The 52930-nt window shown below is 63.8% G+C and carries 64 protein-coding genes and 1 pseudogene (2 of these 65 running past the window's edge); 20 read left to right on the top strand and 45 right to left on the bottom strand.

From position 1 onward, the window contains the following. A protein-coding gene (locus MQW79_RS14440; protein WP_476585167.1) for an SDR family NAD(P)-dependent oxidoreductase crosses the window boundary here: on the bottom strand, positions 1–226 show its 5' end (the start). It extends 506 nt beyond the left edge of the window; only the first 226 of its 732 coding nucleotides appear in the window; its start codon is at positions 224–226; its stop codon lies off the left edge, out of view. A gap of 469 nt (positions 227–695) precedes the next feature. Beyond that, positions 696–1337, bottom strand: coding sequence for a hypothetical protein (locus tag MQW79_RS14435; protein WP_476585166.1), 642 nt, complete (start codon positions 1335–1337; stop codon positions 696–698). A gap of 144 nt (positions 1338–1481) precedes the next feature. Here MQW79_RS14435 and MQW79_RS14430 point away from each other — a divergent pair, with 144 nt between their 5' ends. Next, on the top strand, positions 1482–2084 hold the full coding sequence (locus MQW79_RS14430) for a TIR domain-containing protein (protein WP_476585165.1): 603 nt from the start codon (positions 1482–1484) through the stop codon (positions 2082–2084). A gap of 11 nt (positions 2085–2095) precedes the next feature. Beyond that, positions 2096–2689: a hypothetical protein gene (locus tag MQW79_RS14425; RefSeq protein WP_476585164.1), complete on the top strand. Its 594-nt coding sequence runs from the start codon at positions 2096–2098 to the stop codon at positions 2687–2689. Positions 2690–2694: 5 nt separating this feature from the next. On the opposite strand, the gene MQW79_RS14420 is transcribed toward MQW79_RS14425, so the two are convergent. The 3 genes from MQW79_RS14420 to lepA all read right to left on the bottom strand — a co-directional run bounded on the left by MQW79_RS14420 (position 2695) and on the right by lepA (position 6330). Next, positions 2695–3267 carry an SLOG domain-containing protein gene (locus MQW79_RS14420; RefSeq protein WP_476585163.1) on the bottom strand — a complete coding sequence of 191 codons (573 nt, stop codon included), beginning with the start codon at positions 3265–3267 and terminating at the stop codon, positions 2695–2697. Next, entirely contained in the window at positions 3264–4442 is a 1179-nt protein-coding gene (locus tag MQW79_RS14415; protein WP_476585162.1) for a toll/interleukin-1 receptor domain-containing protein, read from the bottom strand. Before MQW79_RS14415 ends, MQW79_RS14420 begins: the two co-directional genes overlap by 4 nt. 82 nt (positions 4443–4524) lie before the next feature. Next, positions 4525–6330 carry a translation elongation factor 4 gene (lepA, locus tag MQW79_RS14410; protein WP_476585161.1) on the bottom strand — a complete coding sequence of 602 codons (1806 nt, stop codon included), beginning with the start codon at positions 6328–6330 and terminating at the stop codon, positions 4525–4527. Between the two features lie 102 nt (positions 6331–6432). Between lepA and MQW79_RS14405 the strand changes: the two genes are divergently transcribed. Continuing rightward, complete coding sequence (locus MQW79_RS14405; protein ID WP_476585160.1) at positions 6433–7398, top strand: extensin-like domain-containing protein; 966 nt, start codon at positions 6433–6435, stop codon at positions 7396–7398. 60 nt (positions 7399–7458) lie between these two features. On the opposite strand, the gene MQW79_RS14400 is transcribed toward MQW79_RS14405, so the two are convergent. Beyond that, positions 7459–7584, bottom strand: coding sequence for a hypothetical protein (locus MQW79_RS14400; protein ID WP_476585159.1), 126 nt, complete (start codon positions 7582–7584; stop codon positions 7459–7461). A 105-nt stretch (positions 7585–7689) separates the two neighbouring features. On the opposite strand from MQW79_RS14400, the gene MQW79_RS14395 reads away from it, so the two are divergent. The 3 genes from MQW79_RS14395 to MQW79_RS14385 all read left to right on the top strand — a co-directional run bounded on the left by MQW79_RS14395 (position 7690) and on the right by MQW79_RS14385 (position 10587). After that, positions 7690–8616: a LysR substrate-binding domain-containing protein gene (locus MQW79_RS14395; protein ID WP_476585158.1), complete on the top strand. Its 927-nt coding sequence runs from the start codon at positions 7690–7692 to the stop codon at positions 8614–8616. A gap of 155 nt (positions 8617–8771) precedes the next feature. Then, complete coding sequence (locus MQW79_RS14390; protein ID WP_476585157.1) at positions 8772–10025, top strand: NAD(P)/FAD-dependent oxidoreductase; 1254 nt, start codon at positions 8772–8774, stop codon at positions 10023–10025. Positions 10026–10161: 136 nt separating this feature from the next. Beyond that, entirely contained in the window at positions 10162–10587 is a 426-nt protein-coding gene (locus MQW79_RS14385) for a DUF1905 domain-containing protein (protein ID WP_476585156.1), read from the top strand. A 189-nt stretch (positions 10588–10776) separates the two neighbouring features. On the opposite strand, the gene MQW79_RS14380 is transcribed toward MQW79_RS14385, so the two are convergent. Genes MQW79_RS14380 through MQW79_RS14360 form a run of 5 tightly spaced genes read right to left on the bottom strand, consistent with a single transcriptional unit; the run spans position 10777 to position 14580 of the window. Then, positions 10777–11367: an SCO family protein gene (locus tag MQW79_RS14380; protein WP_476585155.1), complete on the bottom strand. Its 591-nt coding sequence runs from the start codon at positions 11365–11367 to the stop codon at positions 10777–10779. Between the two features lie 3 nt (positions 11368–11370). Next, a complete protein-coding gene (locus MQW79_RS14375; RefSeq protein WP_476585154.1) occupies positions 11371–11883 on the bottom strand; it encodes a copper chaperone PCu(A)C in 513 nt (170 codons plus the stop codon). A gap of 14 nt (positions 11884–11897) precedes the next feature. Beyond that, entirely contained in the window at positions 11898–13499 is a 1602-nt protein-coding gene (locus MQW79_RS14370) for a copper resistance CopC/CopD family protein (RefSeq protein ID WP_476585153.1), read from the bottom strand. Positions 13500–13553: 54 nt separating this feature from the next. Further along, complete coding sequence (locus MQW79_RS14365; RefSeq protein WP_476585152.1) at positions 13554–14075, bottom strand: YcnI family copper-binding membrane protein; 522 nt, start codon at positions 14073–14075, stop codon at positions 13554–13556. 58 nt (positions 14076–14133) lie between these two features. Then, complete coding sequence (locus MQW79_RS14360) at positions 14134–14580, bottom strand: hypothetical protein (RefSeq protein ID WP_476585151.1); 447 nt, start codon at positions 14578–14580, stop codon at positions 14134–14136. A 100-nt stretch (positions 14581–14680) separates the two neighbouring features. Here MQW79_RS14360 and mbfA point away from each other — a divergent pair, with 100 nt between their 5' ends. After that, positions 14681–15661, top strand: coding sequence for an iron exporter MbfA (gene mbfA, locus MQW79_RS14355; protein ID WP_476585150.1), 981 nt, complete (start codon positions 14681–14683; stop codon positions 15659–15661). Between the two features lie 40 nt (positions 15662–15701). After that, the gene (locus MQW79_RS14350; protein ID WP_476585149.1) at positions 15702–16511 is read left to right on the top strand and encodes an alpha/beta fold hydrolase; all 810 of its coding nucleotides are present in this window, start codon (positions 15702–15704) and stop codon (positions 16509–16511) included. Here MQW79_RS14350 and MQW79_RS14345 read toward each other — a convergent pair. After that, positions 16477–16998, bottom strand: a complete 522-nt coding sequence (locus MQW79_RS14345) for a DUF2306 domain-containing protein (protein ID WP_476585148.1) — start codon at positions 16996–16998, stop codon at positions 16477–16479. The two genes, MQW79_RS14350 and MQW79_RS14345, sit on opposite strands and share 35 nt — an antisense overlap. Before the next feature lie 92 nt (positions 16999–17090). On the opposite strand from MQW79_RS14345, the gene MQW79_RS14340 reads away from it, so the two are divergent. Further along, positions 17091–17867, top strand: coding sequence for a LytTR family DNA-binding domain-containing protein (locus tag MQW79_RS14340; protein WP_476585147.1), 777 nt, complete (start codon positions 17091–17093; stop codon positions 17865–17867). On the opposite strand, the gene MQW79_RS14335 is transcribed toward MQW79_RS14340, so the two are convergent. From MQW79_RS14335 to trhO, 4 genes are all read right to left on the bottom strand, one after another. Beyond that, positions 17825–18778, bottom strand: coding sequence for a LysR family transcriptional regulator (locus MQW79_RS14335; protein ID WP_476585146.1), 954 nt, complete (start codon positions 18776–18778; stop codon positions 17825–17827). The two genes, MQW79_RS14340 and MQW79_RS14335, sit on opposite strands and share 43 nt — an antisense overlap. 88 nt (positions 18779–18866) lie before the next feature. Further along, positions 18867–19130, bottom strand: a complete 264-nt coding sequence (locus tag MQW79_RS14330; RefSeq protein ID WP_476585145.1) for a BrnA antitoxin family protein — start codon at positions 19128–19130, stop codon at positions 18867–18869. Continuing rightward, the gene (locus tag MQW79_RS14325; protein WP_476585144.1) at positions 19114–19386 is read right to left on the bottom strand and encodes a BrnT family toxin; all 273 of its coding nucleotides are present in this window, start codon (positions 19384–19386) and stop codon (positions 19114–19116) included. The genes MQW79_RS14330 and MQW79_RS14325 overlap by 17 nt, the downstream gene beginning before the upstream one ends. Before the next feature lie 30 nt (positions 19387–19416). After that, positions 19417–20457: an oxygen-dependent tRNA uridine(34) hydroxylase TrhO gene (gene trhO / locus MQW79_RS14320; RefSeq protein WP_476585143.1), complete on the bottom strand. Its 1041-nt coding sequence runs from the start codon at positions 20455–20457 to the stop codon at positions 19417–19419. A gap of 72 nt (positions 20458–20529) precedes the next feature. Here trhO and MQW79_RS14315 point away from each other — a divergent pair, with 72 nt between their 5' ends. Together MQW79_RS14315 and MQW79_RS14310 are read left to right on the top strand one after the other, a co-directional pair. After that, on the top strand, positions 20530–21567 hold the full coding sequence (locus tag MQW79_RS14315) for an aldo/keto reductase (RefSeq protein WP_476585142.1): 1038 nt from the start codon (positions 20530–20532) through the stop codon (positions 21565–21567). A 138-nt stretch (positions 21568–21705) separates the two neighbouring features. Further along, positions 21706–22028 (top strand): annotated as a pseudogene (locus tag MQW79_RS14310) (endonuclease domain-containing protein). A 48-nt stretch (positions 22029–22076) separates the two neighbouring features. Here MQW79_RS14310 and MQW79_RS14305 read toward each other — a convergent pair. Continuing rightward, positions 22077–22967, bottom strand: coding sequence for an NAD(P)/FAD-dependent oxidoreductase (locus MQW79_RS14305; RefSeq protein ID WP_476585141.1), 891 nt, complete (start codon positions 22965–22967; stop codon positions 22077–22079). 80 nt (positions 22968–23047) lie between these two features. After that, on the bottom strand, positions 23048–23485 hold the full coding sequence (locus MQW79_RS14300) for an RrF2 family transcriptional regulator (RefSeq protein WP_476585140.1): 438 nt from the start codon (positions 23483–23485) through the stop codon (positions 23048–23050). A 99-nt stretch (positions 23486–23584) separates the two neighbouring features. Here MQW79_RS14300 and MQW79_RS14295 point away from each other — a divergent pair, with 99 nt between their 5' ends. Beyond that, positions 23585–24190 (top strand): hypothetical protein, encoded by a 606-nt coding sequence (locus MQW79_RS14295; RefSeq protein ID WP_476585139.1) that lies wholly within the window; start codon positions 23585–23587, stop codon positions 24188–24190. A 560-nt stretch (positions 24191–24750) separates the two neighbouring features. Here MQW79_RS14295 and MQW79_RS14290 read toward each other — a convergent pair. The 3 genes from MQW79_RS14290 to MQW79_RS14280 all read right to left on the bottom strand — a co-directional run bounded on the left by MQW79_RS14290 (position 24751) and on the right by MQW79_RS14280 (position 28037). Beyond that, on the bottom strand, positions 24751–25878 hold the full coding sequence (locus MQW79_RS14290) for a Gfo/Idh/MocA family protein (RefSeq protein ID WP_476585138.1): 1128 nt from the start codon (positions 25876–25878) through the stop codon (positions 24751–24753). A 90-nt stretch (positions 25879–25968) separates the two neighbouring features. Next, positions 25969–27612, bottom strand: a complete 1644-nt coding sequence (locus MQW79_RS14285; RefSeq protein ID WP_476585137.1) for a TadG family pilus assembly protein — start codon at positions 27610–27612, stop codon at positions 25969–25971. Further along, complete coding sequence (locus tag MQW79_RS14280; protein ID WP_476585136.1) at positions 27609–28037, bottom strand: TadE/TadG family type IV pilus assembly protein; 429 nt, start codon at positions 28035–28037, stop codon at positions 27609–27611. Before MQW79_RS14280 ends, MQW79_RS14285 begins: the two co-directional genes overlap by 4 nt. Before the next feature lie 167 nt (positions 28038–28204). On the opposite strand from MQW79_RS14280, the gene MQW79_RS14275 reads away from it, so the two are divergent. Continuing rightward, positions 28205–29002, top strand: a complete 798-nt coding sequence (locus MQW79_RS14275) for a siderophore ferric iron reductase (RefSeq protein WP_476585135.1) — start codon at positions 28205–28207, stop codon at positions 29000–29002. Positions 29003–29005: 3 nt separating this feature from the next. On the opposite strand, the gene MQW79_RS14270 is transcribed toward MQW79_RS14275, so the two are convergent. Beyond that, positions 29006–29548 (bottom strand): SH3 domain-containing protein, encoded by a 543-nt coding sequence (locus tag MQW79_RS14270; protein WP_476585134.1) that lies wholly within the window; start codon positions 29546–29548, stop codon positions 29006–29008. Between the two features lie 113 nt (positions 29549–29661). Between MQW79_RS14270 and MQW79_RS14265 the strand changes: the two genes are divergently transcribed. The 4 genes from MQW79_RS14265 to truB all read left to right on the top strand — a co-directional run bounded on the left by MQW79_RS14265 (position 29662) and on the right by truB (position 32859). Then, complete coding sequence (locus MQW79_RS14265) at positions 29662–30681, top strand: 2-hydroxyacid dehydrogenase (protein WP_476585133.1); 1020 nt, start codon at positions 29662–29664, stop codon at positions 30679–30681. A gap of 165 nt (positions 30682–30846) precedes the next feature. Then, positions 30847–31506, top strand: a complete 660-nt coding sequence (locus tag MQW79_RS14260) for a hypothetical protein (protein WP_476585132.1) — start codon at positions 30847–30849, stop codon at positions 31504–31506. A 31-nt stretch (positions 31507–31537) separates the two neighbouring features. Then, positions 31538–31951 carry a 30S ribosome-binding factor RbfA gene (gene rbfA / locus MQW79_RS14255; protein WP_476585131.1) on the top strand — a complete coding sequence of 138 codons (414 nt, stop codon included), beginning with the start codon at positions 31538–31540 and terminating at the stop codon, positions 31949–31951. A 2-nt stretch (positions 31952–31953) separates the two neighbouring features. Next, entirely contained in the window at positions 31954–32859 is a 906-nt protein-coding gene (truB, locus tag MQW79_RS14250; RefSeq protein WP_476585130.1) for a tRNA pseudouridine(55) synthase TruB, read from the top strand. Positions 32860–32985: 126 nt separating this feature from the next. Here the strand turns inward: truB and MQW79_RS14245 are convergent, their stop codons facing one another. The 6 genes from MQW79_RS14245 to MQW79_RS14220 all read right to left on the bottom strand — a co-directional run bounded on the left by MQW79_RS14245 (position 32986) and on the right by MQW79_RS14220 (position 38637). Next, a complete protein-coding gene (locus MQW79_RS14245; RefSeq protein ID WP_476585129.1) occupies positions 32986–34134 on the bottom strand; it encodes an MFS transporter in 1149 nt (382 codons plus the stop codon). Between the two features lie 52 nt (positions 34135–34186). Then, positions 34187–34651 (bottom strand): MmcB family DNA repair protein, encoded by a 465-nt coding sequence (locus MQW79_RS14240; RefSeq protein ID WP_476585128.1) that lies wholly within the window; start codon positions 34649–34651, stop codon positions 34187–34189. Next, positions 34644–35837, bottom strand: coding sequence for an MFS transporter (locus MQW79_RS14235; protein ID WP_476585127.1), 1194 nt, complete (start codon positions 35835–35837; stop codon positions 34644–34646). Before MQW79_RS14235 ends, MQW79_RS14240 begins: the two co-directional genes overlap by 8 nt. After that, entirely contained in the window at positions 35834–37006 is a 1173-nt protein-coding gene (locus MQW79_RS14230) for an MFS transporter (protein WP_476585126.1), read from the bottom strand. The genes MQW79_RS14235 and MQW79_RS14230 overlap by 4 nt, the downstream gene beginning before the upstream one ends. A gap of 113 nt (positions 37007–37119) precedes the next feature. Continuing rightward, the gene (locus tag MQW79_RS14225; protein WP_476585125.1) at positions 37120–37677 is read right to left on the bottom strand and encodes a hypothetical protein; all 558 of its coding nucleotides are present in this window, start codon (positions 37675–37677) and stop codon (positions 37120–37122) included. 81 nt (positions 37678–37758) lie between these two features. Then, positions 37759–38637, bottom strand: a complete 879-nt coding sequence (locus tag MQW79_RS14220) for a LysR family transcriptional regulator (RefSeq protein WP_476585124.1) — start codon at positions 38635–38637, stop codon at positions 37759–37761. 182 nt (positions 38638–38819) lie between these two features. Between MQW79_RS14220 and MQW79_RS14215 the strand changes: the two genes are divergently transcribed. Continuing rightward, positions 38820–38990, top strand: a complete 171-nt coding sequence (locus tag MQW79_RS14215) for a DUF1127 domain-containing protein (protein ID WP_476585123.1) — start codon at positions 38820–38822, stop codon at positions 38988–38990. 78 nt (positions 38991–39068) lie between these two features. Further along, positions 39069–40034 carry an aldo/keto reductase gene (locus MQW79_RS14210; RefSeq protein WP_476585122.1) on the top strand — a complete coding sequence of 322 codons (966 nt, stop codon included), beginning with the start codon at positions 39069–39071 and terminating at the stop codon, positions 40032–40034. A 60-nt stretch (positions 40035–40094) separates the two neighbouring features. Here MQW79_RS14210 and MQW79_RS14205 read toward each other — a convergent pair whose 3' ends face one another. From MQW79_RS14205 to MQW79_RS14145, 13 genes are all read right to left on the bottom strand, one after another. Then, entirely contained in the window at positions 40095–40448 is a 354-nt protein-coding gene (locus MQW79_RS14205; RefSeq protein ID WP_476585121.1) for a septal ring lytic transglycosylase RlpA family protein, read from the bottom strand. A gap of 457 nt (positions 40449–40905) precedes the next feature. Then, positions 40906–41541, bottom strand: coding sequence for a peroxiredoxin (locus tag MQW79_RS14200; RefSeq protein ID WP_476585120.1), 636 nt, complete (start codon positions 41539–41541; stop codon positions 40906–40908). Between the two features lie 168 nt (positions 41542–41709). Further along, positions 41710–41913, bottom strand: a complete 204-nt coding sequence (locus MQW79_RS14195; RefSeq protein ID WP_476585119.1) for a hypothetical protein — start codon at positions 41911–41913, stop codon at positions 41710–41712. 98 nt (positions 41914–42011) lie between these two features. Beyond that, positions 42012–42536 (bottom strand): CreA family protein, encoded by a 525-nt coding sequence (locus MQW79_RS14190; protein ID WP_476585118.1) that lies wholly within the window; start codon positions 42534–42536, stop codon positions 42012–42014. Positions 42537–42620: 84 nt separating this feature from the next. Then, positions 42621–43439, bottom strand: a complete 819-nt coding sequence (locus MQW79_RS14185; protein WP_476585117.1) for an amino acid ABC transporter permease — start codon at positions 43437–43439, stop codon at positions 42621–42623. A 182-nt stretch (positions 43440–43621) separates the two neighbouring features. Continuing rightward, positions 43622–44410 (bottom strand): substrate-binding periplasmic protein, encoded by a 789-nt coding sequence (locus tag MQW79_RS14180; protein ID WP_476585116.1) that lies wholly within the window; start codon positions 44408–44410, stop codon positions 43622–43624. A 76-nt stretch (positions 44411–44486) separates the two neighbouring features. Continuing rightward, positions 44487–44852 carry a YegP family protein gene (locus MQW79_RS14175; RefSeq protein ID WP_476585115.1) on the bottom strand — a complete coding sequence of 122 codons (366 nt, stop codon included), beginning with the start codon at positions 44850–44852 and terminating at the stop codon, positions 44487–44489. Between the two features lie 65 nt (positions 44853–44917). Beyond that, a complete protein-coding gene (locus MQW79_RS14170; protein ID WP_476585114.1) occupies positions 44918–45211 on the bottom strand; it encodes an Rdx family protein in 294 nt (97 codons plus the stop codon). Beyond that, the gene (locus MQW79_RS14165) at positions 45208–45696 is read right to left on the bottom strand and encodes a Crp/Fnr family transcriptional regulator (protein WP_476585113.1); all 489 of its coding nucleotides are present in this window, start codon (positions 45694–45696) and stop codon (positions 45208–45210) included. The genes MQW79_RS14170 and MQW79_RS14165 overlap by 4 nt, the downstream gene beginning before the upstream one ends. 97 nt (positions 45697–45793) lie before the next feature. After that, positions 45794–46438: a DUF1236 domain-containing protein gene (locus MQW79_RS14160; RefSeq protein WP_476585112.1), complete on the bottom strand. Its 645-nt coding sequence runs from the start codon at positions 46436–46438 to the stop codon at positions 45794–45796. 219 nt (positions 46439–46657) lie between these two features. Beyond that, positions 46658–47278 carry a DUF1236 domain-containing protein gene (locus tag MQW79_RS14155; protein WP_476585111.1) on the bottom strand — a complete coding sequence of 207 codons (621 nt, stop codon included), beginning with the start codon at positions 47276–47278 and terminating at the stop codon, positions 46658–46660. Positions 47279–47435: 157 nt separating this feature from the next. After that, on the bottom strand, positions 47436–47918 hold the full coding sequence (locus MQW79_RS14150) for a glutathione peroxidase (RefSeq protein ID WP_476585110.1): 483 nt from the start codon (positions 47916–47918) through the stop codon (positions 47436–47438). A gap of 254 nt (positions 47919–48172) precedes the next feature. Then, entirely contained in the window at positions 48173–48583 is a 411-nt protein-coding gene (locus tag MQW79_RS14145; RefSeq protein ID WP_476585109.1) for a VOC family protein, read from the bottom strand. Between the two features lie 76 nt (positions 48584–48659). Here MQW79_RS14145 and MQW79_RS14140 point away from each other — a divergent pair, with 76 nt between their 5' ends. Next, a complete protein-coding gene (locus tag MQW79_RS14140) occupies positions 48660–49247 on the top strand; it encodes a TetR family transcriptional regulator (RefSeq protein ID WP_476585108.1) in 588 nt (195 codons plus the stop codon). A 319-nt stretch (positions 49248–49566) separates the two neighbouring features. On the opposite strand, the gene MQW79_RS14135 is transcribed toward MQW79_RS14140, so the two are convergent. The 4 genes from MQW79_RS14135 to MQW79_RS14120 all read right to left on the bottom strand — a co-directional run. After that, positions 49567–50463 carry a tellurite resistance TerB family protein gene (locus tag MQW79_RS14135; protein WP_476585107.1) on the bottom strand — a complete coding sequence of 299 codons (897 nt, stop codon included), beginning with the start codon at positions 50461–50463 and terminating at the stop codon, positions 49567–49569. A gap of 241 nt (positions 50464–50704) precedes the next feature. Then, complete coding sequence (locus MQW79_RS14130) at positions 50705–51685, bottom strand: ABC transporter substrate-binding protein (RefSeq protein ID WP_476585106.1); 981 nt, start codon at positions 51683–51685, stop codon at positions 50705–50707. Between the two features lie 19 nt (positions 51686–51704). Next, complete coding sequence (locus tag MQW79_RS14125) at positions 51705–52814, bottom strand: ABC transporter permease (RefSeq protein WP_476585105.1); 1110 nt, start codon at positions 52812–52814, stop codon at positions 51705–51707. Next, positions 52811–52930 carry the 3' end of an ABC transporter permease gene (locus MQW79_RS14120; RefSeq protein WP_476585104.1) on the bottom strand. 747 nt of this gene lie beyond the right edge of the window, so 120 of the gene's 867 nt are visible here — the last part of the coding sequence; its start codon lies beyond the right edge, outside the window; the stop codon is at positions 52811–52813. The genes MQW79_RS14125 and MQW79_RS14120 overlap by 4 nt, the downstream gene beginning before the upstream one ends.

Raw genomic sequence — 52930 nt, 5'->3', positions numbered from 1 at the left:
AGGGACCATGCAGCCTTGCCACCCTTTCAAGGCTTGCCGGATCGGTGACGTCGGCCGGTTCGGCAAACTGGCCGGTGCCGATGCGGGCGAGCGCCGCCTCGAGCGCCTTTTCATTTCGGCCCGAAATGACGACGAGGGTCTTGTGGTCCGCATAGGCCTTTGCCAGCGCCTCGCCGATGCCGCTCGATCCACCAATGATCCAGATCTTCTCACCCGAGGCCATCATGCAGTCTTTCCTGTTGTCCTGACGCTAACATAGGGAAACCGGTGCCGGTTTCCGCCTGGGCGTTTGGGATTCTCTCGCCCTTGCGAGAGCAGGTACGTCTGGGAGCGGAAAATGGACGCAGGGCTGACCCAAATTTTTTCGTCAGGCGTGCGAAAGCGCCGGTCGGCGGGGGGCCTCCGGGTGTGCCACTCGACCATAGGTCTCGTGGCCTTCTCATTTCCAGTCGTTCCACCGGAACGATCGGCCCTTCGGGACAATTCGAAGGGCAGGACCGGAGACAGATTGCGTCTCTGGGTAGTTTTAGTGAGACGAAACCTGTCTCCGGCGCCGGTTTTTGGAACTGACCGGCGGCGGGGGATCGCTCGTCCCGTCGCCGCCGACCTGGAACCTGTGGGAGAGGCAAAGCCCCCACCCGGCCTGCCCCGCCACTGTTCGCCTGCAGGCCGCCGCGCGGGGCAATGGGGCCAGTCTAATCGAGCTGGCGCAGCCGGGGATAAGTGACCGCCGCGGTCTCGGGCACCGCTTCGCTCGCCGGGGCGCCCTGCCGCGCGGCGCGACCGGCCGCAAAGCCCTCCTCATAGGCATGGCGCTCGCGGCTCTCCATCATGCGACCGATCTTGTTGCGGATGGCCTCGGGATCGTCGCGCTGGAATTTCAGCGCCGCGGCGGGCGGATGGAGGCGCATGATGGGCAGGTAGCCGGTGTGAAGCGTCCAGATGCGGCAGTTAAAGCGCGTGTCCCAGGTGGTGTGGCGCGCCTCCCAACCCTCGAGCGCCGCCAACGCCTGGCCGAGCTGGACAGCAAGGCCGGCAAGATCGGGCGCGGCGACCGGCAGGCGCTCGCCGCGCTTGCGGGTAAAGACGGCGCAATCGCTGAGGAGGCCTTCGGCGCTGATGCGCATTGCCTCGGAAACCGGCGCATTGGGCCTTTTGGCGCCGAGGGCAATCGTGTCCTTGTGCAGGGCAGCAAGGCTCAGCCACAGGGCTTCGTGGCGCTCGGCCTGGGTCCTGGTGGTGGTGCCTTCGCGGAGCGGTGGGTGGGGCGCAGCCTGCGGCGCAGGCTGGTCCTGAGGCGTTTGGCCGAAGGACGCGGGAGTGGTGTGTGTGGGCATGGTTTTTCCTGTTCGGCGGGATGCCGGACAGGAGAGGGTGCACACTGGTGGAGGGGGTGGGGATTAGCTTTGGACGCGAAGTCTCTGATTCGTAGAATCAGTTGTATTTGGCTAAAGAATCCCAATTCAGCTGGGTGGGGATAGATGACGAGGCGCACTTTTTTCTCTTTTCATTACGAGCAAGACGTCTGGCGTGCCTGGAATGTCCGCAATAGTTGGGTTGTGAATGATAATGAGCAGCAGGAAGAGGGTTTCTACGACAGCAGCGTGGTGGAAGCTTCGAAAAAGGTAAGTGACGAAGCGCTTAAGTCCTTCTTGAGTAAGGGGCTTATGAACACGTCAGTTACCTGTGTGCTCGCGGGCTACGCTACTTGGACACGGCGTTGGGTCAGGTTTGAGATCGCCCGCAGTTTAGTTAAGGGCAACGGGCTGCTCACCGTCTTCATCGACGGTGTAAAAGATAACTCAGGTGCGCTCGCTACGAGGGGGGCCGACCCGCTAGCGCAAATGGGTGTCTATAAAGTGGAAGCCGGAATTTTCTTGGCGGAGTGGAAAAATGGCAAATGGGTCAAGTACGAAGATTATCCAAGTGCCATTCCAGAAGCGGATCTCTGGTTCGCAGCGCCAACTAGTTCTTCTGTTACGCAGTTGTCTTCACACTGCTTGAGCTACGATTTTGCTCAGCAGAACGGGCGGCAAAACATTGGTGGTTGGATTGAGACAGCCGCTGGTCTAGCGGGTCGATAGTTGGTGGCAAAATGGCCTATTTCACGGAGAATTCCGTTCGCTCAGCAGCGCGGGCACAGGTTGCGAAGCGGTACGTAGATGCGGCAACTATATTGAAGGAGTCCACTGAGACAGCGTCGCTCACCGCTAGATTCGATGTCTTTTTGTGCCACTCAATCAGAGATGCCGAAATAGTTTTGGGGGCAAAAAATATACTAGAGCAGCAAGGCTTGATTGTATACGTAGATTGGATAATTGATCCGAAAATGGATAGATCGCAAGTTTCAGCAGGGACGGCTGCAATTTTGCGCAACCGAATGAAGCAAAGTCGGAGTTTGCTGTACCTTTATTCCGAAAACTCCACTCGTTCTCGCTGGATGCCATGGGAGTTGGGCTTCTTCGATGGACACAACGGTGCTGTTGCCATTATGCCTGTTGAGCCAGATGGCAGAACCCTAGACTTCACCAAGGAGGAGTATCTAGGTCTTTATCCCAAAATCGAGCTTGCGGGCACAACACTCTTTGTAAATCGCACAGCTGGTCGGCCGGTCCCTAGCTCTGACAGCAGCAATTATCGCTCATTTGAGAGCTGGCTAGCTAATCCGAGCGCGCTGCAAATGAGGTGACAGCGCTATTGCTCTTTTGGCAACAGATAACGGCGAAACAAGGTGGAGTAAGTCAAATTGGTCGCGAAGTGAGTTGGGAACCTGCCCGCATCGAACACTACGCGTGCGGCTGCACCAGTTGACGCGACAGGTATCATTTCGACGCCGGCCCATATGTCGCGAAATAGTTTAGCCTCTGCTTCTACACCTTCCATTCCGCCGATAAAAACAGCTGCGTCAAATCTTCGACTTCTGATCATTTTTTCGCGCATTAATTGGAGGCTGGCTTCCTCGTCCCCCACTATTTCGTCGACTGTTATTACGTTGTGGAAGAGCTTATTCTGCCTTGGGAACATCGGTTCGAAGTATCGGCTCTGAAAAATAGTAAGCCTGTCACGGTCCAGCCCGGCCTGCTCTACAAAGAGCGCCAGCAGAGGCGTGATAGCTGGGTGCCCTCCGCAGGTAATCCGGCCTACAGGTAGAACAATCTCAACTAAAGACTTTATTGCTTCTCGGATCGAGAGAACGTCTGCCGTCTCGAAGTACCTGCGATTGCGGTGAGGAAGCGGCACGCTGGCTGATAGAAAGACATCTATCATTTCTTGATCCTCGTCAGCGCCTCGTAGGATGAGATAAGGCTGACAGAACGTGCGGGCAGATAATCATCTAGCCACGCCAGATGTCTCTGCCAAGAAGTGAGCATCCCACGATTGTCGTATAGAATCCAAGTCTGAACCGTGGTGGTGTTGTTGTTTGCGATTGAGTCGAAAACGTAATTTATGCGATCGGAAGTTGGAACCCCTATGGTCGGGACTACCGCAAGCGTTTTGCCCGCAGATACTTCTACTGATATCCAGCGTTCCGGCTGGACGTTAGGCGTCAATCCATGGTCGCGCGCGGTATCGCAAAAACTGTCGACTAAATATCTGTGTCTTGCTGCGATGGCTCTAGAGCGCAACTCTTCTGCGAGATTGCAAATCGCATCCACGGCGCCAACTCGTAGCTCTTTAGCGGCATTTTTCACGTCCCAGTCTTGGAAATCGCCTACTGTCAACTCGTGAAAATGGCTGAAGCTCGATGAACTATCCTCGCTCTGGCCTGGCCAAAGAACGTGTAGAATCTGGATGTTAGTCGCATTCGCCCGCGTAAGTTCCTCTGTAGTCCACCTGCTTTCTCGGAACTTCGGGGTGTCGATAAGAACGACTACGTCGCTGTCGGAAAGTCTGTGCCACAACTCATTTTGGAAGTCAGCTGCTGGGGGCACCGAGCGAGTATCGATGAATACATCAAAACCTTTAGAGTCTAGGGCGTCGTATAGCTGATTGGCCACTGCCTGAGAGTCATCTCGCTTATAGCTGATGAAGAGCTTGCGCTCTCGCCGCAACAGCCTGAAATTCTCAAGTACCAAAGATACAAGTCTAGTAGTTTTGCCGCTGGCGGCAATTTCAATCGCGTTTATATGGCGCAGGGTCTCTGGGATCTCCAAAGATACCCTCGTCAACGCGCTCACTGCAGTAACGACTAGAGATGAGTTATCCAACAGACTGGTAATGATGGGGTGAGTAGCGTCTGCCGCGCCGTCGTAACCAAAGAATATTGCTATTAACGGGCGTCGGGGGTCGCGCGCCGAGTAGGATTTTTCGTTAAGGTAGGCGACCGTTTCTGATGCAAGGCCAAGGTCCCGCAATCGCGCAGCGAGGTTCCGCTTAAAAGAGGAGGCCCTCTTATCGATGCTTCCTAGCAAAACTATCTGATAGTGCGCGTTTTTCTTCATGCCCAATTCATAGACCCGACAGACAAGTAGTAAAAGACCTACCTGCTATTCGTGGACCATTCTATAAGCCGACGGCCGCCTATTAATCATCACCCATCTTCAGCGCCTTGATGAACGCTTCCTGCGGAATGTTCACATTGCCATACTGCCGCATCTTGGCTTTGCCCTTTTTCTGCTTATCAAGCAGCTTGCGCTTGCGGGTGGCGTCGCCGCCGTAGCACTTGGCGGTGACGTCCTTGCGCATGGCGCGGACGGTTTCGCGGGCGATGATCTTGCCGCCGATGGCGGCCTGGATCGGGATCACAAACAGATGCGGCGGGATCAGTTCCTTGAGCTTTTCGCACATCTGGCGGCCGCGTGACTCGGCAACACTGCGGTGGACCAGCATGGCCAGCGCATCGACCGGCTCGGCATTGACCAGCACGGTCAGCTTGACCAGATCGCCGGTGCGGTGGGTGTCGAGCTTGTAGTCAAAGCTGGCATAGCCCTTCGAAATCGACTTGAGGCGATCGTAAAAGTCAAAAACCACTTCGTTGAGCGGCAGGTCGTATTCGACCATGGCGCGATTACCGACATAGGAGAGGTTGTTCTGGATGCCGCGGCGATCCTGGCAGAGCTTCAGGATGGCGCCGAGATATTCGTCGGGCGTGAGGATGGTCGCCTTGATCCAGGGCTCGCGGATTTCCTCGATCTTCATGACATCGGGGAGATCCGCGGGATTATGCAGATGCATGGTCTCGCCATTGGTCATGACGACCTCGTAGACCACCGAAGGCGCGGTGGCGATGAGATCGAGATCGAACTCGCGGGACAAACGCTCCTGGATGATTTCGAGATGCAGGAGCCCCAGGAACCCGCAGCGGAAGCCGAAACCGAGGGCGGCGCTGGTTTCCATTTCGAAGGAGAAGCTGGCGTCGTTCAAACGCAGCTTGCCCATGGCGGCGCGGAGTTCATCGAAGTCCGAGGCGTCCACAGGAAAAAGACCGCAGAACACCACGGGCTGGGCCGGGCGGAAGTCGGGCAGCGGGGTGCTGGTGGGCTTGCGATCATCAGTGATGGTGTCGCCGACATTGGTATCGGCCACTTCCTTGATCGAGGCGGTGAAGACGCCCAGCTCGCCGGGGGTGAGCTCGCCCACTTCCACCAGCTTGGGGGTCTGCACGGCGACGCGATCGAGCTCGTAGACGGCGCCCGAGGCCATCATGCGGATCTTCTGGCCCTTCTTCATGACGCCATCGATGATGCGGACCAGAACCACGACGCCGAGATAGGTGTCGTACCAGCTATCGACCAGCAGCGCCTTCAAGGGCGCGTTGATGTCGCCCTTGGGCGCGGGCAGGCGGGTGACGATGGCTTCGAGCACGGTGTCGATGCCGACGCCCGTCTTGGCCGAGATTTCGAGCGCGTCGGAGGCGTCGATGCCGATGACATCCTCGATCTGCGCTTTTACGCGCGGAATGTCGGCGGCGGGGAGATCGACCTTGTTGAGGACGGGGACGATCTCGTGATTGGCGTCGAGCGCGTGATAGACATTGGCGAGGGTCTGCGCCTCGACGCCCTGGGAGGCGTCGACGACCAGCAGCGAGCCCTCGACGGCCGACATGGAGCGGCTGACTTCATAGGCGAAGTCGACATGGCCGGGCGTGTCGATGAGGTTGAGCACATAGTCCTGCCCGTCCCTGGCCTTGTAGTTCAGCCGGACGGTCTGCGCCTTGATGGTGATGCCGCGCTCGCGCTCGATTTCCATCGAGTCGAGGACCTGCTCTTTCATTTCGCGCGCATCCAGACCGCCTGTCATCTGGATGAGGCGATCGGCGAGGGTCGATTTGCCATGGTCGATATGCGCGACGATGGAGAAATTGCGGATATTGGCGAGGGGCGTTGTCATGGCCGCGCTGATAGCAGAAGCATGAGGCCCAAGAAAGATGGTTTCCGCCGTGTTAACCCGGCGTTTTTGCAACATTCGGGGCGCGGCGGGCGTTGGAGGCGCATGCGGCTTTCTCAACTGACCCTCATTGCCTTCTGCGCCCTGGCCTTGCCGGCCAATGCGCAGGATTTTTTTGAAAGTTTCGGGCGCTTGGTCGAGAACGCGCTGCCCGAACGTGGCGCGGCGCCAGGAGGCGCTGTCGCAACGCCCGCGCGACCGACCCCGCCCAGCGTGGCGCGCCCCGTGGCGCCAAGCGTACCGACGCCGGTCGTGGAGCGTCCCGCGGGAGAAGCGGAGCCGGAAACGCCGGACGATGGGCCACCCCTGCCCCGGCCGCGACCGGAGGCAGCCGATGCCGAAGCCGACCCGGCAGCGACGGAGGAGTCGGGCGAAACCGAGCCTGCCGAGCCTGATCCTGCTCCCGAGGCGGATCCTGCTCCCGAGGCGGAGGCGCAACCAGAACCGGACCGCATCTACCAGACGGCCTGCCCGGCCCTGCTTGAAGGCGTGGTGGTGGGGGAAATGCTCGACCCCATCGCGGAGGGCCTGTGCGGGGAGAAGTCACCGCTGTCCGTGACGGCGCTGCGGATCAATGGGCGCGAAATAGCCCTTTCAAGCCCGGTCACCACCAATTGCGAAATGGCCGGGGCGCTGGCCGACTGGGTGGGCGAAGTGGATGCCTATGCCAAGGCGGCGCTGGAAAGCCCGGTTGCGACGCTGGCGACAGGCACGTCGATGATGTGCCGCAACCGCTACAGCGCGGAAAACGGCTTCGTTTCGGAGCACGGCTTTGCCAATGCGGTCGATGTGACCGGTTTCAAGCTCGAAAACGGGCAGAGCATCGACGTCGAGGCCGACTGGATGCCAGCCACGAGCCTGGCGGGCAAACTGCTGCGGCAGGCGCATGGCGCCGCCTGCGGGCGGTTCACCACCGTGCTGGGCCCGGAAGCCAATGCGGACCACGAGGACCATTTCCACCTCGACCTGGGGTGTCACGGGCAGAGCTGCATGGCGCAGATCTGCGAGTGAGGGCACCCCTCATCCGGCGCTACGCGCCACCTTCTCCCACAAGGGGAGAAGGGAAGAGGGTCAGCCGCAGCGGGGGTGATGCGGCGGCAGGTCGGCCCAGTCGTGCAGGGACAGGCAATCGGGATTGGCAGCGGGGCGCGGCACAGGACGGCCGAGCCACGCCAGGAGGCGGGCCAGGATGGACATTTTCTGTCTCCGGTAGGGAGGTATGGTGTTGCTATGACCCCATAATGGTCCGCAACACTGCTGACTACAATGGACAAGCTTTGCGGACGAGTTTAGAAAAACTATATGAGCAAGAGCTTTCCCATTCCTCTCAATGCGCTACGCGCCATCGAAATCGTGGCGCGGCGCGGGGCGCTGGCTCCGGCCGCCGAGGAGCTGGGCGTGACCGTGGGCGCGGTCAGCCAGCATCTGCGGCGGGCCGAGGAACGGCTGGGCATGGAGCTGTTTGCGCGCACGCCACAGGGTCTCAAACCGCTGCCCGACCTGGCGCAGGTGCTGCCGCAGCTGAGCGCCGGCTTCACGCAGTTGCAGGACGGGCTGGCGAGCCTGACCGGCGCCCATGACGGCGTGCTCAATGTCACCGTGGGCAGCGTCTTTGCGTCGCGCTGGCTGATCTGGCGGGTGCACAAATTCTCGTCCCTGCATCCCGGCATCGAAGTCCGGCTGACGGTGACCGGGGCCATGCTGGACCTGGGCCGTCCCGATATCGACTGCGGCATCCGCTATGGCGATGGCGTCTGGCCGGGCGTCGAGACCAGCCTGATCGGCGGCCAGGATTACCAGCCGGTCTGCTCGCCGCTGCTGCTCGACCGGCTCAAGGCGCTGGACGACCTGCGGCATGTGCCTGTCATTGCCGACCAGACCAGCATGCTTGATTGGCCCGCCTGGCTGGACCATGCCGGGCTCGACCCGGCCCTGGCGCTGGCTGGCCCCGTCTATTCGGACGCGTCGCTGGCGTTCGACGCTGCCATTTCTGGACAGGGCGTGCTGCTGGCGGCCGACATGATGACCGCCGATGCCGTGAGCGACGGGCGGCTGGTGCGCCCCTTCGAGTTGCCGGTCAAAGGCGCCCGCGGCTATTTCCTGGCCACGGCAAAGGGCCGAAGGGAGCCCAAAAAGCTCAAACAGTTCCGCGACTGGCTGGCGGCGGAAGTGCCCGCCAGCACCAGGGGTTATGTGTACCAGACGACCGGACCCACGCCAGGCAGCTGACGATTTCGCCAATCCTTTCGGCATTTCATGCGCATTTTGCCCCATTCTGTCGAATAGTGTTGCGCATGACCCGGTTGCAGCCGTCAAAATGGACGGAACCTTGCAATGCTGCTCTGATAGGCTGACGCCAGGAATATGCCTTTGGGGATTCGTGCATGAGCGACGTTTTGGTTCTGGGCGCCGGCATTGTCGGCATTGCCACCGGCATTCACCTGCTGCGCCGGGGCCGCAGCGTGACGCTGGTCGACAGAAACGCGCCGGGGCTCGAAACCAGCTTTGGCAATGCCGGCATCATCCAGCGCGAGGGCGTGCGCCCGCATGCCTTTCCGCGCGACCTGCAGACATTGCTGCAGGTGGGGCTGCACCTGTCCACGGCCGCGCGCTATGAACCGCTGGCCCTGCCCAAGCTGGCGCCGCCGCTGCTCAGATACTGGTGGGAGAGCTCGCCGGAACACTATCGCAAGGTGGTGCAGAGCTATGCGCCGCTGATCGGCCGCTCGATCATTACCCATTCGGACCTGGTCGAGGCTGCCGGGCCGGACGCGGAAAAGCTGATCTCGCGCTATGGCTGGCACCTGGCCTTTCGCAGCCCGGGCAAGCTCGAGGCGGAAATCCTCAAGGCCGAGGGCGACCGCGACCAGTTCGGCATCGGCTTTGAAGTGCTCGACTGGGCGGGCCTCAAGGCCGTCGAGCCCGACCTCAAGGGCGGGCTGGCCGGCGCCATTCACTGGACCGACCCCTGGACGGTTCGGGACCCGGGCGCGCTGGTCACCGAATATTTCAAACTGTTTGAAAAGCTTGGCGGCACCTTCATTCGCGGCGGCGCCAAGAATCTTCGGGACGATAGCCAAGGCTGGAGCGCCGAGATCGACGGCAAGCTGGTGCGCGCCAAGCAGGCAGTGATCGCGCTGGGGCCATGGGCGCCCGACATGCTCGAACCGCTGGGCTATCGCCTACCGCTCTTCGTCAAGCGCGGCTATCACATGCATTACGGCACCGAAGAAGGCGCCGTGCTCAACCACCTGCTGCTCGACCCGGAAGTGGGCTATGCCATGGCGCCCATGGCGCGCGGCATCCGCATCACCACCGGCGCCGAATTTGCCATGCGCGACGCGGCGCCGACGCCGATCCAGCTGGGCAAGGCCGAAGTGGCGGCGCGCCAATTGTTCCCGCTCGGTGAGCGGGTCGATCCGCAGCCCTGGAAGGGGGCGCGCCCCTGCACGCCCGACATGATGCCGATCATTTCCAGGGCGCCCAAGCACAAGGGGCTGTTCGTGGGCATCGGCCATGCGCATCATGGCTTTACCCTGGGGCCGGCGACCGGCGAGCTTCTGGCGCAGACCATGACCGGGGAAGCGACGGCCATCGATATTACCCCGTTCCGCATGGAACGGTTCACGGGGGGCTGAGGTCCCCTCATCCGGCCCTTCGGGCCACCCTCGGGTCAGGCCCGAGGGCGGCACGGTGTGTTTGGTTGTGCTGGAGCACGCTATCGCGGTTTTCGCATTCGCGGGATGACGCTGTGGGTGAGGCGGGCAGGATAGCTTGCCTATCGTCATTGCCGGGCTTGTCCCGGCAATCCAGACCGGTGCAGCATGGACCACCCGGACAAGCCCGGTGGTGACGATGGAGATGTTGGGTCCAACGATGGGAAAGTCGCCAGCCGGGAACAGCTTCACCTTCGCCGAGGTGATCTATTGGCGCGGGCCGGCGCCGTTTCTGTTTGCGCGCCTGCCAGCGGATGTCGTGACGCAGATCCAGGCGGTGGCACACCGGGTCAGCTATGGCTGGGGCTGCATTCCGGTGGCGGCCGTGATCGGAGGCGAGGCTTTCACCACGTCGCTGATGCCACGCGAGGGCGGCTATGTGCTGCCACTGAAGGTGGCGGTGCAGAAGAAGCTGCCGCCGATGGAGATCGGCGACAGGGTGGATGTCGAGATGGCATTGGCGGCGCGGTCGCCGCTGGTTTGAGCCATCCCCGACGAAAACCGGACCATCCGCATCCGCGGTGTCACCCCGGCGCAGGCCGGGGTCCATGCTGAGATCGGCGCATGGATACCGGCCTGCGCCGGGATGACTTCGTGGTGTGACTGGCTCAGTGGTCGACAGAATCCCGGCCTTCGCCGGGATGACATCGAGGGTGTGGCGCGCTCTGTGCTCCTAGAGGTCCAGCAGCTTGCGCAGTTTCGCCACGGCCGTATCGCTGGCTTCGCGATAGGCGATGGTGCCTTCGAATTCGCCATCGGCATTCATCAGGAAGATCGAGGCGGTGTGGTCCATGGTGTAGTCGCCATCCTCTAGCGGCACCTTTTCGGCATAGACGGCCCAGGACGCGGTCGCTTTTTTGGTCTCCTCGACCGAGCCGGTAATGCCGGTGACATGGCCGGTCCAGCCGACATAGTCCTCGACGATTGCGGCGGTGTCGCGCTCGGGGTCGACGGTCACGAAATAGGACTTGAGCGCCTGGCCCTCCTCGCCCAGCGCCTCATACCAGGTGGTCATTTCGGCCAGCGAGGTGGGGCAGACTTCCGGGCAGTGGGTGAAACCGAAAAACACCATGGAGGGGCTGCCCCTGAGGCTGGCCGCGGTGAAGGGCGCGCCTGACGTGGTGACCAGCTCATAATCGCCCTGGCCGATGCCGGCCACCTGGGCGGGCCGGGTCATGCCGGTATAGACATAAAGGCCGGTGGCGCCGACGGCGGCAACGGCAACCAGCGACCAGAGGGCGACGCGAAGGGTGCGCAGGGACATGGATCAGTGCCCCGCGTGACCGGCAGGGGCATCGGCGGCGGGCGAACCGGCCACCAGCTCGACCGTCACGGTGCCGGCCTTTTCGAAGGTCAGCTCCAGCGGAATGACGGCGCCTTCGGCAATGGCTTCGCCAAGGCCCATGAACATGATGTGGAAGCCGCCGGGCTCGAGCACCACGCTCTGGCCGGCGGGAATGACCAGGCCATCGGTGAGCTGGCGCATCTTCATGACATCACCCTGCATGGCCATTTCGTGAATTTGCGTCTGCTTGGCGATGGAGGCGCTGGCGGAAACCAGGCGATCATCTTCCGCACCGGTATTGGTGAGGGTGAGGAAGCCACCACCAACCGGGGCATTGGGCAGGGTGGCGCGGGTGAAGGCCCCGGAAATCTCGATGCTGCCGATGCTGACCACGGCCGCCGCGGGATCGGCATGGGTCGCATGATCCTGCGCGAGCGCCGGATGGAGGGTGGAGGCGGCCAAAGCCAGGGCGAAGAGGGAAAGGCGCAGAGACATCAGAATTTCCTCGTCTAGTTCAGGAAGTCGATCTGGGTGGAGAGGGTGGTCTGGCTGAAGCGGCTGAGGCGGATGTCGAGGGTGACATCCCAGGTGCCGGGCAGCGGAATGGTCTGGTCGAGCCGCCACAATTCTTCATCGGGCAGGGCCTCGGCCGTGAACGGCTCGATGCCGAGGGCGGGGGCGGCAAAGGTCAGGATGACGCTCTGCGCCGTGATCGGCTCGCCTTCGGCATCGACGATATAGAGCTCGAAATTCACCGGCCCGGCGCGGCCGGGCGTGGCGCTGATATCGGCCATCATCGTCTCGGTCATGATATGGGCATAGGCCGGCTCGCTGAGGGCGGCCTGCGCGGCCGTGGCGGCGGCAATGGCCCGGGGCGGCGGCGTGAACCGCCAGCCTGCAGTCAGGCCGAAAATGCCCAGAACCAGAACCAGCTCCACGAGGATGGCCCGTTCCAGCCGCAGGCGCGGCTCGAGTTCGCCCAGAAGAATCGGACCGGTAAGCCGGTAGCGGTTCCACAGCGCAATGAGAAACAGCACCAGCAGCAGGCCCAGCTTGGCCAGCAGGACATAGCCATAGGGTGTCAGCCAGGCCAGGCCGGGCGGGCCCATCTGCACGACCGCCAGGATGATGCCGGAGACCAGAATGGCTCCCACGACAAAGGGAATGAGGCGCGAAAACTGCCGCAGCGCCTGGTCGGAGGCCCGCTCGCGCTGGCGCATGAGGAACCAGAGTGGCAGCAGCGCTCCGGCCCAGAACAGGATGCCTCCGATATGCATGGTCACCGCAATGCGGGTGAGCCATTGCGGGGCGGCGGCCGCGCCATGGCTGCTGACAGCCAGCGACATCGCCCCCAGCAGCCAGGCCGGCCCGGCAAGCCAGAAGAGGCGCGGATAGATCAGCGCCAGCACGGCCAGGGCCAGGGCCGCCACCAGCATGAGCACGGTGACCCCATATTGGGTGGCAAAGCCGGTCGACCAGGGCCGGGCCAGGAGCATGGCATCGGGATGCTGACCCAGGGCGTCGACGCCATGCAGGCCCAGGCTCAGGGGGGCAATGACGAGGCCGACAAGTCCGAGCAGCGCCGCTATGCGGCGGGCCGGCCGCGGCAGGGGCGCCACCAGTCCGAAGACCGCTCCGCCCACGCCGAGGAAAAATCCGGAAAGCAGCACGACCTTGCTGATCCAGAGCAGGATGGAGGTGGCGCGCGAGCTGTCCGGCGCGGTGGCCACTTCGCCCGTGCCGCTGGCCACGCCGAGCGAGAAGATCACCGAACCGGCAATCGGATGGGAATCGGCGGAGACCACGCGCCAGCTCAGGACATGGGTGCCGCCCTGCATGACGGCGGGCAGGTCGTAGGCGAGGATCGTGCCGGCCGTGGCGGCACCGGTGAGATCAAGGGTCCTGCCATCGGGAGTAACCAGGGAAATGACCAGCGGCGTGACCGGCTCGTTGAAGGTCAGCGTCACCGCCTCGGGCGCTTCGCGCAGCACCACATTGGGTGCCGGACTGGAGGACAGCAGCTGCGCATGGGCATGCGCGGGCACGGCCGCGGCAAGGGAGAGCAGCAGCGTAAGCAGCAGGGCGAGGATGCAGGCAGGCAGGCGCAGCATGGTGTCACCTCGTTGAAAGGGAGCGGCGCCAGACGCGCCGCCCCGGTTCAGGGCTTAGTGGCCGGCAGTGCCGGGTACCAGTTCAACGCTCGGTGCGGGCATCCGGGCATCCGCAGAGCCCGACGTATCGATCCAGGCTTCCTCGCCATCGGCACATTCCTGGATGGCAGGGAAATAGAAGGGGCCCGGCTCCAGCGTATCGGCGAAGGTGCCGCGGAAGACGAACTCATCATACCACTCATTGGGCAGATTGCCGCCAGACCAGATGATTTCCTGGACGCCCTCGGTCATCGGCGTGCCGTGATTGTCGTAGGCGCCCTCATAGGGGCCGGTGACCGTCTCGAGGGTCCAGCCGGGTTTGGGCATGGGCTTGACGTTGAAAAACCCCTCGGGGATCTGCACCCGGACAGTGTGAGTGGCCTGGGTGCCGCAACCATGGGGCACGCGCAGGACCGCTTTATAGCCCGAGCCGATCGCGGCCTCCTGGATTTCCAGGGTGGAATGGGCAAGGGCCGGGGCGGCGAGGCCAGCAAGGGTGGTGGCGGCGAGAGCGGCGCGCGAAAAAGTGCGGATCATCAATATCTCCGGTCAAATATGGGTCTGATACCGGCAGGCAATGCCGGGCTGAAAGGGATCAGACGGTGACGGGAGGCGCGCGGGATTGCCCGACATGATCGGGCAGGAGCATGGGCGCGTGGAGCGGCTCGCTCGGGAAGCGGATGACGGCCCTGGCGGCCGGCGGCGTAATAGTAAGGACCGGCGGCAGCACGGCGGCCAGTTCAAACTTGGCGACGCCCGCCGCAGGGCAGGTCAGCGCCGCGGCATCGCGCGGATCGTCGTGATGATCGGCCTGGGACTGACAGATGGACCAGGTGTCGAGCGTGGCAAAGCCGAGGGCATCGAGATCGCGCTGCAGGCCTGCGGCCTGGTGCAGCGGCAGCAGCAGGGTGAGCACGTAAATGGCCAGGACCGCGACGGCAAGGCCGGCTTCGCGGACAAGGAGACGGGCTGTGCTGGGCGCGCTGGTGTTCACGACACCCTCGATAGCCCGGCTCCGGCCGGTGCTCAAGCGCTTTGGCACGGCGCCCGGTTTCCACGTTGTCGCAGCAAACACCGTGCTTGCCAATACTTTAGAATGGTTCTAACTATTGTTTGGAATCATTCTAAGGTTTGGAGGCACCATGCTCCGGTTCTGGCCCGACAATCGACGCGACTTCGCCTCGCTTTCGGAGCGGGAAATCCTCTCCCTGGCCATCGCTGCCGAGGAAGAAGACGGGCGCATCTATTCCGAATTCGCGGCACGACTGGACGGCACCTATCCCGGCAGCGCGGCGCTGTTCGAAGGGATGGCGGCCGAAGAGGATGAACACCGCCGGCGCCTGCTCGATCTTTATGTCGCCCGCTTCGGCAAGCGGCTGGTGCCGATACGGCGCGAGCATGTGCGCGGCTTTCTCGCCCGCAGGCCGATCTGGCTGCAAAAGACGCTGACCCTGGAACAGGCCCGCCAGCAGGTGTGGGAAATGGAGGAAGGCGCCTATCGCTTCTATCTGGAAGCGGCCGGCCAGGTGAGCGATGCCGACATCCGCAGGCTGCTCGGCGATCTCGCCGCGGCCGAAAAGGGCCATGCCAAACGCGCCGACCAGATCGACGACAAGGTGCTGGGCGAGGCAGGCCGGGAAAGCGAAAGCCGGGAACAGCATCGCCAGTTCCTGCTCACCTATGTGCAGCCAGGCCTTGCCGGATTGATGGATGGCTCGGTATCGACCCTGGCGCCGGTGTTTGCGGCGGCCTTTGCCACCGGCGACACGCACCAGACCTTTCTGGTGGGCCTTGCCGCCGCCATCGGCGCAGGCATTTCCATGGGCTTTACCGAAGCCGCCTCGGATGACGGCAAACTCACCGGGCGCGGCTCGCCCATAAAAAGGGGTCTTGCCGCCGGGATCATGACCGCCATTGGCGGGCTAGGACATGCCCTGCCCTACCTGATCCATGATTTCTGGGTGGCGACCAGTGTCGCCGCCGCCGTGGTGCTGATCGAGCTCTGGGCCATAGCCTTTATCCAGCAGCGCTACATGCAGACCCCGTTCTGGCGCGCGGTGCTGCAGGTGGTGCTGGGCGGCTCGCTGGTGTTTGCGGCGGGCATCATCATCGGCAATGCCTGAGGCGGCTACCACGGGCCGCCATGCCGGGTTATGCTCGGGCATGGAGTTCCACGAGATTGTCGCTGCTGATGGGACGCGGCTGCGCTTCGGGCTGATCGGGCCCGCGCATGGCCTGCCCATGTTGCTCTGCCATGGACTGTGGGCCGCCGGCGGACAATTTGCCGAGGACGCCGCCTGGTTTGCGGAGCGCGGCATAAGGGTGTTGCTGCCCGACCTGCGCGGCCATGGACATTCGGGCGTGCCGGCGACCATTGGCGCCGCCGGCTTTTCGCCCAGCCGGCTGCGGGCCGATCTTTATGCCATGGCCGATGCGGCCGGCATGACGAGTCTGCACTGGGTGGGCAATTCGCTGGGCGGGATTCTCGGGCTCGGGGCGGCCGCCGAGGCGCCGCAGCGGCTGCAATCGCTGACCCTCTTCGGCACCGCGCTGGCGCTCAACCTGCCGCCCATGGGTGGCGTGATGCCGTGGCTCGACATCGTGCCCGGACGGGCGGTCGTGGCCGATACGCTGGCGCGCAACACGACCCGCAACAAAGCGGCCTGGCCGCTGATTGCGCAGATGCTCCGCCAGTATAACGGCAAGGCCGTGGCCGAAATCGTTGGACATATCCGGCGCTATGACCTGGTAGCGGCGGCGCAGGGCTGGAGCGGGCCGGGCCTGGTGCTGGTGGGCGAGCTCGACACCAACGTCAACCGCGTGCTGATCCCGCAATTGCAGGCCATCAGCGATCAGCCCAACTGGCGGATCGAGCATCTTGAGGGTGGCGGGCATTGCGCCAATCTCGATGCGACCGAGGCCTGGCGCCAGGCGGTGCTCAGCTTCGTGAACGCAACGGTGGAACTGTCCTGAGGGCGCGCCGGCGCATATTGAGCCACACATAGCCCGCACCCACCAGGGTGGGCACAATGACCAGCAGCGACTCCGTCCAGCCGGCATCGGGTCCGAAGAGGACCGCGTGCATGCGCCTGCCTGGCAGAAAGGTGAAGGCCCCGGCCAGCATCAGCGCCCCGGCATAAAGCCCCTGCATTTCGGCGCGGTGCCGGACAATGTCACGGTCGATGATGATGGCCTTGAGGCCATTGAACAGTGTCGCATAGGTGAAGAGCGTGAAGAGGTGGATGGGACTGAAAGGCCCCACCAGCCGAATCTCGTTGATAAAGAGCGCCGAGGTTGCAGCCACGAACATCAGCAGGACCCAGACCCTGCCGAGTGCCCGATGCAGGCCCGTGCCCTTTTTGCGCCAGAGGATGAACGCACCGAGGAAAACCGCGAACAGGGCGGACAGGGCGTGGATCTGAATGGCGAAATCGGCTTCCAGCAGCGGCACCAGGGTCATGGGGCGGGATCCTCTTGAGGTCTATGCCCCATGCCGATGGATCGCTAGATTGCCCGGCGCAATGCCAAGTTCTTCAACTGCAGGTCCGCTTCGTGAACGACAGTCCTCTGCACTCCACGCTTCGTGAAATGCACGGCCTCAGCCGCGACGGACGGGCCTGGATCGTGCTGGCCGTGCTCAGCCTCGTCGTGGGCCTGGTGGGTCCATTCGGGACCTATGCGGCCATGGCGCTGATGCCGCGCCTGGCCTATTGGGGCGCCATCGTGCTGGGCACTGCGGCCATCGGCACATTTGGCGCGAGCCTGTTCGAGCGGTTGCTGCGGCCGCGCATGAACCACCGCGTGGCGGCACTGCTGGCCGGGGCGCTGGCCGGACCACCGATCGCCGCCATGGTGGGGCTGATCAATGTCGCGGTGTTCGGACCGGGCGCCAGCGTCATCGACCTTCTGACGCTCGGCATCTACTGCACGCTGATCTCGGCGGCCGTGACACTGGTGAGCGCAGTGCTCGAACGGCCCCCGGCGGAGCTTGCGGGGGCGCCTGTTCCGGCCGATCCGGCTTTGCTGGCCCGCCTGCCCAGGGCGCAGCGCGGGCGGCTGATCCACCTTGCCGTCTCGGACCACTATGTCGACGTCACCACCGAGAAGGGAACGAGCCTGGTGCTGATCCGCCTCTCGGACGCGATCAGGGAAACCGCGCCGGTGGACGGCATGCAGGTGCATCGCTCGCACTGGGTGGCGCGCGATGCGGTCAGGCGCGGCATCAGGCAGGGCGGCAAGCCGATGCTGGAGCTCGAAAGCGGCACAATCGTGCCGGTGAGCCGCACCTATCTCGAGGCAGTCCGCGCCGCCGGGCTTCTGGACGGATAAAGATGCAGGCGGTCGTCGATGATCTCGCCGACCCGCGCACATTCGAGGGCAATTTCGCGCACGAAATCGGCCAGCATGGGCCGCTCCAGCACGGCCGGGTTGCGCACCACCATGGCAGTGTCGCGATGCAGCGGCTCGAACTCGACCGGCGAAATTTCCACCAGCCGCCCGGCCTTGACGTCTTCCTCGACCGCCGAATTGACGAAAAAGCCCAGGCCCTCGCCCTTGAGCGCCAGGCGTCGCGCCGGCCCGGTGGGCAGTTCGACACTGGTCTGGGCGAGCCGCACCAGGGCGGCAGCGCGCTCAGGATCGGCCTGCCACCACCTCAGGGCAATGACGCGCGGGACGAGAGCCAGCACTTCATCAATGGTGGGATGGGAGGACAGCCTGGCCGCCACTTCGGGCGAGACCACCAACGGCACCCGTTCGCGCATGATCACCAGCGGTTCGAGATCGACCACCAAGGGATCGATATTGGGCCAGCAGAGGATCCCCATTTCGACTTCGCGCTCATGCAACATGGCCGCGATCTGGGCCTGGCGTCCCTCACGCACCACGACGTCGACGGAGGGGTATTTTTGCTGGAAGCGGATGAGGCTTTCAGTGATGAGCGGGGAGACAAGGGTGCGCAGGGATCCGATCGACACCCGGCCGCGCTCGACCCGGCGCAAAGCCTCGCGCCCTTCCTGCGCGGTGCCGATGATGCGGCGGGCAAAGGGCAGGAAGGTCATGCCCTGATCGGTCAGGGTCACGGTGCGGCCGCGGATGAAGAGCTGGACGCCCAGAAGCTGCTCCAGCGCGCGGATGCGCATGGAGGCGGTGGCCTGGGTGATGTTGAGATAGGCGGCTGCCCTGGTGAAGGACTGATCGCGGACGATGCGGTCGAAGGTGCGGAGTTGATCGAGGTCCATAGACAAGGCTTATGCAATGGTGCGTTTGCACCGACATATCGCGCGCGTCATTGGCGAAGTCTATACGTCGAGTGGCGTAGCCGCGTTTCTAGCCCGCTTTCTTGGTCGCCTTCACATAGGCTTCGAGCACCGCGTTCATGCGCGTCTGATAGCCCTTGCCATCGGCCTTGAAGGCTTCGAGTACGGAATTCTTGACGCGCAGGGTGACTGAACTGGTGCCGTCCGGATAAACCACACGGGCATTCTGCCAGAAGTTCTCGTCCAGTTCCGGAATGTCGCTGAAGTCGATGTCCTCGTCCTTGATGGCGAGCAATTCCTCGGTCGTCAGCGGCCGGCTATATGGAGGTTTCATAAACAATCCTTTCTCGCCGGGAAGCGGGCCGCGCCGAGATAATGCGACGGCGTCCGGCCCTATCGGTATGGACGACGGTGACAATCACCGTGTCAGCCATCCGCCCGGTGGAAATCTCGCGCATTTCACCATAGTCGACCCGCATGTCCGACCAGGTGACGATGGGACCCTGGAAAATGAAGACGGCATCGGCAAAATCGATGCCGTGCTTGCGCACATTTGCTGTGTTCTTCGCGTCGTCCCACTCGAAGTCCATGCCTATTGTTAATACAATTGTATGTACAAATCAATCCGGCGTATTCGCCCGGCGCGACCGCTCGGCCTGCGCCTTCTTGGCCTGGCGGCGGCGTTCGGCATCGGTGAGGGCGGCGTCGCCCATATGCGCAAGGCCGCGCTGGCGGGCCAGATCGATCTGGCGCTGACGCTCGGCGGCGGCGGCGTGCTTGGCCGCGTCGTCCTTGCAATAGGGGCAGGAAATGCCTTCGTGATAATCGGCGTGATGCCGGTCGGCCTCGGTCAGGGGGTGACGGCAGGCGCGGCAGAGCGTGGCCGTGCCCAGTTCGAGCCCATGGCCGACCGAGACACGCTCATCGAAGACGAAGCATTCGCCGGCAAAGCGGCTTTCCGCTTCGGGCACGACCTCGAGATATTTCAGAATCCCGCCCTTCAAATGAAAGACCTCCTCGAAACCCTGGCTCAGCAGGTAGGACGAGGCCTTTTCGCAACGGATGCCGCCGGTGCAGAACATGGCGACCTTCTTGTCGCGCTTGGGATCGAGATTGTTGGCCACATAGTCCTTGAAGTCGGTGAAATTTGCCGTCTTCGGATCGAGGGCGCGCTGGAAGGTGCCGAGCCCCACTTCATAATCGTTGCGGGTATCGACCAGCACGACATCATTGCGCTCGATCAGCGCATTCCAGTTCTCCGGCTCGACATAGGTGCCAACCTCGCGGTTCGGATCGACCTGTGGCGCGCGCAGCGTGACGATTTCGGGTTTCAACCGCACCTTCATGCGCAGGAAGGGCGCGGTGTCGGCGAAGGAATATTTGACCTCCGCGCCGACGAGACGGGCACCGAAGGGGCCGGAGGCAAACAGAAAATCGGCCAGCGCATCAATGGCCTCTGGTGTTCCCGCCACGGTGCCATTGATGCCTTCGGGGGCGAGGATGAGCGTGCCCTTGATTCCCCGCGAACAGCAGAACGCGGCCAGCGGCGCCTTGATCGCCTCGGCATCGGGCAGGGACGCGAATTTATAGACAGCCATCACCTTGTATGGGTGTTGGGGCTGGGGCAGAGTGGGTTCGGACATGGAGCGCTGTGTGGACATTTCCCGCCGCTCATATCACCGGCCGGTCCCGGCGTCACGGGCGGCCGCAGCCACAAAATTGGGAGAGAGACCATGACCTACCGGGCGGATAACGCACGCTATGACACCATGCAGTACCGCCGTTCGGGCAAATCCGGCCTCAAACTGCCGGTGGTGAGCCTGGGCCTGTGGCAGAACTTCGGGGGTACGCGCGACTATCCCAGCGCCATGGAAATCCTGGGCTATGCCTTCGACCAGGGCGTGACCCATTTCGACCTCGCCAACAATTACGGTCCACCGGCCGGATCGTCGGAAGAGCTGTTCGGCACGGTGATGGCGCGCGATTTCCGCCCCTATCGCGACGAGATGATCATTTCCACCAAGGCCGGCTACAATATGTGGCCGGGCCCCTATGGCGAATGGGGGAGCCGAAAATATGTGCTGGCGAGCCTGGACCAGTCGCTCAAGCGCCTCGGGCTCGATTATGTCGATATCTTCTATTCGCACCGTTTCGATCCTGATACGCCGCTCGAGGAAACCATGGGCGCGCTGGCCCATGCGGTGAAATCGGGCAAGGCGCTCTATGTCGGCATCTCGTCCTATCCCGAGGCGCAGACGCGCGAGGCGCATCGGATCCTTAAGGAGATGGGGGTGGCCACCACCATCCACCAGCCGAGCTATTCGATGATCAATCGCTGGATCGAGAACGATCATACGATCGATGCCTGCGGGGAGCTCGGCATCGGCGTCATCGCCTTTTCGCCGCTGGCCCAGGGCGTGCTCTCGGGCAAGTATAATTCGGGCAGCGTCGAGGGCACGCGCGGCGGCAATCCGCAGGGCACTTTGCGCGCCAGCCATATCGAGCCGCGGGTGCTCGAGGCGGTCGACAGGGTCGCCGAGATCGCCCGGGCCCGCGGGCAATCCATGGTGCAGCTGGCGCTGAGCTGGGTGCTGCGGCGCAAGGAAATGGCCTCGGCGCTGATCGGCGTGCGCACGCTCGACCAGCTCAAGGACAATCTCGGCGTGCTCAACAATCTCGAGCTTTCGGACGAGGAAATTGCCGCCATCGACGCGGCGACGGCAGGCGGCCAGATGGACCAGCAGCCGCGTCCGCAGGGCTGGTTGCGGTAGATTACACTTCAGGACCCAAGTCGATAAAGTCACCCCACCCTCATTCCCTCCCCCTCAAGGGGAGGGAGGCGATGAACATCGGCTTCGGGTGGGAGGCGAGGTTTGAGCATTGAGCGTGCACGGCAGTTGCGTAAGACCATGCCCATTCCAGAGGCGAAACTCTGGAGTGCGCTACGGATGCTGCGGACCGAGGGACACCACTTTCGCCGGCAGGTCGAGATCGGTCGACGGTACTATGTCGACTTTGCTGTCACGCGTCAGGGCTCATCATCGAGGTGGATGGCGATACGCACTTCGTAGGCAATGCTCCCGAGCGAGATCGGGCGCAGGACGCTTTTCTGAGCAGCGAAGGCTATCGCATCCTGCGCGTCCCCAATGGTGAGGTGATGCGCAATCTCGACGGCGTCATGACCCTGGTGATTGAAGCACTGGCGGTTGGTCCTGCGCCTCCCTCCCCTTGAGGGGGAGGGACCGAGGGTGGGGTGACCTGGGCTGGAAATCTCCGCCCCTCACACCATCATCGACTGCAGCGCGCCCATGGCGGCGAGGGACCCGGTATTGCTGGCGAAGGTGACCGAGTGCATGCCGGTGGTGAGGTCACCGGCGGCGTAGATGCCGGGACGGGAGGTCGCCTGCATGTCGCCCACGGCGACCATGGTGCCGGTCGGCGTGTCCTTCATGTCGAGACCCAACTGGGCATGCAGGTCCGCCGAGGGGCGGTTGCGTGGATGGGCATAGAGGGCTTCGAGGGGAATACGGGTGCCGTCGGCGATGGAAACGCCGGAAACACGACCAGCGTCATGATGGATTTCGGTCAGTTTGCCATCGACGATCCTGACGCCGCGCTTGTCGAGCTTGCTGCGTTCCTCGTCGATGATTTCGTTGCCATCGAGGAAAAGGGTGATGTCATCGGTCCAGTTGGCATAGAGCACCGGCCCGTGCAGCGACATGGGTGAGGAATAGACGAGGCCCCAGCGTGTGCCGGCCACTTCATAGCCGTGGCAGAAGGGGCAGTGGATGACGGTCTTGCCCCAGCTTTCGGCAAAGCCGGGAAGGGCGGGAAACTCGTCGACAATGCCATAGGCCAGAATGATGCGGCGGCCCCTGAGGATCTCGCCCGCCTCGGTGGTGATGGTGAAATCGTCCGGTTCGCCGGAAATGCCGACCGCCTTGGCATGGACCAGGTCGACCGTGGGATAATGCGCCACCTGCGCACGGGCTGCCGCCAGCAGCTCGGCGGGCGGGGTACCGTCATGGCCAAGGATATTGTGGGCGTGCACGGCATAGCGATTGCGGTTGAGGCCGGTGTCGAGCACCGTGACCTTGCGGCGGGCGCGCCCCAATTGCATGGCGGCGGTGAGGCCGGCAAAGCTGCCGCCGACAATAATGACATCCTGCATTTTTTGGTCCTTTCGTAGGAGCGAGCGCCGGCAGCCTGCGCCAAGGGCGCAGGAGCAGGACACGTCGTGGTAGAATTCGTTCAGTCGAGGCGGGGGAAGCCCGCATGCATGGCATCCCCGGCAATGTCGCTCAGACGCACCCGCGCCAGCCTTGCGGCCAAAAGAGCCTCGGCATCGTCGAGGAAATCGGTCATGACCCGGTCGACCGAGCGCACGATGGCGCAGGTGACATCGCCCGGATCGCTTTCGGTGCGCAGGAGCAGCCGCTCGCCCATGGCCGAATAGACCTGGTGGAGGGTGATGTCCGCGGCCGGACGCGCCAGGCTCCAGCCGCCATTAGGCCCCTTGCTGGCCTCGACAATGCCGGCCTCGCGCAGCTCGCCCAATACCCGCCGCACCACGACCGCATTGGTCATGAGACAGGTCGAGAGCGCCGACGAGGTCAGCACCTTGCCAGGCTGGGCATGCAGATGCACGAGCGCGTGCAGGGCGATGGAGAGGCGGCTTGAGCGTTTCATGTAACTTTTATTGTTACATATTAGCTGCGCCGTCAAGAGCCCCGTTTCATCGCGACCGGGCCTGGGATAGATTGGCTGCCTGTTCCTGGGAGGATCACCATGCGTCACCTCGCCCTTTCGCTTGCCCTGCTGCTGGCCGGAACCGTATCGGGCCTTGCCTTCGACGCGGACACCGAGGCCGTGATCGACCGGCTGAAGTCAGGCAAGCTGGTCCATATCGACGATGTGGCGATCCTGATGATGGGATCGGAACGCTGGTGTTATAACGAGCAGGACGGCGACTGCGCGTGGTCGGACATCTACCTCTCGATCGAGGGGCCGGACGCGACCTATGAAATCTCCAATCCCTGGAGCCAGGAGGTCGACATTTCCTTCGTCGATCGCGGCGAGCTGCGCGATGAGCGCTATATCTGCGAGATCGGTTTCGACTGGGTGCCGTCGGTGCGCGCCTATGACCGCGAAAGCGGCGATGCCATCGAAGGGCGGGCGCTTGAACAATTGCGGCAGGAAATCACCAGCACCATTACCACATCGGACAATAGCGACTGCTTCGACTACGTCTATCGCGGCGCCGATGCGGAGACCGAGATCGTCACCCTGCTGCAGCGCCAGTATATCGACGGGGAAACCGACACGGCCAACGATGTCGAGGTAAAACTCTATTTCGACAAGGACGCGGCCGAGGCGCTGGGCTGGTACTGGTAGGCCGTCGAGCTTAAGTCACCCTGCCCAGCTTCCCGTTCACCGTCATGGCCCGGTTTGTCCGGGCAATCCATCGATGCATCCACATCCCGTGGACCACCGGGACAAGCCCGGTGGTGATGAAGGGGGAGGTGCCAGGCGCACTCGATGCGATCGGTTATGACTGACGCCCATTCACCCCACCCAGCTTCGCTACGGCCTGAAGGCCTAGCTGCGCTACCCTCCCCATCAAGGGGAGGGAGGGGATGAACATTGGCGCCTCAACCTGCGCCTCCCTCCCCTTGATGGGGAGGGACCGAGGGTGGGGTGATGGCGCGCTCGATGCTACACCTGAGACTGAGGCCTCACGTCCGCCGTCATTGCCCGGCTTGTCCGGGCAATCCATCGAGGACCACCGGGACAAGCCCGGTGGTGACGAAGGGGGAGGTGCCAGGTGCACGCGATGCGATCGGTTATGACTGACGCCCATTCACCCCACCCAGCTTCGCTACGGCCTGAAGGCCTAGCTGCGCTACCCTCCCCATCAAGGGGAGGGAGGGGGGAGCCGAAACGGCTATGCAGAACTAGCCCAGCTTGCCGTCGCGGAGGCTCTCGGACAGTGGCGCGGGGCGCTCGACAGGCGTCTTGATCTCCACCGTGCGGCCATCACGCGCGGCGTGTTCGAAGGCTTCCATGACTTCGAGGACGTGCAGGGCCAGGTCGCCATTGGCGCGGTGCGGGCGGTTTTCGAGAATGCCCGCCGCCATGTCGGCGACGCCCAGTGAGCGGTAATTGCCATCGGCATAGGGCGCAGTGAGCGGCACGTCGGTCCACTGCTCGTCGCGCCCGCGCTTGCGCAATTCCACCTTGCCACCGAAGAAATTGGGATCGGGGACGATAAGGCTCTGCTCCGTACCATAGAGTTCCAATGGCACATGCTTGTGCGCGGCAACGTCGAAACTCATGCCGATCTGCACCACGGCGCCATTGGCAAAACCCAGCGCGCCGGTGACATGGGTATCGATATGCACCGGCATGACCTGACCCTTTTTGGGCTCGGAGGTGATGGTGCGCTGGGTGCGCAACCGCGAGGACATGGCGGACACGCGTGCCACCGGGCCCAGCAGATTGACGAGATCGGTGATGTAGTAGGGTCCCATGTCGAGCATGGGGCCGCCGCCAATGTCATAGTAGAAGGCCGGATCGGGATGCCAGCTTTCGTGACCGGGCGAAAGCATGAAGGCGGTACCGCCAACCAATTGCCCCAGGGCGCCGCTGTCGACAATGGCCCGCGCCTGCTGGTGCGATCCACCGAGGAACGTGTCGGGCGCCGAACCGATCCGCAGCCCGGCGGCATTGGCAGCATCGAGCAGGCGACGGCCTTCGGCATAGGTGATGCCCAGCGGCTTTTCGGAATAGACATGCTTGCCGGCGGCGAGGCATTGCAGGCCGACATCCACATGGGCGCGGGGGATGGTGAGATTGACCACGAGATCGATTTCCGGGTCGGCCAGCAGCTGATCGACGCTCATGGCCTTGAGGCCGAATTCGGCGGCGCGGGCACTGGCGGCCTCGGCCTTCATGTCGGCCAGGCCCTTGACGTCCAATACGCCAAAGCCGGGCATGCCGTCCTTGCCCAGAATGGCCTTGAGATAGGCCGAAGAAATATTGCCGGTACCGATGAAGCCGATACCGAGGCGCTTGCCGCTCATGGCGCACTCCTCCCAGATGTACGTGCATCAGACTAGCGACCCGCAACCGGAGTCGGAAGGGGCGGTGGGACAATTGTCGGACTTTTTTGCTTACCCGACCAGGACGGCGTGATCGCAGCGCACGCCATAGACGCGCAGATCGGCCTCGCCCAGCCCGAGGCCGAGTGCACCCAGCGTGCCCGTGAGGGTCTGGTCCAGGACCGGAGCCAGGGGCGCGAGCAGGGCCCTGAGGGTCGCCGCAATCACTGCCGGCGACGCCAGTCCCAGCCCCAATATGTTCACCTCAAGATCCAGATCGTCCAGGAGCGAACCAACGAGGGACGTGACCGGCGTCGTGGTCCGGGCGGTCTTGAGCGTGCCGGCGCCGATCTCGGCCGATGTGAACGACACCGGGATCGGCGTGGTCTGCGCCAGTTCGACCAGCGCCGTGCCGGAGATCTTGAGCAGCAGCACATTGACCAGTTGTACCGGCACCTGCGGCGGGCTGGTCGCAAAATCGTGGAGGGCGGCATTGCCGAGCTCTCCCAGCCCCAGCCGGGCAATGCCGGGCAGGACCGCAAGGGTGGCGCTGCCATGGGGCGCTGAAGGCGTTGGGCAGGTGGCCGAGATGACGCGCGCCTCGGCATGCGCCAGATCGAGCCAGAGGGGCAGCTTGACACCGGCCCCGAGCAGGATCGGCCCGCCCAGCAATTGCGCCCTGACCCGCAGCCGCAGCTGGGCCGTGCGCACCACCGTGCCCGCGGGACCGACGGCAAACCAGCCCTGCCCCTGTGGCGGTTCGCCGATGGCAAGATCAAGGGTCAGCGAGACAAGGCCCGGCACCGCTGCCCCCAGATTGAGGGACACCTGCCGATCGCCATCGGCCAGGGCAGCGGCGGCCGAGAGCACTTCGAGCGCAGACAGGGCCAGGCCCGCCGCGTCGCCATGGCCCAGCTGCAGGCCACCGAGGCGCCCGAGCGAAACCAGATCGGCAAGCGGGACCCTGTGGCCGCCGCCGCCGACAATCGATTGCAGGGCGGCGCGCACCGGCCCGCTCGTCACGTCGGCGAGGGCCGCGGCGATGTCGCCGCCATCGGCCTCCATGCCGAGGAGGTCATCATAGGTGCCGGCGCTGACCCCCAGCCGCTGCGCCAGCGCATCGAGAAAGCCCAGCGCATGGACCCGCGCTTCGGCAAGGCCCGCATAGTCGGCCACGGACAGGGAAACATGGGTGCCCAGGAGGTCAGAGAGAATGGCATTGGCGAGGCCGCCATTGAGGCTGGCGAGGCGCGAGCCCAGCGAAAACGACACCTGGGGCGAGACCGTGGCAATGCCTGACGCATCCAGGATCGGCCGCTCGGCAAAGCCCGCCGCGAAATGCAGCGTCCCGGTGCGGCGGAGCTGCACTGACACGGCATTGCGTGGCAGGGCGCCGGGGACAAAGCGCCCGGCAATATCGGCACGGCCAGGATCGTAATGCCCGGTCGTGACGGTCAGCCCATCCGTGCTGGCCGGGGCGAGGAGCCGCGCCTCGACCAGCACGGACTGGGCGATTTCGGCGGCGCGGGAGGGATCCGCCGCCGCCGAGATGGCCGCCAGGTCCACTCCGGCCTGGAGCAGCCGACGCTCGTGATAGAGCGAGGCTGCATCCACCGCCAAGGCCGACACCATGGCGGAAACGGTAAAACCGAAGGCGAACAAGATCGCCATATTGCCGCGCTCATCGCGGCAAAATTCCGGCCAGGGCCACTTCATATGCCGCCCCGCCTGATGGTGGCGCCGAAGGCGATGGTCGGGCTGGGCAGCGGCAGCGGCGGATAAAGGCTCCAGATCGGCAGGGCGCTGGCATCGTAGCTGAGGCGCACTTCATACTGGTTGGGGTCGGTGGGGCTGTCGCCGATGGCATGGATGAGCCGGGCCGGATCGATCAGCATGTAGCCGCCGGCATTGCGGGCGAGAAACTCGGCCACCAGCAGGTCGCGCTCGACTGCATCGCGCCCGGCAATGGCAGTGCGCGCCGCATCCGCCGCCAGTTGCTGGATGGCATGGGCGGTACCGAAATAGATGCCATAGGCCAGCATGCCGGTGAGCATGAGCAGATAGACCGGCGTCAGAATGGCAAATTCGATGGCAGCCGTGCCTGACGCGGCAGACCGGAAGCCGGTGAACAGCTTTCGCATGCGGGCCTCCCGGCGAAGGATGTCGTGCGGCCAGTTTGCCCGGGCGCGGCAAGCGGTCGGTAAAGCGCGGCATCTGTAGTTCCGCGAGTAAGGGAAAGCCGCGACACAAAGGTGACTTCATTCCTCAAGGTAAAAAGGATAGGACTGGGCAGCTCACGAGGCCCGCCTTGACCGCCAGAAACTACCTCTTTGCTCCGAGTGCCGACGATGCCGCGCTGACGCGGTTCATCGCGCTTGGCGCTTCGGCGACGGGATTTCTGAAGGGCGCGCCCGGCGGGCACCTGCCCGGCTGGCATACGCCGGGCCAGGACAATACCGATTTCCTGCGCGTGCTCTACAGTCGCGTCGAGGCCAGCTACCCGCTGGCGGGCCAGCCCTTCTATGCCGTGCGGCTATGGACCAACCTGATGTGGCAGCCGGCCTATCTGATGGCCATTGCCGTGCATCTTTTTGGCGCCCTGCCCGCGATCACGACGCTGTCGCAGTCGCGGCAGAATGTCGATGTCGATGGCTATCGCCTCAGGCCCGGCCCGATGATCGAGGGCGATCTCGAAACGCTGATCGCCACGGCGGGGCGCGACCTCAGGTCCATGGCCGATGCATTGCTGGCCGAAATCAACACGGTGACGAAACTCAAGCGGGTGCCCGCCCTGCGGCTGCTGACCGACCGGATGCTGGTGCTGATGACGCGGCTGCCGCATTTCCAGCCGGGCCTGTCGGTGGAGGAGCAGAAGCGCCTGTGCACTCTCTGGCTCAGGGCCATGGGTCTCGTGGGCATGGGGGAACTGGAAACGATTGACCTGCCCGATGGCAGGCAGGTCAATATCGTTGCCCGCAAGGGCTGCTGCCTCGACTATCTGGCCTTTCCCGACACCTATTGCAGCTCCTGCCCGAAGCAGGGTGATGACCTGCGCATTGCAAGGCAGACCGCCAATGCGCTGGCCGAGCTGGACGCAGCCTCCTAGGCGTCAGTCGAATTCCTCATCGGGATAGACGCCCCAGAGTTCTTCCTGGCGGACCCAGCCGGAAAAGGACTGGCGCTCGCCCGGCTGCCCGGCCGCCACATTGCACCAGGCGCCATCGCATTCGCTGATGCTGACGCGCACGCCCGCGGCAAGGCGGGCCCGCACCGCGGCGTCAGCGGCCTTTTGCGCATGCATAACGACTTCGCCATTGGCGAGGATGGGCGTGGCGACGCCGGCGCGATTGCCCGAGAGCAGGCTCTGATGCACCCAGCCTTCAGCGCCATCCATGTCGCGAATCTTCCGCCAGGTATCGAATTCCTGGATGATTTCCACCGGCACGCCGGACACGGTGTAGTTCCAGGCGATTTCATAGCGCGTGCCGGGGCCGACACGCACATTGATCGGATGCGATCGCGTGGTGACAAAGCGCGGCAGCTTGAGGCCGCTGGGATTGTCCTGAGCCAGGACTGGCGTCACGGAGAGGCCGGCAAACAGGGCCAGAGCGAGGAATAAAACAGCGCGGACGCGGCCCGTGAAGGCTGGCAAGAACAACATCACTTTGCACACGGGTTGGATTTGCCCTATCACTAGATCATGATCCTTAATGGTCGCTGAAGGCGGCCTTGGCGCCGGAGCAACCGGCCTTGTTTTCGGAACGCATGACACCGCACAAACCCCAGATTCTGGTGACCAGGCGCCTGCCCGCGAGCATCGAGGCGCGCATGGCAACCCTGTTCGAGACCGATGTCAACGAAGCCGATGTGGCCCTGTCCAGCGACGATATCCTGGGCGGGCTCGAGGGCAAGGACGTGCTGGTTTCCACCATTACCGACCGTATCGACGCCGACCTCATCGCGCGCCTGCCGCAAAGCGTTCGGCTCATCGCCCAGTTCGGCAATGGCGTGGACAATATCGACCTCGAAGCGGCCTGGGCGGCGGGCCTCACCGTCACCAATACGCCCTCGGTCTTGACCGAGGATACGGCCGACATGGCCACGGCGCTGATGCTCTCCCTGCCCCGGCGGCTAGTGGAAGGCACGCAGATGCTGCTGCGCGAGGGCCAGTGGGCCGGCTGGTCGCCGACGTCGATGCTGGGACACCGGCTGCGCGGCAAGGCGCTGGGCATTGTCGGCATGGGCCGCATCGGCACGGCGGTGGCGCAGCGAGCCCGCGCCTTCGGCCTCAATATCCATTACTTTTCGCGCAACCGGCGTCCGCCAGCCATCGAAACCCCGCTCGAAGCCCATTACTGGGACAATCTCGACGCGATGCTGGAGGCCGTCGATATTGTCTCGCTGCATACGCCTCTGACCCGCGACACCCATCACATCCTCTCGGCTGAACGCATGGACCGCATGAAGCCTGGTGCCTATGTGGTCAATGTCAGCCGGCCCGAACTGATCGACGAACCGGCGCTGATCGAACGGCTGCAAAGCGGGCGCCTGGCGGGGGCCGCGCTGGATGTGTTCGAGAACCGCAATGGCATCAATCCGCGCCTGCTGGCGCTGGCCGCCGACAGCCGCGTGGTCCTGACCGCCCATATGGCCTCGGCGACGCTGGAAGCCCGCGTCGAAATGGGCGAGGCGGTGATCGTCAATATCCGCGCCTTCATGGACGGGCACCAGCCGCCGCATCGCCTCCTGCCCGACACGCCGCAGCCCCGCACTGCCCGCGGCTAGGATTTGCCCGCTGTTCAGCACGCTCCTGCAACAGTTGCGATTTTTAGCCGGCTTGCTCTTGCACGCCCGCGCCTTGCCCAATAATCGTTCGCCTGTCGAGCCGGCTGCGGAACTGCGCTGCGACACTGCAGTTCGGTATTCGGGTGTCAGGAGAACCCCGCAGTCATGATGAAACATGCTTTGGCCATGGCGGCCGCCCTCATTGTGGTGACGCTTCCTGCCCATGCCCAGGTGGCCGGAGCCCTGCCCTTCTCGCTCGTCGATGGCAAGCTGGTGCTCAATTCCCTGGGGCAGACGCTGACCCTGCCGGCCCCGGACTGGGCCATCGAGGCGACCAGCGACGCCGAGCTCTCCGAACGGGTCTCCACGCGCTTTCTCGAGGAACGCGGCCAGGCGCATCTGGAAATCTATCCGCGCGGCGAAGGCGAGGCGTTCTGGACCAAGATCTATGGCGCCCGTCTGTCGAGCCAGGCCAATATGTCGCTTGCGGACTTCCGCTCCATCGTCATCAATTCCTACGCCCAGTCGTGCAATCCCGAAGCGGTGGCCCTGTTCCAGTTCGAAGAGGACCAGGAAGACGTGCTGCCGCCGGTGGGCTATGTCTGCGGCGCCTATCTCGACACGTTCGAATCCTTTGCCGGCCAGGGCGAAGTGATGATCATGGGCTTCTACAAATCGGAAAAGGGCGTCGCCATGGTCTATCAGGAATGGCGCGGCGACGCCTTCGACACCGAGGATCCGTCCAGCTGGCCCATCACCACGGACGAGGTCGAAGCCTATATGGCGCGGCTCAAGACCGATGTGAGCCTGGTTGCGGCGGATTGACGGCGGCGGCGGGACGTCCTAAGGCGCTTTCATGAAAAAAGATCACAAGCCGACTGGCCCGAGCCAGCGCATGCTGCGCGTCGGAGAACTGGTGCGCCACGCGCTGGCGACGCTGTTCGCCCGCGGTGACATCGAGGACGAGGCCCTGGTTGGCGCGGTCGTGACCGTGCCCGAAGTGCGCATGACCCCCGACCTCAAGATTGCCAATGCCTATGTGATGCCGCTGGGCGGCGCGCATGCCGAGGAAATCGTCGAGGCGCTCAACCGCCATCGCAAGTTCATCCGCGGACAGGTCGCCCCGCTGATCAACCTCAAATACGCCCCGGAAGTCCGGTTTTTCGTGGACGACACCTTTGCCGAAGCCGGCCGGATCGACGCGCTGCTGCGCTCGGACCGGGTCAAGCGCGATCTCGACGACGACAGCGACGAACAAGGCGAAGACTGACCTTGAGCCAGCAAAAATCGAAGAAGCGCGCCATTTCCGGATGGGTCGTGCTCAACAAGCCATATGATTTCACCTCCACCCAGGCCGTGGGCAAGGTGCGCTGGCTGCTCTCCGCCGCCAAGGCCGGCCATGCCGGCACGCTCGATCCGCTGGCCACCGGCATCCTGCCCATTGCCCTGGGGGAGGCCACCAAGGCCGTGCCGCAGGTGCAGGAAGGCATAAAAATCTATCGTTTTGCCATCGGCTGGGGCCGCGCCACGACCACCGACGATACCGAGGGCGAGGTCATCGCCACCTCGGATGTGCGCCCGGACGGCGCGGCACTCGAAGCGGTGCTGCCGCGCTTTACCGGCACGATCATGCAGCGACCGCCGATCTATTCAGCCATCAAGGTCGATGGCGAGCGGGCCTATGACCTGGCGCGCGCCGGAGAGGCCGTCGAACTGGCCGCCCGCCCCATCGACATCGATGCCATTACCCTCGTTTCGCATGGCGCCGAGGAAAGCGTGCTGGAAGTCACCTGCGGCAAGGGTACCTATGTGCGCTCGCTGGCGCGCGACATTGCCGAGGCCCTGGGCACGGTGGGTCATGTCACCAAGCTGCATCGCGCCGCGGTCGGTCCCTTCACCGATGCCGATGCCATTACGCTTGAGCAGCTCGAATCGGCTGCAGGCGAAGCGCGCGACGCGCTGCTGAAGCCGGTGGCGGCGGGTCTTGTCGAGATCGACGAAATCCGCCTCGATGCCGGACAGGCCAAGGCCGTCAGCCACGGCAATCCGGTGCTGCTGACCGGCGCAGGCGCCCCCATAGCGCTCGACGAATGCTGGGTGAGCTTCAAGGGCAAGGTGCTGGCCACCGGCCATGTGGAATTCGGCCAGTTCAAACCGGGCCGGGTTTTTAATTTGTAGGGCAATCGCCCTCTTCGCCCCACAGAGCCAGCCGGTCACCCCACCCTCAGTCCCTCCCATCAAGGGGAGGGAGGCGCTGGGCGCACCGTCAGTGTTCATCGTCTCCCTCCCCCTTGTGGGGAGGGATCAAGGGTGGGGGTTCTGTCGCGAACCGCTCAACCGTCCCGCCATCACAAAGGTCAGCATCAGCAGCGGGATGAGCCCGGCAAAGGCCATGCGGACGCCGAAGCTTTCGGCGACGCCGCCGATCAGCACCGGGGCGCCCAGATTGACCAGTTGGAAGATCAGCGTCGTCGCCGCCACATTCTGGCTGGCCGGGCGGTCGCCCAGCCGCGCGGCGGCCGAGAGCATGAGCGGATAGAGCACGCAGATGCCGAGCCCGAGGCCGACAAAGCCCAGCAGCGCCATCCAGGCTTCGGAGGCAAGGACGATGACCAGCATGGCAGCCACGGCCAGCGCCGCAAGGCAACGTGCCACCAGGACCGGACCGAAGCGGTCGATATAGCGATCGGCCAGGAGCCGCCCCGACGTCATGGCCACCAGCAGCGCCGGCAGAGCCAGCGATTCGATGAAGGGCACGACATCAAAGCTGTCACGCAAAAGGATGATCGACCAGGCGCGCGCCGCCCCCTCGGTGAGCCCGGCCCCCAGCCCGAAGGCGACCAGCCCCATCGCTGCCCAGCTGGGCCAGGCGAGCTTTTTCACCGTGCCGCCGGCATGGGCGCGCGGCGGCATGACGGGCATGGGCAGGACGACCACAAGGATCAGCACGATCAGCAGCGGCGCCAGGCCCCAGAGATGGATGGCGGGGGAAATGTGCAGACCCCGCAAAGCCGCGCCGAGCAACGCGGTGAGCAGGAAGCCCAGGCTCCAGGCCCCGTGACAGGTATTCATCACCCGCGCGCCGCTGGCGGCCTCGACCCGGTCGGCCTCGACATTCATGGCAATATTGGTGAGCGAGAAGCCGACCCCATTGATGGCCAGCAGCACGAACAGCGCCACCGTATGCAGCAATACGGTGGCCAGGGCCGCTGTCATGACCACGCCGGGCAACAGGACCAGGATCATGCGGCGCGGACCGAAGCGCTCGATGATGGCGCTGGAAAACAGGAACATGCAAATGGCACCCAGGGGCTGGCCCATCAGCACCAGCCCGAGTTGCGCGTCGGTAAGGCCGATCAGCTCCTGCAGGTCGGGGATGCGGGTATGGATGGCGCCGGCGGCCAGGGCATGGGTGAAGAACAGCGCGACAATGCGCCAATGGGTGGTCAGCATGGCGGGAAGGCGGCCCGAACGGGATCAGGGGAAGGACGAATTGAGGACGGGGTCAGACAATTGGCCCCGGATCCATCAGCACATGGATGCGGTCGGCGCCCATGCGGGCGAGTTTGAGCATCAGCGCCTTGCGGCGCGCCGGGGCGAGCGGGGTATCGGGACTGTCGCGCAGAATGGCGCCGTCATGCCCGTCGGCAACGATCAGGCCCTCGCTTTGAGGGAAAATTTCCCCGTCGAGCTCGGGCGGCTTGGCGAAGAAGAACTTGTCGGAAAACTCGCGATATTCGGGCCATTTGCGATCAACCTGGAAGTCGATGAGGCTCGACTTGATCTCGATGATCCAGATCTCGCCCTTGGGCCCGACCGCCATGACATCGGCGCGGCGGCCATTGGCCAGCGGCACTTCGGCATAGCAGGCCATGTCGTGACGCTCGCGCAGCATGCGCATGACCCCGCGCTGGACGCGCAGGGCCGTGGCCGATTGGCGGAGGTCGACGATAGGGGGCAGATCAGCCATTGGGTCCCAGGGGTTCAGCGGGCATGCCAGAGGGAATGTCCACCTTTTTGGTGCCCAAGGCAAAGCTCGATGCCCAGAGCCCGGCCAGGAGCAGCGGCAGGCAGATGAGGTAGGAGGCGCGGATATGGACATATTCGGCCACGAAACCCAGGAGCGGCGGGGCGAGGAAGAAGACCACGAAACTCACCTGACCGAGCGCCGCGACATTGACCGCGGCGGGCCGGTCGGTGCGCTGGGCGGCCGCCGAAACCGCCAGCGGATAGACCGCCGAACAGCCCGCGCCCATCAGGGCAAAGCCCAGAAGGGCCACGGACGGCTGGGGCGCGATGCCGACCAGCAGGGCGCCGAGGCTGGCAAAGCTCAGCATGACCATGGCGACATTGCGCGGACCATAACGGGCGACGATCGGGTCGGCCGAAAGGCGCATCACCGCCATGAAGAAGGCAAAGAGCGTCAGCCCCATGCCACCCACGATGGGCTCGACGGCAAAGACGTCGCGCATATAGATGGCCGACCAGTCGATGCCGGCGCCTTCGACCAGGAAGGCGGCAAAGCCGATGAGGCAGAGCGGCAGGAGCCCGAGATTGGGGAAGGCGAAGTGGTGGCCAGAGGCCTCGCCCGCCGCCTGCGGCTTTTTGGGTGCATTGGTGGCGCCATGGATGAGATAGCCGCCCACGACGACGACAATCAGCGCCACCGTGCCCATATGCACGCCGGGGGTAATGCCGGACTGGCGGATCATGGCGCCGAACAGCGCCGTGATGAAGAAGCCGACGCTCCAGAAGCCATGGGCGCGGTTCATGAAGCGGTTGCCGGACTGGGCCTCGAGCCGGTCGATCTCGACATTGAGGTTGATTTCAAGCGCACCGGCCAGCAGGCCGACGACGAACAGCACGGCGAACATGGCCGGGGCCACCGGCAGCCAGGGAATGGTGGCAAAGAGAATGGCCGGCCCGAGCGTGGTGAAGAAGGCCGTGGTGCGGAAGCCGAGCCGCTCGACAATGGGCGCGCCCACGGTCAGGGCGATCAGCGAGCCGATGGCCATGCCGATCATGGTGAGGCCCAGCTGACCCTCGGTGAGGCCAAAATGGGTCTGGATGTCGGGCAGGCGCGCCATCAGCGCGCCCGTGGTTACGGCGAAGAAGAAGAAGCAGGCATAGATGCGGTGCTGCGGTTCGATCCTCACGGCATGACCTCGCGCAGAACGGGCTTCGGGCCCAGCACATGGGCGGTGGCAAGGCCCAGCAGCACCAGCGGGAAGCCGACACCAAACACCCACTGGATGCCGAAATGCTCGCCGATATAGCCCAGGAGCGGCGGTCCGAGCAGGAAGGCGGTGAAGGAGAACTGCGCCAGAGCCGCGACATTGATGGCGGCGGGGCGGTCGGTCTGCTGCGCGGCGGCCGACATGGCCAGCGGGAAGAGGGCCGAGGAGCCGACGCCGATCAGCGCGAAGCCGAGATAGGCGACCCAGGCATAGGGCGCGAAGAAAGCCAGCAGCACGCCGGCGCCGAGCACCGTCAGCAGCACGCGGGCCACGGTCACCGGGCTGAAGCGCTCGACAAAGCTATCGGCAAAGAAGCGCGCGACGCCTTGCGACCCGGCCACGGTGGCCACGGCGAGGCCCGCCCAGAAGGGCTCGGCGCCAAAGATGTTGCGCATATAGATGGCCGACCAGTCGATGCCGGCCCCTTCCATCAGCATGGCCGAGAGGCAGACGGCGACCAGGGCCATGATGGTGACGGTGGGCCGGGCAAAGCGCGGCGCTTCCTCGGTACTGGTGCCGGAGCGATGCGGCGCGGGCTGGAACTGGCCGAGCACGAGCAGGGTCGCGAGGATGACGACGGGGATCATCAGGGCGAGATGAACATGCACTTCGATCCCGGCCTGGGCGACAAAGGAGCCGACCATGCCGGCGGCGAAGAAGCCCAGGCTCCAGAAGGCATGGGCGCGGCTCATGATGCGGCGGCCGATCTGGTGTTCCACCCGGTCGGCCTCGACATTGATGATGATCTCGATGCAGCCGATGGTGAGGCCGACGGGCACGAGAGCCAAGAAGAAGGCCAGCGGCGTCTGGGCCCAGCTGGCCAGTGCATAGAGTGCGGCAAGCAGCGGAATGGCGACGAGCAGGACGCGGCGATAGCCCACGGCCTCGACCAGGCGTCCGGCAAAGGTCAGCGAGATCAGCGTGCCCAAAGCCGAACCGATCAGCGCGAGGCCCAATGCGCCTTCGCCCACGCCCATGGCTTCCTGAATGGCGGGGAGGCGGGGAAAGATCGACCCCATGCAGAACGAGTATACGAAGAATGCCCCGAAGACCTTGATCTGGGGCGGCAGCGCAAGGCCAAATCGCATTTTCTAAAAGTGCTCAAATCAGATCGAAGGCCGGCAAGCTAGGCGATTTCGCCCGAACTGAGAATAGACGCCGGGGCGTTGTAAAACGGTTTATTGCAACGATTGCATCCGGGTCACACGGCGAGCGGAACCACATGATCATCGCGCAGCACGGCAATGCCGCTCGCGGGGTGGCGGATGATTTCGAGACGCCGGAAGGGTCCGCCGATACGGTTTTCGTGACTGTTGGTCGAGGGGCCGTTGCGGCCGCGCCGGTCCGGCCCGAAATAGCTCGATGTCTCGTAATAGGTGAGGGGTTGCCCCACCTGCCGGTTGAGCCGGTCCAGCACCCGCTCACGGGTGAAGGGCATAGTGATGATGTCGTCAAAGCCCATATTGATGCAGGCGCCGATGACCTCGGCCGACGGGCTTTCGGCAAAGTGGATGAGCGGGCAGAGGCGCAGCCGCCGCACGGTCGAGAACCGCAGCGCATCGGCGACGCCGCGCAGGCTGTCGGGCCTGTCGGTGGCGGCAAAGAGGAAGAAGCAGAGCGGGGTCAGATGGGTCTGCTGCTCCGCCGCCGCCACGGTCGAAAACGGCGCGACGCCGGCAAAGCCGAGCCCGCGCGCCAGATCGAGCAGCGCCGCTCGCGGTGCCGTGTCCGCCCCCACCACATAAGCAAATGCCCGCATGGCACCGCCCCGTCCCCGCCTGCATCCGCGGCCAAGACTGCGCCCAAGGCTCTAACATATTGCTAAATCAGATTTTCCGGCCTAGCCGGCTGAGCGGGGCAGCTCCCCCCGAAACAGCGGCGCGTGCTGGCGGAGCAGCGCGGCAATGCGATCGGTCACCGTGCGCACCGCCGGGGCATGCCGCTCCTCGTGATGGCAGACCAGCCACTGCTCGGTTTCGAGCTCGGGAATGGCGGTGGCGGCCATGCGGTCGACGCGCGGATCGCTGTCACCCACGAAACAGGGAAAGACGGAGATGCCGGCGCCGGCGGCCACCAGTTCCATGACGCTCATGGCGTCATTGCCGCGCGTGGCGATGCGGTCGCCATGGCGGGCATGGAGCCAGCGCGCCGAATGGGTCTGGCTGCCTTCCCCCGCGACGCCGACGAAATAGCCGGCAGCGACACCGCTGATCAGCTCGGGACGGGCGTAAAGCGCATAGGCAACCTTGCCGACCAGCCTTCCGGCCAGAAAGGGTTCGGTGGGCCGCTGGTTCCTGAGGCCGATATCGGCATGGCGGCGACCGATATCGACCTTGTGGTTGGCCGTGACCAGTTCGAGCGCAAAGCGGTCGGCAGCCGTCCAGATGCTGGCAATGTGCCGCGCGAGGAAGGCCGAGGTCCAGGGGCCGGCCGAGACGCGCACCACGCGCTCGCCGATGGCGCCGTCCTTCCAGCGCTTGAGCGACAGCATCGCTGCCTCGACCTCCTCGGCCCGCAGCAGCAGCTCCTCGCCCGACGGGGTGAGCTGGTAACCGGTCTGGCTGCGCAGGAAGAGCGGCTCGCCCACCTGATGCTCCAGCGCCGTCACCCGCCGCCCCAGCGTTGCCGCCGAGAGGCCGGTGGTCTTGGTCGCGGCACTGAGCCCGCCCAGTCGCGCGACATCGAGAAACAGCCGCAGATCGTCCCAGGAGAAATCCATTTTTCATTCCTGAAAAGCACTTTGCGATCCAGACTATAGCGTAAACACACGTAAATGCGCAATTATCCTATCAGCAGACCGCAACCGGCGGTCCGACTATTAATTTACACGTCGAATTTTGAAACATGGCAGCAGGCGCTCCATGCACGGGGCCCTTGCGCCAAGACTTGAGGAGACCAGACATGTTCGAACCCATTGCCCAGCGCTTCCGCCACTGGCAGTTGCGCAACCTCACCCGCCGCAAGCTGTCGCAGCTGGACGACCGGCTGCTTGGCGACATGGGCATCGACCGCAGGCATATCGGCGACTATGTCGCCCGGCTCGATCGGGACGGCGGCCGTTCCGATCAGTAACGCGCAGACCGGAGCCCAGCGGCCGGCCGGCCGTGTCAGACAGGCTTGCTGCCGGGTTCCCACGAACAGGAGAAGACAATGAATATCAATCAACTGGGTCGCTTTGGCGCGGTCAGCCGGCTGACGCTGGGCGGGGGCGGCATCGGCCAGGTCTGGGGGCCAACCTCGGAGGAGGAAGCGGTCGCGACCCTGCGGGCGGCCGTCGATGGCGGGATCACGCTGATCGACGCGGCACCGGGCTATCAGATCTGCGAAGCCATGATCGGCAGGGCGTTCGAGGGCAGGCTGCCACAGGGCGTGCGCGTCACCACCAAGTTCAGCCTGGGCACGGTGGCTGCCGAAGAGGCCTATCCGCTGCTGAGGGCATCGCTGGAAAAAAGCCTTGTCGCCATGCGGCTCGAACGCGTCGACATGATGCTGCTGCATAGCGAAATCCGGCCGGACGACTTTGAATACCCGCCGGGCGAACCGCCCAAGGATGAGCGCTCGACGCAGCTGAGCTTTTACCGCCTGGCCGTGCGCCCGGCCTTTGCGCGCCTCGTCGCCGACGGGTTGATCGGGGATTGGGGGATAACCGGCATCAATCACGCGGCGGCGACCATCGAGGCCCTGTCGGACGGGCCGCGGCCCGCCGCGGTGCAGGCCATTGCCAACCTGCTCGATAGTCCCGGCGCCATGAACGGCACGGGCCTCGACCCGCGCCCGCGCGATGTCATCGCGGCGGCGCAGGCGGCCGGCGTGGGGGTGATGGGCGTCCGCGCGGTGCAGGCGGGCGCGCTGACCAGAAGCTTCGACCGGACGGACACGCATGGCCCCGACCGCGACGATTTTGCCCGCGCCGCAGGCTTCCGTTCGCTCTGCGACAGCTGGGGGGAAGACCCGGCCCTGATCGCCCATCGCTATGCGCTGGGCATTGCGGGCGTCGATACGCTGGTGCTGGGGGTCAAGAACCGGACCGAACTGGCGGTGGCGCTCAAGGCCGAGGCGGCAGGGCCGCTCGAGGAAGGGCAGCTTGACGCCATCGCGGCGCTCAACCTGCGCTGACAATAAAAAAGGCCGCCCGGATGCCGGGCGGCCTCTTCGTCTCGGGAGGGAGAACGAAGCTTATTTTTCTGCCAGGCAGACCGAAGTCACGCCCTTGTTCTGGAAACCCAGGGCCGCCGCAGCGCCCTTGGACAGATCGATGATGCGGTTGCCGTGGTAGGGACCACGATCGTTGATGGTGACCTCGACCGATTTACCGGTGTTCTGGTCAGTGACTGCAACCTTGGTGCCGAAAGGAAGAGTCCGGTGCGCTGCGGTCATGGCTTCCTGGTTGAAGGTTTCGCCGGAGGCGGCAGTCTTGCCGTGGAATCCGGGACCGTACCAGGAGGCGCCACCACACTGCGCATATGCTGCAGAGGACGACAGAAGAGCGATTGCAACAGATGCGGCGGCGAGAACGGCTTTCTTAGTCAATGGTCTTTGAACTCACTGATGTTTTCGATGCCGGGAGTAATAAAGGCCAGCGGAGCCGGAAAATGGGCCAAACCGGCCAAGTGCGACGTCCCGCCTCAGCCTGATGCACGTATGTCACAGATTTTCAGGGGGTTAATCGACGCCTGGCGCGTTCAGAATCTGTTAAATCTAGAAACTGAATCCGGATCAAAAGCAGATTCAGCACGCAATTCGGCCAATTGCTGCAGATAGGTGGAACCGATTTGCGCCCTGTGCCGTTTGGGTCACGGTTCCGTCAAACCGCATGCAACAACACCCAAACAGGTGGGCAAAGCGGGGAAAACCGCAGGGATAAGTCAACGCCGTTGCCGCTTTTGGGCGGGAATGTGGCGGGAAAAGCCGGAAAACGGCAACGAAAAAGGGCGATGACATCGGTCATCGCCCAGTTGGTCAGGGAGAAAACAGGGTGCCGCGGGGATCATCCCTGCGGCTGTGGAACAATGCGCAGGTAGGGCTTCAGTTCCTTCCAGCCGTCCGGATATTTCGCCTTGGCCGCCTCATTGCTCACGGCCGGGACGATGATCACGTCCTCACCCTGCTTCCAGTTCACCGGTGTCGCCACCTGATGCTTAGCCGTCAGCTGCAGGCTGTCGATGACGCGCAGGATTTCATCGAAGTTGCGGCCCGTGGAAGCGGGATATTCGATCTTGAGCTTCACCTTCTTGTCCGGCCCGATGACAAAGAGCGACCGCACGGTCAGCGTATTGTCGGCATTGGGATGGATCATGTCGTATTTGCGGGCCACTTCGCCCTCAGTATCGGCGAGCAGCGGGAAATTGAGGGCCGAGCCCTGGGTTTCCTCGATGTCGCGGGCCCAGCCGGCATGGTCTTCGAGCTTGTCGACCGACAGGCCCAGAACCTTGACGCCCCGCCGGGCGAATTCATCCTTGAGCTTGGCCGTATAGCCCAGCTCGGTGGTGCAGACCGGCGTGAAATTCTTGGGATGACTGAACAGCACCGCCCAGGACCCATCGATATGGTCGTGGAAGTGTATGGTACCCTCGGTGCTTTCGAGGGTGAAATCAGGGGCGGTATCGCCAATCAGGATTGCCATGATCGTCTTCCTTTCCCCGCGCAATAGCGGGTACAACACACTGTCAATCCAGAGAATATCGTGCTCATGACTGCCGCTTGAAGCGGGCTCGCGCGGAACGGTTTTGCCTTGTTTGATGCAGTCGCGCCAAGCCGTTCCGTTTCCGGGCGTGGCGCCGCAATCGTCAGGTCAGCTCAGAAGCGAGAACAGGCGCGGCGGCAGCCAGGGATAGAGCAGCCAGACGATGCCCAGCATGGGAATGGTGGCGATGACCATGGAGGCCAGGACCCCGGCCTTGAGCAGGCGGGCAATGAGATAGACGATGAGGAAGAAAGCCAGGTTAACCGCCAGGTCGGCGGCATTGGCGCTGAAATAGGCGATGACCCCGTGCATATGGCCCTCCCGAGGCACAATGGCGAGGTGAGGGTGCGCGCGGGTTGTTGCGCATCCCTTCCGGGATGACTGCAAATTTAGCGATAAAATGAGGGATTCTACTGCACCATGACCGAGCCCTGGACCGGCTGCGGCGCGGCCGGGGCTCCATTGGTCCAGGTAACATCCTCATTGTAGAGCGGCACAACCGACAGGCTCATCTTGCCCGAGCCCTGCTGCACCTGGCGGGCATGGGCAAGGTAGACCAGGGAATTGTTGGCTGCGTCATAGATGCGGGTGACGCGCAGGCTCTTCCAGATCAGGGAGCGACCCTGCTGGAAGATTTCCTCGCCGCCGCGCATGTTGATGTCGCCCACGGTGATGGGGCCCACGGCCGAGCAGTCGAGCGCCGAATAGGACGGGTCCTCGAACCAGTTGCCCTGGCTGACGCGATCGATGAAGGAGCGGTTGAAGAAGGAGAGATGGCACACCACGCCCTCGACATCGGGATCGGCCACGGCCTCGATGGAAATGTCATTGCCGGTCCAGTCCACCCCGACACTGCCCACTTCGTCCCGATTGCCACAGGCGGCCAGCGAAACGGCAGCGAGGGCGACGACGGCAAGGCGGGCGATGGGATGCATGGAGTTCCTCCGGGGTGACAGGAGGAACATGGGGGGTGCGAGGCACGGGTGCAAGATCACTGGTATCGGCAACTTGGCCCAGCCTTATCGCCCCACCTTCCGGTCCATCGCCCGTTCGAGCCAGCGCACCAGCAGCGAGAGCGAGATGGTCATGGTGAGATAGAGGAAGGCCACGACATTGTAGGTCTCGAAGAACAGAAAGCTCGACGAGGCCGAGAGCTTGCCCAATTGGGTAATGTCCTGCACGCCCAGCGCCGAGACCAGCGCCGAATCCTTGACCATGGAGACGAAGTCATTGCCCAGCGGAGGCAGGATGGTGCGGAAGGCCTGGGGGAAGATGATGAAGCGGAAGCAATGCCAGCGGGAAAGACCCAGCGAGCGCGCCGCCTCGATCTGGCCCCTGCCGACCGCCTCGATGCCGGCACGGAAGATCTCGGCAATGAAGGCCGAGTAGCACACGGTCAGCGCGAAGATGGCGCGCCAGACGAAATCGAAGCCGCGCACCGTGGCCGGCGCGACCCAGCCCCAGTCGATGAAGGGCGCCATGAGCCAGTTGAAGCCGGCGACCATGGAAGGGGCGGCAACGAAGGCGATGTAGAAGAGAAACACCAGGATCGGGATGCCGCGCAGGATCTCGACATAGAAGGTGGCGATCTCGCGCAGCACCCGCACGCTCGACGTGCGCGCCAGCGCCACCAGCAGGCCCAGTATCGTGGCCCCGAAAAACGCGACCACCGTCACCCAGAGCGTCGTAACCACGCCGGCCGAGACGGTGCGGAAGATGCCGGAATAGGTATCGTTGGTGGTAATGGCCCAGAGCCCGAGCACAAACAGCAGCGCAATGGCCAGCAGCCAATAGGGCAGACGGGCAAACAGCGATGATCGGCGGGGGCGGTAGGTCATGGGAGATGATTACGAGGGTGCCGCGAGCGTGGCTACCCCCACCCTTGATCCCTCCCCACAAGGGGGAGGGAGACGATGAACACTGGCAGTTGCGCCTGCGCCTCCCTCCCCTTGATGGGGAGGGATTGAGGGTGGGGTGGCTTCACCGGCGGGTTGCCGGGGCAGGCCCCTGCTGCGCTGGCCTACTCAGCCGCGTAGTCGAAGAACCAGTAGTTGATGCGCTCGTCGAGCCAGCCCTCGGCCTGCATCTGAGCCAGGGCCGCGTTGAAGGGTTCGACCAGGTCCGAGCCGGGGGTGAGGATGAAACCGAAGGGATCGGACTTGATGGCGTCGCCGGCCTGCTTGAAGGCACCCGGATCGGCGCCGATATAGCCGGCCGAGGCGGCCTGATCGGCAATCACGGCATCGACGTCACCAGCCTTGACCGCCTGCACCGCGGCACCAAAGCTGTCAAAGGTTTTTACCCGCGGATTGGCCTCGTCGCCATCGAGCACGTCATAGATAGCCGTATAGAAGGACGAGGTGCCGGCCTGGGCGCCGAACAGCAGGTCGGTGTTTTCGGCAAAACTTTCGGGGCCGGTGATGCGATCTTCATCGGCGCGGACGAGGAAATACTGTTCCACCGTGATGAAGGGCTGGGTGAAGTCGATCTGCTCTTCGCGCTCTTCGGTAATGGTGATGCCATCGGCGCCGACGTCAAACTGGCCGGTGCGGACGCTTTCGATCATCACGTCCCAGGCGGTCAGGTCCCATTCGACCGTCGCGTTGAGGCGCCTGGCGATCTCGTTGATGACGTCATATTCGAGCCCGATGCCCTGCCCGTCGGGGCCGGCGAAGTTCAGCGGGTAATAGGCATTCTCGGTGACGGCCCGAATGGTGCGGCCATTGAGATCGGGCAGGTCCTGCGCGGCCACCGGCAGCGTGGCCAGCACCAGCGCGGCGCCGGCAAGAAGAGCGGTCTTGATAGTCATGATATTGACGTCTCCCGGAAAAGGTTCGCCGGGAGACTAGACCAAGGCGGTCGGCTTTGTGAATGGGGCAGTCGTTTCAGGTGTCGACGACGTCGGCGCCGGGGCCGTTCTTCTTGAGCGATTCAATGGCGTTCCTGGCGCTGGCCTTGGAGGCGTAGGTCTCGGTGCGGGCCATGGTCTCGCCATTGCTGGCGACGAAGCGCACGAAATGCTGGCCGTCCTTGCTCTCGACGATCTCGAAGCGGTAGCCCGAACCGGTCTCGCCCTTGCTCAGATCGACCGTGGCGGCATCCGGCGCGTTCTTCTTCAGGGACTCGACGCCACTCTTGGCGCTGGCCTTCTGCTTGTAATTTTCCGACCAGAAGATCTTCTCGGCATTGTACGAGAAATCGAACTTGAACTGATCGTTGGCAGCCGCGGTGATATTGAACTTGTGGGCCATGACGCTGACCTCCCTGCTGGACTCACAGGCGCAAGACTAGCGCACTGATGCCAATTGGGAAGCCTTTACTGTTCGAGCGCGATGCGATCGACATGCCCCAGATCCCGGTCGGGATCGATCCGGTCGCGCACCATCTGCTTGAGCACCCTGATATCGGGAAAGCCGCCGTCGCGCTTGCGCTCCCAGATCAGCTCACCGTTCAGGTGGATTTCGAAAATGCCGCCCGTGCCGGGAATGAGGCTCACCTGCCCCAGCTCGGTGGTGAAGGTGGACAGCAATTCCTGGGCCATCCAGCCCGAGCGCAGCAGCCAGTTGCATTGGGTGCAATAGGCGATGGTGACGGATGGCTTGCCGGTCATTTGCGCGTCTTGCCGCTATCGGAAGGATCGACCAGGGACGAGAGGATCTGATCGACGAGGTCAAGGTCCTGCCGCTTGCCGGCGGCCTGCTGCTGCAGGTCCACCAGATAGGACGTGGTGTAATAGAGCCGCCGCGCCAGCATGGTGGCGATATGCAGGCTCATTTCCGGCTGCGCCTCGAGAAAGGTCAGCGCATCGGGGATTTCATAGGCGCGGACGTCGGACAGCGCCCTGACGGTGGCCGAATGGGGCATGTCGAGCAGCACCGACATTTCCCCGAAGATCGAGCCGGGTTCGTCGACATGGGTCACCTGGGTGCGCTCGCGGATGACTTCCACCTGGCCCTCGATCAGCACCAGGAGTTTACCCAGGCGCTCTCCCTCGGGCAGCATGGTCTGTCCGGACCTGAAGCGGACTTCGCCCAAATCCGCGCAATAATCGAGAATATCGGCCATCGGCCCCGCCTCCACCATCGGACGACCCATGCGTCTCCTGTCTCCATGGCGAAATCTAAACCATTGCCCGGGCAAAGCAATGCCGCCCGAAGCGGGGCTCCGGGCGGCATCGGGGTGGCTGGTGGTGCTACTCCATCCAGATGGCCGTCCCGGTGGCAGTATCCACCAGGACCGGCTTGTCGTTGACATAGACATAGCCGAAATAGGGCTCGTCCGGGATTTCAACGATGGCGGCGCCATCCTCGAAAATATAGCCGACAACCACCTCGTCGGCGGTTTCGATCGGGGTCACCGGATGCTCCTTGGCATAGTCGACGGCAGCCTGCTTGATGGCATAGCCTGGCGAATAGAGCAGCGTATTGGTGGCCAGATCGACAATCCAGACACGGCCATTGGCATAGAGATAGCCATAGGCGTCATCGCCCTCGATCGGGTAGACGGTGACGCCGGAGGGCACCGGGGTTCCCGGCGCCAGTTCACCATCGATATCCACCGGCTCCACCGGATTGTTGCCGGCATAGTCCACGGACTCGGCGGAAACCCCCGCATCCGCCCCGATCACCGCACCGGTAAAGCCTCCGATAATGGCCCCTACAGGGCCTGCAATCAGGAAGCCGATGGTTCCGCCGGTGGCAGCGCCGGCCGCGCCGCCCACGGCGGCACCGGCATCGGTCTGTTCGGTCGTGGTGTTGGTAGGCGCATCCTGCGCCATTGCGGACATGCTGAGGCCAAGCGACATTGCGGCCGCGGAGGCCAGAAGTAGCGTCTTCATCCTGTCATTCCTTTCGCGTGGCGATCCCAAGGGGACCGACATTTCGAGGGGCGCACTGGCTATGCAGGGCCACCCCGGTCCGCCGCACTGGCACGAACGGGATTTTCGGCGATGCGTTCCATCGCGCCTGGGGAATGTGATGAAGGAATGCAATGCTGCCCAAACGACAATGGCAGCCCGGGCAAAGCCCGGACTGCCATCGCATGCTGGCGCGCGGTGTTACTGCACCCAGACAATCGTGCCGGTGGAGTTTTCCACCAGAGCCGGGCGGCCATCGATATAGACATAGCCATAGTAGGGATCATCCGGCACCGGCGTGACAATGGTGCCACTGGGCAGGACATAGCCCACGACCACGTCACCCTCGGCGACAACCGGATCGACCGGATTGGCGATGGCATAATCAGCCGCCGACTGGTTCACCGTGAAACCGGGCGAGTAGACCAGCGTATTGCTGGCCAGGTCGACGATCCAGACACGGCCATTGGCATAGATGTAGCCATAGGCCGGATCACCTTCGACCGGGTAAATGGTGACGCCGGCAGGCACGGTCGCGCCAGCCGTCACCTCACCCTCGATGATGATGGGATCGACGGGATTGTTGCCGGCATATTCGACCGTGGAGGCCGCGATGCCGGCCTCGGCACCGATCACGGCACCGGCAAAGCCGCCGATAATGGCGCCGATCGGACCGCCAGCAAGAAAGCCAATGGTGGCGCCGCCTGCAGCGCCGCCGGTCAGGCCCACTGCGGCACCGGCATCCGTATTGTCCTGCGCCATGGCCGGCACGGCCAAAGCAAGCGAAAGCACGGCCAGAGAGGCCAGAAGGGTCTTTTTCATTTTATGTCGTTCCTTCTTGTCGGCGATGTCCACATCGCCTTGCTCCAAGGGGAGCCTGCGTTATCAAGCAGGCTCTTCCGCCCCTTGGCAAAGAAACGGACGGCAGCGGCAGGCGTTCCGCCGCAGAAGGAATGTGACCACCAGTGTGGCCGGACGGCTACAGCAGCTTTTCGATATCGGGCGCGATAGCCGATGGCTCGGTGGTGGGGGCATGGCGCTCGGCGACCTTGCCGTCGCGACCGATGAGGAATTTGGTGAAATTCCACTTGATGTCCTCGGTGCCGAAAATGCCGGGAGCCGAAGATTTCAGCCAGGTATAGAGCGGGTGCGCGTCTTCGCCGTTGACGTCGATGCGCTCGAAAAGCGGGAAGCTCACGCCATAATTGAGCGAACAGAATTCGGCGATCTCGGCGCTCGAACCCGGCTCCTGTTCGGCAAACTGGTTACAGGGAAAGCCGAGAATGACGAGACCCCGCTCCCGGTACTGGCGATAGAGGGCTTCGAGGCCTTCATATTGCGGAGTGAGCCCGCATTTGCTGGCGACATTGACCACCAGCACGACCTGACCCTGATAGTCGGCAAGGGATTGCGGCTTGCCGTCGAGCCGGTTGGCGGAAAAATCGGAAAGGGTCTTGGTCATGAAGGCGCTCTTGGTGTGGACGCCAAAACTAACATGGATCAATGGAAATTGCTGCGCCTCTCCCTTCCGTCGTCATTGTCCGGTCAAGCCGGGTGGTGACGGTGCGTGGGAACGGTCGTGGGAATCTGTCGGCCCACCGCGCACCGCGCCGTCCTCGGGCTTGACCCGAGGACCACTCTGAACACCCACAGTGTGCCGGTGGGCAATGGCCCTCGGGTCAAGCCCGAGGGCGGAATTGAGGGTGAGCAATCAAATTACCCCTGTTGCGCGGCAAGCCAGTTCGGATCGGGATCGATGGCGGTGATGACATCGATGAGGATGCCATTGGGATCGGCCACGATGACATGGCGCTGGCCGAACACTTCGTCACGCAGGGGTTGGGCAATGGTGACGCCCTCGGCCTCGAGGCGTTTTGCCTCGGCGGCGGCATCGTCGACGTAAAAACTCAGGATGAAGCCCGTTGTCGGTTTGCGCCCGGCCTCGGGAATGGAATCGTGGTTGTAGTCGATCAGCGCCATTTCGAAGAGCCCTTCGGCATCGCCGCGCAGATGCATGTACCAGTCGCTTTCGAAGACCGGCGTGAAACCGAAATGCCTGCGGTAGAAGTCGGCGGTGGCGGCGACGTCGCTGACATGGATCAGCGGAAACATGGAAGTGAACTTCATCGTCTCTCTCCTTGCTTGAATGCGACAATAGATACATACTGTATGTATCAATCTCAGTAACATACAGGCAGTATGTATGCAAGAGGCAAGACGCACCCAGGAAGAGCGGCGCGAAACCACGCGCAAGGCGCTGCTGGAAGCAGCGCGGCGCCTGTTTGCCGAACGCGGTTATGCGGGGACCGGCACGCCCGACATCGTGGCGGCGGCCGGGGTAACGCGGGGCGCTCTCTACCACCACTTCGCCGACAAACTGGCGCTATTCGAGGCGGTGGTGGAGGACGAGCATCGCGCCGTGGCGGAGGCCATCACCGCAGTATCGGATGGCGCCGAGGCGCCGCCGGACATGATCGATGCATTGGTCGCTGGTGGCGACGGATTTCTGGCCGCCATGCAGGATGAAGGCCGCCGCCGCATCATGCTGATCGACGCGCCGGCCGTGCTGGGTCGGGAAGCGCTCGACGCCATCAACAACCGCTATGGCCAGAAGACGCTGATCGACGGGGTGCAATGCGCGGTGGATGCCGGTGTGTTGCGCCCGGTGGCGGTGGAGCCGACGGCGCAACTGCTCGGTGCGCTCTTCGACCGCGCCGCCCTCGCCCCGGCAGGAGAAGTGGACGCCTATCGGGCGGCGATGGAGGCGGTCATTCGTGGGCTGAGGAAGTAGGGCTCTCGCCCATTCCGCTCCCATCGGGGAGGTGGCCGGAGCGCAGCGGAGGTCGGTGGGGGATGTTCGACACGCCCGAGGCCTCGGAATTCTGAAGCCTTCCCCTCATACGTCCCTGCGGGCGCCTTCTTCCCAAGGGGAGAAGAAAAGGCGGGGCTTTTGGCCCCGCGTCTCGACACACGCGAAACGGGCGGGGATAACCCCGCCCGTCCTGCACTCCTCGGTCAGGTGACCAGGAAGATGATGATGATCAGCCAGATCGGCACGCCGAGCAGCCAGAGGGCAAGTCCCTTGAACATCGGTTTTCTCCTTTCCCTCGTCAGAACCGGCGGAACACGTCGGCAAAGATGGTGTTGTTGTCGCGGTGATTACCGCCCTTCTGGGCCGCCCAGTAGGCACCGATGGCCGCGACCAGCGACGAGGCAGCGATCAGGAAGGCAGCGATGATGGCGGTGTTGCGGGCAACACGGGCCGCTTCGATGGCGTCCTGACGGGCCTGTTCGACATTGGCGATCACCTGGTCGACGCGGGCCTGGGCTTCTTCCGGGCTGAGACCGGTATTGGCCGCCACGACATTGGCCAGATAGGTGCGGTCTTCGGCCGCCACAGTGCCATCACCAAGAGCCGCCTGGGCGAAGATGCGACCCGCTTCATCGCGAGCCAGACCGGTATCAGCGGCCGGGGTCTCGCTGCGGAACAGCGTATCGATGAAGTAGGCATTGGGATCGAGCGGGTTGGCCTCGCCTTCGGCGACATTGGACGCCGCGATGGTCGCGGTGCCGATGGCATTGCCGGTGGCGCTGGTCAGGGCACCGATGCCGCCGACGGCCAGCACACCTCCGACCACCAGGGCGCCAGCCCAGACCAGAAGCCCATGGGCGCCGTCGCGCATGTCGCTTTCGTCTTCTGTGGCATCATAGTTGCGAGCCCGCAGGCGACCGGTGAGATAGCCGCCGGCCATGAAGCTCGAAATCTGCACCCAGAGGAACCAGCTGGCTGCGGCGATACCGATGAGGATGGGCGAAGCCCCCTCACGCGAGTTGAAGTCGAGGAAATTCAGTCCAATGGCCGAACCGAAGCTGATCAGGACCAGCGAGATGGCCGAGGCCACGACGATGCCGGCGAAAATGGCTGGCCAGTCGACATAGCTGGTGCGTTCGGGGGCAGTGGATGTGGTTTCTACGACCGCGATGCCGGCCGGAATATCGGTAGTCATGGTGCAAGCCCTCCCTCGGCTCAAGCGAGGCCGATGAACGACAGGATGGCCATGACGATGACCACGAGACCGACGAGATAGATGATGGAGTTCATTTCGAGACCCTCTTGTTTAGTGACGCTTGTGATCACGCAACGGCGAGGGAGGCGGATTCGTTCCCGCCCCACCCAAACGGGTGTTGCGGGCAAAGAGACGGGCGGGGATTGCTCCCCGCCCGCCGAAATCATGTGGGGATGGCGGCCTATTTCAGCGCGTCGGTGACGACGGTGGTATAGGCCCCTTCCGGGGTGGCCTTGATGATTTCCTGGTCGAGCAGGGCCTGCACCGTGCGGTCATAGGTCGCCATGTCGAGGGCAGGGTCGTCGGCGTCGACGAGCTTGCTCACTTCACCCACCATGTAGAGCTGGTGCTCGAGCGTGGCGGCGCCGGTATCGTCCATGTCGACAACGATCTGGGCGGCTTCCTCCGGGTTGTCGAGGGCATACTGCCAGCCCTTCATCGAGGCCTTGACGAAGCGGGTATAGGCATCGACCTTGGCCGGATCGGAGAGCGTGTCCTCCATGACATAGAGACCGTCTTCGAGCAGGTCATTGCCCATTTCGGTATAGTTGAAGATGGTCAGGTTATCAGGGCCGTAGCCGGCATCGAGCGCCTGGCCATATTCGTTATAAGTCATGACCGAGATACAGTCCGCCTGGCCCTGGATCATGGGCTGGATGTCGAAGCTCTGCTGCAGCACGGTGACGCCCTCGGCCGAACCGTCGGTCGGGATGCCTTCCTTGTTCATCCAGGCAAAGAACGGATATTCGTTGCCGAAGAACCAGACGCCCAGCGTGTGACCCGGGAAATCGGCGACTTCGGTAATGCCGGTTTCGGTCGGGCAGATCATCATCAGGCCCGAGCGCTTGAAAGGCTGGGCAATGTTGACCAGTGGCACGCCCGATTCACGGGCCGCCATGCCGGCTGCCATCCAGGTGACGATGATGTCGGCGCCACCGCCGGCAATCACCTGTTCGGGGGCGATATTGGGGCCGCCGGGCAGGATGGTGATGTCGAGGTTTTCCTCGTCATAAAAGCCCTTGCTCTCGGCGACCAGATAGCCGGCGAACTGCGCCTGGGTCACCCACTTGAGCTGCAGCGTCAGCGCGTCCTGGGCCAGGACGGCCGGGGCGGCCGACAGCGCCAGGGCGCCCGCCAGCAGACCGGTGATGATCTTGTTCATTTGTCGTTCCCTTTTCCCTTTACGACCGTCCACCACGGACGGACGGATGCCAGAAGGTGACGCCCCTCTCGACGAGGGCGATACCTGCGTAGAAGACGGACCCCGCGACCGCCGCAACAGCGATCTCCGCCCAGACCAGGTCGATGGCGAGACGCCCCACCCCGGTCGAAATCCGGAAGCCCATTCCCACCACGGGCGTCCCGAAGAATTCCGCTACGATTGCGCCGATCAAGGCCAGAGTCGAGTTGATCTTGAGGGCGTTGAATATGAAGGGGCCCGCAGCGGGGAGCCTGAGCTTCATAAGGGTTTGCCAGTAGGAGGCGGCATAGGTGGTCATGAGGTCGCGCTCCATGGTGGAGGCCGCATTCAGGCCCGCCACGGTGTTGACCAGCATGGGGAAGAAGGTCATGGCCACGACCACGGCGGCCTTGCTCTGCCAGTCGAAGCCGAACCACATCACCATGATCGGCGCGATGCCGATAATGGGCAGCGCCGACATGAAATTGCCGATCGGCATGACCCCGGCCTTGAGGAAAGACGAGCGATCGACGGCAATGGCGACGGCGAGACCGGCAAGGCAGCCGATGATGTAGCCGGGAATGACCGATTTGATGAAGGTCTGGACGAAATCGGCCCAGAGCAGCGGCAGCTCGGCGGTCAAACGCGCCCAGATGGCCGAAGGCGGCGGCAAGAGGACCGGCGGCACATTGGCGCCACGGGTGACCACTTCCCAGATGACCAGCAGGGCCAGTCCGAAGACGATGGGAATGACAAGACCGGTGCCGGTTTCGGGCAGCTTTCCGGTCCGGATGGCGGCGGAGAGCCGCTCGACGAAGAGCCAGGCAAAGGCCCAGGACGAGACCAGCGCCAGCCATTGATGGGCCGGCATGGCCGCGTCCGCAGGCAGCGCGGAAATCAGGGCCACGGCACCCAGCGCCGCCAGCGCCCCATCGAGCCAGAGGCTGAAGGAGAGGAAGAGCCGCACCAGCGACAGGGCGCCGAGGGCAAAGAAGATCGTCAGCAGGGGCGCCGTGCCGAACAGGGGCAGGCTGGCATCGACGCCGAACACCGCCGTACCGCCGGCGACGAGGGCCAGGCCGAGCTGGAAACGGGTGAGGTTCTCCTTCATGCCCGTGCCCCCATGCGCCGATTGACCATGCGCTCGGCGCTGCCGACCAGGGCCACCAGAATGGCGGCAAGACCCGCGGCGATGAACAGGGCCGCCCAGATCTGCACGGTCTGGCC

The sequence above is a fragment of the Devosia sp. Micro-HW1 genome (assembly GCF_056341075.1).
The sequence above is the reverse complement of the archived record's forward strand: the minus strand, read 5'-3'. Positions and strand labels throughout refer to the sequence as shown.

What these genes read in the sequence shown, in the direction of transcription:
- MQW79_RS14435 (WP_476585166.1), bottom strand. Translation starts at nt 1,337, where the DNA reads ATGCCCACACACACCACTCCCGCGTCCTTCGGCCAAACGCCTCAGGAC.
- MQW79_RS14430 (WP_476585165.1), top strand. Translation starts at nt 1,482, where the DNA reads ATGACGAGGCGCACTTTTTTCTCTTTTCATTACGAGCAAGACGTCTGG.
- MQW79_RS14425 (WP_476585164.1), top strand. Translation starts at nt 2,096, where the DNA reads ATGGCCTATTTCACGGAGAATTCCGTTCGCTCAGCAGCGCGGGCACAG.
- MQW79_RS14420 (WP_476585163.1), bottom strand. Translation starts at nt 3,267, where the DNA reads ATGATAGATGTCTTTCTATCAGCCAGCGTGCCGCTTCCTCACCGCAAT.
- MQW79_RS14415 (WP_476585162.1), bottom strand. Translation starts at nt 4,442, where the DNA reads ATGAAGAAAAACGCGCACTATCAGATAGTTTTGCTAGGAAGCATCGAT.
- lepA (WP_476585161.1), bottom strand. Translation starts at nt 6,330, where the DNA reads ATGACAACGCCCCTCGCCAATATCCGCAATTTCTCCATCGTCGCGCAT.
- MQW79_RS14405 (WP_476585160.1), top strand. Translation starts at nt 6,433, where the DNA reads ATGCGGCTTTCTCAACTGACCCTCATTGCCTTCTGCGCCCTGGCCTTG.
- MQW79_RS14400 (WP_476585159.1), bottom strand. Translation starts at nt 7,584, where the DNA reads ATGTCCATCCTGGCCCGCCTCCTGGCGTGGCTCGGCCGTCCTGTGCCG.
- MQW79_RS14395 (WP_476585158.1), top strand. Translation starts at nt 7,690, where the DNA reads ATGAGCAAGAGCTTTCCCATTCCTCTCAATGCGCTACGCGCCATCGAA.
- MQW79_RS14390 (WP_476585157.1), top strand. Translation starts at nt 8,772, where the DNA reads ATGAGCGACGTTTTGGTTCTGGGCGCCGGCATTGTCGGCATTGCCACC.
- MQW79_RS14380 (WP_476585155.1), bottom strand. Translation starts at nt 11,367, where the DNA reads ATGTCCCTGCGCACCCTTCGCGTCGCCCTCTGGTCGCTGGTTGCCGTT.
- MQW79_RS14375 (WP_476585154.1), bottom strand. Translation starts at nt 11,883, where the DNA reads ATGTCTCTGCGCCTTTCCCTCTTCGCCCTGGCTTTGGCCGCCTCCACC.
- MQW79_RS14370 (WP_476585153.1), bottom strand. Translation starts at nt 13,499, where the DNA reads ATGCTGCGCCTGCCTGCCTGCATCCTCGCCCTGCTGCTTACGCTGCTG.
- MQW79_RS14365 (WP_476585152.1), bottom strand. Translation starts at nt 14,075, where the DNA reads ATGATCCGCACTTTTTCGCGCGCCGCTCTCGCCGCCACCACCCTTGCT.
- mbfA (WP_476585150.1), top strand. Translation starts at nt 14,681, where the DNA reads ATGCTCCGGTTCTGGCCCGACAATCGACGCGACTTCGCCTCGCTTTCG.
- MQW79_RS14350 (WP_476585149.1), top strand. Translation starts at nt 15,702, where the DNA reads ATGGAGTTCCACGAGATTGTCGCTGCTGATGGGACGCGGCTGCGCTTC.
- MQW79_RS14345 (WP_476585148.1), bottom strand. Translation starts at nt 16,998, where the DNA reads ATGACCCTGGTGCCGCTGCTGGAAGCCGATTTCGCCATTCAGATCCAC.
- MQW79_RS14335 (WP_476585146.1), bottom strand. Translation starts at nt 18,778, where the DNA reads ATGGACCTCGATCAACTCCGCACCTTCGACCGCATCGTCCGCGATCAG.
- MQW79_RS14330 (WP_476585145.1), bottom strand. Translation starts at nt 19,130, where the DNA reads ATGAAACCTCCATATAGCCGGCCGCTGACGACCGAGGAATTGCTCGCC.
- MQW79_RS14325 (WP_476585144.1), bottom strand. Translation starts at nt 19,386, where the DNA reads ATGGACTTCGAGTGGGACGACGCGAAGAACACAGCAAATGTGCGCAAG.
- trhO (WP_476585143.1), bottom strand. Translation starts at nt 20,457, where the DNA reads ATGTCCACACAGCGCTCCATGTCCGAACCCACTCTGCCCCAGCCCCAA.
- MQW79_RS14315 (WP_476585142.1), top strand. Translation starts at nt 20,530, where the DNA reads ATGACCTACCGGGCGGATAACGCACGCTATGACACCATGCAGTACCGC.
- MQW79_RS14305 (WP_476585141.1), bottom strand. Translation starts at nt 22,967, where the DNA reads ATGCAGGATGTCATTATTGTCGGCGGCAGCTTTGCCGGCCTCACCGCC.
- MQW79_RS14300 (WP_476585140.1), bottom strand. Translation starts at nt 23,485, where the DNA reads ATGAAACGCTCAAGCCGCCTCTCCATCGCCCTGCACGCGCTCGTGCAT.
- MQW79_RS14295 (WP_476585139.1), top strand. Translation starts at nt 23,585, where the DNA reads ATGCGTCACCTCGCCCTTTCGCTTGCCCTGCTGCTGGCCGGAACCGTA.
- MQW79_RS14290 (WP_476585138.1), bottom strand. Translation starts at nt 25,878, where the DNA reads ATGAGCGGCAAGCGCCTCGGTATCGGCTTCATCGGTACCGGCAATATT.
- MQW79_RS14285 (WP_476585137.1), bottom strand. Translation starts at nt 27,612, where the DNA reads ATGAAGTGGCCCTGGCCGGAATTTTGCCGCGATGAGCGCGGCAATATG.
- MQW79_RS14280 (WP_476585136.1), bottom strand. Translation starts at nt 28,037, where the DNA reads ATGCGAAAGCTGTTCACCGGCTTCCGGTCTGCCGCGTCAGGCACGGCT.
- MQW79_RS14265 (WP_476585133.1), top strand. Translation starts at nt 29,662, where the DNA reads ATGACACCGCACAAACCCCAGATTCTGGTGACCAGGCGCCTGCCCGCG.
- MQW79_RS14260 (WP_476585132.1), top strand. Translation starts at nt 30,847, where the DNA reads ATGATGAAACATGCTTTGGCCATGGCGGCCGCCCTCATTGTGGTGACG.
- rbfA (WP_476585131.1), top strand. Translation starts at nt 31,538, where the DNA reads ATGAAAAAAGATCACAAGCCGACTGGCCCGAGCCAGCGCATGCTGCGC.
- MQW79_RS14245 (WP_476585129.1), bottom strand. Translation starts at nt 34,134, where the DNA reads ATGCTGACCACCCATTGGCGCATTGTCGCGCTGTTCTTCACCCATGCC.
- MQW79_RS14240 (WP_476585128.1), bottom strand. Translation starts at nt 34,651, where the DNA reads ATGGCTGATCTGCCCCCTATCGTCGACCTCCGCCAATCGGCCACGGCC.
- MQW79_RS14230 (WP_476585126.1), bottom strand. Translation starts at nt 37,006, where the DNA reads ATGCGATTTGGCCTTGCGCTGCCGCCCCAGATCAAGGTCTTCGGGGCA.
- MQW79_RS14225 (WP_476585125.1), bottom strand. Translation starts at nt 37,677, where the DNA reads ATGCGGGCATTTGCTTATGTGGTGGGGGCGGACACGGCACCGCGAGCG.
- MQW79_RS14220 (WP_476585124.1), bottom strand. Translation starts at nt 38,637, where the DNA reads ATGGATTTCTCCTGGGACGATCTGCGGCTGTTTCTCGATGTCGCGCGA.
- MQW79_RS14215 (WP_476585123.1), top strand. Translation starts at nt 38,820, where the DNA reads ATGTTCGAACCCATTGCCCAGCGCTTCCGCCACTGGCAGTTGCGCAAC.
- MQW79_RS14210 (WP_476585122.1), top strand. Translation starts at nt 39,069, where the DNA reads ATGAATATCAATCAACTGGGTCGCTTTGGCGCGGTCAGCCGGCTGACG.
- MQW79_RS14200 (WP_476585120.1), bottom strand. Translation starts at nt 41,541, where the DNA reads ATGGCAATCCTGATTGGCGATACCGCCCCTGATTTCACCCTCGAAAGC.
- MQW79_RS14195 (WP_476585119.1), bottom strand. Translation starts at nt 41,913, where the DNA reads ATGCACGGGGTCATCGCCTATTTCAGCGCCAATGCCGCCGACCTGGCG.
- MQW79_RS14190 (WP_476585118.1), bottom strand. Translation starts at nt 42,536, where the DNA reads ATGCATCCCATCGCCCGCCTTGCCGTCGTCGCCCTCGCTGCCGTTTCG.
- MQW79_RS14185 (WP_476585117.1), bottom strand. Translation starts at nt 43,439, where the DNA reads ATGACCTACCGCCCCCGCCGATCATCGCTGTTTGCCCGTCTGCCCTAT.
- MQW79_RS14180 (WP_476585116.1), bottom strand. Translation starts at nt 44,410, where the DNA reads ATGACTATCAAGACCGCTCTTCTTGCCGGCGCCGCGCTGGTGCTGGCC.
- MQW79_RS14175 (WP_476585115.1), bottom strand. Translation starts at nt 44,852, where the DNA reads ATGGCCCACAAGTTCAATATCACCGCGGCTGCCAACGATCAGTTCAAG.
- MQW79_RS14170 (WP_476585114.1), bottom strand. Translation starts at nt 45,211, where the DNA reads ATGACCGGCAAGCCATCCGTCACCATCGCCTATTGCACCCAATGCAAC.
- MQW79_RS14165 (WP_476585113.1), bottom strand. Translation starts at nt 45,696, where the DNA reads ATGGGTCGTCCGATGGTGGAGGCGGGGCCGATGGCCGATATTCTCGAT.
- MQW79_RS14160 (WP_476585112.1), bottom strand. Translation starts at nt 46,438, where the DNA reads ATGAAGACGCTACTTCTGGCCTCCGCGGCCGCAATGTCGCTTGGCCTC.
- MQW79_RS14155 (WP_476585111.1), bottom strand. Translation starts at nt 47,278, where the DNA reads ATGAAAAAGACCCTTCTGGCCTCTCTGGCCGTGCTTTCGCTTGCTTTG.
- MQW79_RS14150 (WP_476585110.1), bottom strand. Translation starts at nt 47,918, where the DNA reads ATGACCAAGACCCTTTCCGATTTTTCCGCCAACCGGCTCGACGGCAAG.
- MQW79_RS14145 (WP_476585109.1), bottom strand. Translation starts at nt 48,583, where the DNA reads ATGAAGTTCACTTCCATGTTTCCGCTGATCCATGTCAGCGACGTCGCC.
- MQW79_RS14140 (WP_476585108.1), top strand. Translation starts at nt 48,660, where the DNA reads ATGCAAGAGGCAAGACGCACCCAGGAAGAGCGGCGCGAAACCACGCGC.
- MQW79_RS14135 (WP_476585107.1), bottom strand. Translation starts at nt 50,463, where the DNA reads ATGACTACCGATATTCCGGCCGGCATCGCGGTCGTAGAAACCACATCC.
- MQW79_RS14130 (WP_476585106.1), bottom strand. Translation starts at nt 51,685, where the DNA reads ATGAACAAGATCATCACCGGTCTGCTGGCGGGCGCCCTGGCGCTGTCG.
- MQW79_RS14125 (WP_476585105.1), bottom strand. Translation starts at nt 52,814, where the DNA reads ATGAAGGAGAACCTCACCCGTTTCCAGCTCGGCCTGGCCCTCGTCGCC.